Raw genomic sequence first — 57527 nt, forward strand, 5'->3', positions numbered from 1 at the left:
GCCACGTCAGGCGGGCCGGACCGTGGGCGGCCACGGCGTAGATACAGCACAGTTCCGCTGCCCCGGCCAGCGCGAGGGCGCCCAGCCAGCGCGCGTCCAGCAGGCCGACCGCCGACGCCGCCGACCAGGCCAGGGCCACGGCCAGCACGGCGGCGAGGGCGCGTGCGGGAGCGTGCCGCGCCCACAACACCGGAAGGGCGTGGGCGGCCAGCAGCACGGCGGGGCCGGCCGCGGGGTACAACAGGAGCGGCGGCGCCGCGCAGCCCACGACCGCCGTCGCGTCGAGCGCGGTGACGCGGCGGCCCGGTGCGGGGATGGGAAAGGTGGCCCGCACCGACCAGCCGCCGGGTCCGGCGTCAGCGCTCTCCTCGCCCGGTCCCGCGGTCAGGCGTCCGCCGACGCCCGCGGCCCGCGCCCGCATGCCTGCGATGCCCCGGCCCGTGCCGGGCGTGGGCGAACCGCCGGGGCCGGGTGGGCCGTTGACCACGGAAATGGAGAGCTCGGCGGACCCGTAGCCGAGCCGAACGGTCACCGGGGAACCCGCGGCGTGGCGCATCGCGTTGGTGAGCGACTCCTGCACGATCCGGTAGGCGGCCGCGGCCGTGGCGTCCGCCGGCGCGGTGGGGCGGCCCGTCACGACGAGGGTGACCGGAAGGCCCAGACGCGCCAGGCCGTCGCACAGCGCGGCGACCCGCCGGTGCAGCGGTCCTCGCGGGAACGCGTCGCACGCCGCCTCCGACAGCCGCCCCAGCGTGGCCAGCACCTCCCGGCCCGACTCCGCCGCCCCCGCCAGCGCCTCGTCCGCCAGTTCCGGGCGGCTCCCGGCGAGGCGCAGCGCGGCGGCCCCGCACACCGCGACGGCGCTGAGATGGTGGCCGACCGCGTCGTGCAGCTCGTGGGCGAGACGCTCGCGCTCCGCCGCGGCCGCCACACGCCGTTCGCGCTCAACACCGGCCAGCCGGGCGGCGACCCGGGCCCGCCGGGCCGCCCGGTGCCGCTGCAGCTGGCCGCACACCACGATCAGCAGGTGGAACAACGCGCCCGCCAGCAGGTCGTCGAGCAGCGGCCCCACCGAGCCGGCCCGCGCCGCGGTGACCGACAGTCCCGCGGTCGCGAGGGTCGCGCCCAGCAGCGCGGGACGGCCCGCGCGGCGCACGGACAGCGAGTAGAGGCCGAGCCACACGGCGAGGGGCAGCGCGGGCGCCACGGCGGCCTCGGGAAGCAGCGCCCCGGCGCCGGCGCAGAGCAGCAGCACGGCGGCGAACACGGATACCGGCGCGCGCCGCCGCCACACCAGCACGGACGCCGCCGCGGCCAGGATGAGCAGCCCCAGCACAACGTGCCGGCCGGTGGCACGCTCGCCGTCGGGAGTGAGAGGAAGGGCGGCGAGTTGCCCTGCCAACAGCAGGGCTGGCAGGGCCAGATCGGTCACGCCGGGCCGTCCGCGCGCTGCCGAACAGGTCCGTCGCACTCGCCCAGCCTAGGGTTCCCGGCCTGCCCCCGTTGTCCGCCCACGGGTGGAGATCGGCCCCGACCCGGTGGCCGACCCCGGGGCATACCCGCGCACGACGCGCCCGCGCACGTCTCCGGGATGTGCTGGTCGGCATGACGAACGGCGTGCCGGAAGGCAAGAGGAAACGCGGGGGCATCGACCGGCGGACGGCCGTCAAGGGCGGGCTCGCTGCGGGTGTCGTCCTGGCCACCGGGACGGGCCTGGTCCGCGCGGCGGTGCCCGGCTCACGAGGGGAGGAGAACGGCGTGATCACCGTTCGGGGACAGTCGCCGACGCGGGCGAACATCCCGACAGCCGAGGATCCCAGGGCGTCCGGCGGCGCCCTCCTGGCGCTGCGCACCGCCGAGACTCCGCCGGAGAGCGGGTGGTACGCCACGTACACGGTCGACGCCCCGGCCGCCGGGATCTACCGGCTGGCGGCCGTGGCCACGGCCCCGGTGGAACAGCCGCACGTCGAGGACCCCGGCTCGTACATCAGCCTCACGGTCAACGACGGGCCGCGTACGCCGCTGGCCGCCTCGCAACCGCACTGGTACGAGTCGGCGGCGGCCTGGGGCGACCTGTCCGTCCTGGCGATGGGCGACGTCGAACTCCGCGGCGGGCCCAACGCGCTGACCTTCACCGTCGATCGGCCCACGGTCCTGGCGGAGTACACCGGATACCGGTTCCTGCTCGACGAGTTCACCCTGACGCCGGTGGGCCTCGCGCTGCGGGACGTCTCCATCCAGGACCCCGCGGAGAACCTCGGCCACTACCGCGGCGACGAGCCCGCCGCGTTGCACTTCCGGCTCAACGGCCGGCCCGCGCGGGCGGAAACGGTGTCCTACACCGTCCTCGACTACTTCTCCCAGGAGGTCACCACCGGCACCGTGACGGTCCCCGCCGGTGCGACCACCGCGACGATCCCCGTGCCGCCCGGCCTGCCGCCCGGCAACTACCGGGTGCGGGCGGCGCTGGACACGGCGCCCGGCGCGAGTGTCACCGGCTGCTTCGCGCATCTGCCCCAGCGGCGGGCGGCCGAGGGTCCGGCCAACCGCTTCGGGGTCAACATCGCCTCGTTCGCCCTGGTGCCGCCCACCCGGCTGGACGCCCTGGCCGCAGGCCTGAAGGCGATGGGTGCGGGCTGGGTACGCGACGGCAGCGCCTGGCCCGCCGCCCAGCGCGAGCGCGGCGCGCCGTTCGACAGCCGGCTGTACGGACGCGTCATCCGGACCCTGCGCGATCGCGGCCTGGCCGTGCTGGAGGTCATCTCCCCGCCCCCGGACTGGGCGATGACGGAGACGTCCGTGCCGCTCGCGGCGGATCTGCGGGACGCGTACCGTTACGCGGCGCACCTGGCCGGCCGGAACAACGACACGGTGGCCGACGCCCTTCACCTGTCCAACGAGCCCGACGTCGACGCCACTTCGAGCACCGGCGACCAGCACGCCGCCTTCGTCAAGGCGGCGGCGCTGGGCATCACCGACCAGCCGCACGCGCCGTCCGTGGTGCTGCCGGGCATCGCCGTACGCGGCGTCTTCCAGGAGCTGATGCTGTGGAACGGGGTGGTGCGCTACGCCGACGTCTGGAGCTTCCACGGCTACCCGCCGCCGGGCGAGGAGGATCCCGAGTTTCCCTCGGCGGCGGAGGACCAGTGGGAACTGCGGGAGCTGTACGGGGCCGGCAGTCCGCTGTGGATGACCGAGTGCGGGGCGATGCTGCCGGCGGAGCCCGGTCAGGACCTCACCTTCGAACGGCAGGTCACCCAGGCCCGTTATCTCGTGCTGTCCACGGTCGAGAGCCTGGCGCAGGGGACCACCCGCCAGTTCTGGTTCTGTGGGCCACCGTGCACGGACGACGGCGTCTCGTTCGCGATGCTGAGCCGGGACTTCCAGCCCTGGCCGTCGTTCAGCGCTTTCGCCGCGATGGCCTCGCTGCTGAGCGAGGCGGAGTTCGTCACCACGCTGGAGGAACTGCTGCCCGACGCCGCCGGGTTCGTCTTCCGCGACGGGCGGCGGACGGTGACGGTGGTGTACGCGCCGGGGTCGGGGCAGGTGGTGGAAGTGCCGGTGCCGGGCGGCACGGTGGAACTCCACGACATCATGGGCGCGCGCCGCCGGACGCTCACCCCCACCGACCGGGGAACGGTCAGGGTGCCGACGGGCCCGGATCCCTTCTACCTGGTCTCCGACGCGCCGCCGGCCCTGCCCGCGACGCCCCCACCGGGTGACGGCCGCGACCGCTCCGGCCCGCTGTCAGATCCGTTGTCCCGGCCGTTGTCGGCGGCGGAGCACATCGTGCTGAACCAACGGTTCGCCCCGGAGAACGCGGCGCCGAACAAGGAGGACGGCGATGCCGAGCCGCCGCTCGGCTACCGAATCCCCCACACGGCGCGGATGTCGGTCGATGTCTACAACTTCAACGGCACCGCGCGGACGGTCGCTCTCAAAGGGCGTGCCTTCGGCGGCTGGCTGGTGGAGCCGACGGGGCGGCAGGAGGTGACGGTGCCCGCGATGGGCCGCGTCGGGGTGGAGTTCGACGTCACCGCGGGCGAACTGGTCGGGCGCGGCGTGGATTACCCGTTGGTGTTCGAGGGCGTCCTGGGCGCGGAACGGGTCCCGCCGTCCGTCTCCCTGATCCACCGCGCGACGCCGGGAAGGCCCGGCAGGCCGGTGCCGTTGGCGCCCGTGATCGACAAGGTCTCCCCGAGGGACGGCGCGAACGTCACCGGCCCCGAGGTGCTGCTGCGGGCCCGTGTCACCGACGCGCTGGCGGGAGTGGACCCGGCGAGGATCAACGTGGAAATCGACGGCGAGCGGACGAGCCACAGCTTCGCCCCGGACACCGGCCGGCTGACGGCGTCGCTCTCCCTCGCACCGGGCCGGCACACACTCCGGATCCGCGCCTGGAACACCGCCCACGCGTCGGCCCTGGCGACGGCTGTGGTGACGGTGCGCGGGTGATGACCGCGCGGTCCGGGCAGCGCGGGGTTCACCCGCGCACCAGTCGCTGGAGCAGCCCCCAACTGAACTCGGCGACCACGCTTCGGCGTTCGCCCGACGCGGTCGGGGCGGTGAACGCCAGCCGCCAGCGGGTGGGGGCCGAGCCCTCCATCGGCCGGGCGGGGGCGAAGGCGCGTGCCGCCTCCTCCACCGTGCAGGACCAGGGGAGCAGATCCTCCAACGTCCGCAGCGCGGCTCCCGGCGCGCCCGGCGCGCGGACCAGTGTGCCTCGTGCCAGACGTCGCCGCCGGGCGCGGTGAGGACTTCGAAGCGCAGCTCGGGCCAGAGCGGGACCGGCCATCGGTGGGCCTCGCACTGGATGTCGCCGATCCGCCGGAGGGCCGTCGTCTCCGGTGCTCCGAGCACCGAGCGGTACCGCCGTCGGCCGGGGGAACGCGCCATCGCCTGCCAGCGGCGGTTGGCCTCCCGCATCCGGTTGCGCGCCTGGTGCCGCGGTCGCGGTGATCTCAGCGGAAGAGACTCTTTCCTGCCTCTTGTCGTACACATCCGCGGGGGACGCCCCCGCGCGGCGCTCCACGGCCTCCTCCTAAATGGCGCAGGCCGGGTGCTCCAGTCGGGCCTCCGCCGGGGCGGTCGCACGTGCCGTTCTTGAACGAGTCCGTTCCAGGTCAGGCGTCGGGATTGTCTGCTGGTATTACTTCCTTGAACGAGGCGCCCTCAGGCCGCTCCGGCGGGGACCGGGGGTGCCGGGGTGGTGCCGCTGGGCTCGTTCTCCGGGTCCGGGCCGAGCAGGCGGGGTGGCAGCGCCACGAACGCCGACACGCCGTTGCCGCGCGTCAACGGTCCGCTGGTCGTGGGCAGTTGGGTGTGCCGGACCTCGACCTGGGCGCCCAGCCGGGCGGCGAGCCGGCCCACCACGTAGTGCCCCAGGTAGCCGCTGGGCGCGACCAGGAAGCTCTCCCGGCCCGCCAACCGGGCGTTGGCGCGGGACAGTTCGGCGTCGGTCATGCCCCGGCCGCGGTCGACGACGGCCAGGCAGTACTCGTCGCCGTCGCGCCAGCCGGCCACCTCCACCGGCCGGCCGGGCGGCGTGGCGGCCAGCGCGTTCTCGATCAATTCGGCCAGCAGATGGGACAGTTCGGCCACGCACGCGCCCAGCACCCGGCAGGGATCCATGACGGTCAGCGTGACCCGCCGGTAGTCCTCCACCTCGGAGATGGCCGAGCGCACCACCTCGGCGACCGGCACCGTGCCCGGCCACATCCGGGGCGCGGCGGATTGTTCGCCGGTCAGGATCAGCAGCGACTCGGCGTTGCGCTGCATGCGGGTGGCGAGGTGATCGAGCTCGAAGAGGTCGGCCAGCGCCTCGGGGTCGGTCTCCTGGCTCTCCAGCGCGGTGATCAGCCGCAACTGCCGGTCCAGCAGGCGCTGGTTGCGCTGGCCGAGGTTGGCCAGCGACTCGCTGCTGTTGCGGCGCAACGCGGTCTGCTCGGCGGCCAGTTCGACGGCGGCGCGTTCCACGTCGCGCAGCGCGAAGGCGAGGCGGGTGACCTCCTCGGCGCTGTCCGGCGGCTGCGGCGGGACCGCGGGCAGCAGGCGTTCCGCGGTGTCCGGCTCGGCCTCCTGGATGGCGCGCACGGTCTCCGGCAGCCAGCGGTCGGCGACCTCGTTGGCCTCCCGGGCCAGCACGTCGAGCGGGCGGGTGATGGAGCGGGTGGCGAGCCAGCCCAGCGCGAGGGCGACGGCCAGGACGAACGCGCCCAGCCCGGTGAAGCCGGCCAACTGGCGGCCGGCCTGCCCGCTCAGCTCGCCGGCCCGGTCGCGGGCGTCGCCGCCGACGCCCTGCTGAACGGCGTGCAGGTCGTCCACGACGGTGGTGGCGGCGTTCCACCACGCCTCGGGGTCGGCGCCGAGCGCGGAGCCGTCGGCCGCGTTGATCGCCGCGGCCTCGAAGTCGGCGGTGCGCCGGGCGGCGTCGGTGGTGAACGCGGCGTCCAGGGCGGCCTGTTGGTCGGAGGTCGCGAACTGCCGGTAGTCGCCGAGCGTCGCGACGCGCGCGGCGCGGGCCTCGGTGAACTCGGCGTACTCGTCCGGCCCGGCGAAGCGGTCGGCCGCGAACACGCCGTTCATCAGGCCGCGTTCCAGGGCGAGCGACTCGGTGACGTCGGCGAGCGAACGCAACGCGTCGAGGCAGTAGCCGAGTTGCCGGTCGCTGTGGTGGTGGTCCGCAACCAGCAGGTCGTTGAGGGAGGTGATCGCGTCGGTGTAGAAGTCGAGCGCGTCGGCGCGTTCGATGCTCGCGTCGTCCACGGCGCCGCGGACCGTGCCCAGCCGGGCGAGCGTGTCCCGGGCACGGTCCAGGGCGGCCGCCGCGGCGGGCTCGGCCTCGGGCAGCGCGCGGCGGGCGGCGTCGGCGCGGGCACGGGTGGCGGTCAGTTCGGCGCGGTAGTCGGCGGCGCCGCTGAGCAGGCCGTTGGTGAGGCCACGTTCGCGTTGCAGCTCCCGGACGAGCGTCTGCGCGTCGAGCAGCAGGTCCACCCGCTCGGTGGTGTCCCGCGCCTCGAACCAGTCCCCGGCGCGGTCGGCCACGCTGGTTCCGGTGATCACCAGCAGGAGGCAGGTCGGCACGGCGAGGACGACCGTCACCCGGCCCCTGATGGTGCGCCAGACGGGCAACCGCTTCAGGAAGTCCGGGGCGCCCTGGTCTCGCTGACTCATGTTCAGAAGCTAGGGAGGCGGGGGAAGGCGAGTGGTTACCTGGCCGTAAGGGCTGCGTTGCACTCCGCTCAGTCCGCACAGCGCGAGGCCGTGCAAGGTGAGCCACGGCCGCGTAACTCGGGGGAATTCGCGCGGATACATGGCGCGGCGGCCGGGCGTTCCGCCGGAGCGCTCACAGGCTCCACAGTCCCTTGGCCAGCGTCGTGAAGCCACCGGCCAGCGACAGCAGCAGCACGATGGGCCGGGCCCGCTTCTCCGGCACCAGTTCCAGGAGCGCCTTCCCGATCACGGCGCCGGCCCCGATCCCGGCCGCGATCACCAGCCATTCCGGCGTGGTCAGTCGCGGCACGCCGTTGGCCGCGACGGACAGCGCGTTGACGACGACGCCGTAGAACATCGCGTTCGGAACGAACTGCCGTACGGTCCAGCCCGCGTTCACCGCATACAGCGACACCGCCGGACCGCCCACCCCTGCCGAAGAGTTCATGAATCCGCTCGCCGCGCCCGCGGCCAGCGCCCCCCTGGCACCCCGCAGCGCGGGCGCCCGCGTGCCGCGCATCACCAGCAGCACGGCGGCGCTCACCAACAGCCCCATGCCGATGAGGAGTACGGGCTCGGACAGGCGGGCGGCAACCCAGGACCGGGGCCGGCGCCCTCGGACGGGTGCCCGTGCGGGGCGACCGGCGGGCGGCCGGGGGCCGCCGAAGTCCAGGCTGCCGTACCGTTCCCCGCATGGGAAATCGCGAGGATCTCCTGGCCGGAGCCAGGCGCTGTCTGGAGGAGAAGGGCTGGGCTCGCACCACGGTGCGCGACATCTCGGCCGCCTCGGGCGGCGTGAGCATGGCGGCCATCGGCTACCACTTCGGCTCCCGGGAGGCGCTGCTGAACGCCGCGCTCATCGAGGCGATCGACGAGTGGGGAACGCGGCTCGGCCGCACGCTGGCGTCGTTCGGCAAGAGCGGCGGGAGCGATGAGGACAGCGCGGCGGGCGGCGCCGGGAGCACGCCGGCCGAGCGATACGAGGCGATGTGGGCGGCGATCATCGAGTCGTTCTCGACGGACCGCACCCTGTGGCTCGCCACCCTTGAGGCCCTGATCCAGGCCGAGCACTCCGCGGACCTGCGGCGTTACCTGGCGGGCGGACAGGCCCAGGGCCGCCGGGGCCTGGCGGCCATCCTGCGCGGCACGCCCGAGGACGAGGTCGACGACGCGACGGCCCGCACGCTGGGCGCGGCCCATATGGCGCTGTTCACGGGCGTGTTGACCCAGTGGCTCACCGACCCCGACCAGGCCCCCGGCGCGGCGGAGATCGTCAGCGGACTGCGGGAGCTCACGGGAATCGTCAACGACACAGGCGCCGGGGGCAGTTGAGGCAACGGTCGGCAAAGCCCTCGCGCGCGGGCGCCGCTGTCCGGCCGCCGTTCGTCTCGCGGACGGCACACGCCTGCGACGGTACCGTGACGCGGAATTCCCCTTCCGGCGGTGGCCGGAAAGAGTCGGCCGGGACAGAATGTGCGGCACCCGGCGCGGTGTGCGGTCGGGGTCGGCACGGCAGGGGGTTGTGGGCGATGGTGGTCCCGAGGTCGGGCACGTTCAGCGCGGGAGACCGGCGATGAGGCCGCTGGAGCCCGCGGATCCACGGGCGTTGGGGCAGTACCGGCTGCTGGGCCGGCTGGGCGCCGGTGGCATGGGGCAGGTTTTTCTCGGCCGGACGCCGGACGGGCGCACGGTCACGCTGAAGCTGATCCACCAGCACTTCGCGCAGGAGCCCGAGTTCCGGCGCCGTTTCCGGCAGGAGGTGGCCGCCGCGCAGCGCGTCGCCGGGGAGTGGACCGCGCCGGTGCTCGACTCGGACACCGAGGCGGAGACGCCGTGGCTGGCCACCGGCTTCGTTCCCGGTCCGCCGCTCTCCCGCGTGGTGGACGAACTGCACGGCCCGCTCCCCGAGTTCAGCGTGTGGCGGCTGGCCGAGGGACTGGCCAGGGCGCTCACCGCGATCCACGCGGCCGGGGTGACGCACCGGGACCTGAAGCCGTCGAACGTGCTGCTCACGCTGGACGGCCCGCGCGTCATCGACTTCGGCATCGCCCGCGCCGCCGACTCCAGCGTGGCCACCCGGACCGGGGTGACGGTCGGCTCGCCGGGGTACATGGCGCCGGAGCAGGTGCGCGGCGAACGCTCCACCGAGGCCGCCGACGTCTTCGGGCTGGGTGCCGTGCTCGGCTACGCGGCCACCGGCCGGGGGCCGTTCGGGACCGGGGACTCGGCCGCGCACGCGCTGATGTTCCGGGTGGTGACGGAGCCGCCGGAGCTGGGTGACATGACCGGTCCGCTGCGCGCGCTGGCCGAGCGCTGCCTGGCGAAGGAGCCGGGGGAACGCCCCACCCCCGCAGAGATCGTGGCGGAGGCGGCGGGGCACCAGGACCCGGGGGCCGCCGAGGGGGTGTGGCTGCCGCCGGCGCTGACCGCCCGGCTGGGGAAGGAGGCGGCCGAGCTGCTGGACCTGGAGGGTCCGGCGCCGGCACCGGCGGCTGTGGTGAGTGGCCCGGCGCCGCACCACGCGCCGACCATGACCGCCGCGGTGGGCTCCACACCGCCTCCGCCTCCGGCCCACCCGCACCCCACTCATCCGCAGTCCGGGAGCCGGCCGACGTATGTGCCGCCGCCGGTACCGGCCGGAGGGGCCGGGCGGAACCGCGCCGTTGTGGCCGGTGCGGCGCTCGCGGTGGTGGGCGTGGCGGCGCTGGTCTTCGCCCTGGGCAACGGGGGCGGCGAGGGCGGCGACGACACGGAGGCAGGCGGGAACGGCGGCACCGGCCAGCCGGAGGAGCAGCAGTCGCCCTCCACCGCGCCGGACGAACCCGCCGAGTCCGACCAGCCGGAGGACGGCGCGGACGGCGGCACGGAAACGGAGCAACCGGCCGACGACGCAGGCGGGTTCGACTTCTCCGGCACCTGGGCGGGCCGCGTCGACCACAACAACACCACCTTCGAGGCGGTCGTCGACTACACCGGCGGCGACATCGGTGAGCAGGTCGCCGTCGTCGACTACCCGGATCTGGAGTGCGGCGGCCACTGGACCCTGCGCGCCCGGACGGACAACAGCGTCGACGTGATCGAGCACATCACCTATGGGAGCTGCCTGGACCAGGTCCCGGTCACCCTGACCGCCGTGGACCAGGTCACCGTTCAGTACTTCGTCGAGAGCATCGGCTTCTCCACGGACGCCACCGGCGAGTTGTACCGCGACTGAACGGCGGTGGGCACGTCGGGCGTTGGGGCCGCGGTCAGGCGTTGGGGCCGCGGACCGACTGCCAGACGCGTTCGGGCAGCAGCCGGGCGGCCTCGTCGAGGTCGAAGCCGGGCACCCCGGCCAGCCAGCGGCTGACCGCGACGGACACCGGCCCGATCACCAGCATCTCCGTCAGCGCGGGCGGCAGCGACTGGATGCGCCCGGCGGCGACGTGCGGTGCGAACAGCTCCAGCAGCTCCTGGAGTTTGGGTGCCTTGTCCTCGCGCAGCCGATCGGCCTGGGCCCGCAGATATCCGGCGTAGGGCGAGGCATGAATGATCAGCGCCTCGGTGGGGTGCTCGGCGGACCACCGCAGATAGGCGGAGACCATCGCGTACACGCCGGTCCGGGCGGTGCGGGTGGTGCGCACGGCTTGAATGAGGGTGTTCAACAAATCGTCCTTGCAGCGCAGATACAGCGTGGCCGCCAGCCCCTCGAAGCTGCCGAAGTGGTGGTACAGGCTGCCCACGCTCACGCCCGACGCCTCGATCACCGCGGTCATCGTGAATCCCTGGGTTCCTGTGTCGGCGTACACCTCCAGCGCCGACCGCAGCAGCCGTTCGACCGTGTCACGCCCACGCCGCTGCTTCGGCGACACCCCCGGCTGTCCTGGCACCTCGCCCCACCATTTCCCCAACCGACCCCGGAGCAGGGGACATTGACACGTTATAGAGAGTGACTCTAGAAAGAGGTTATCGAAAGTGAGCCACTGGTCCGACGGGGGGCGTCATGCAGGACTTGGGGGCATCGGATCCGCGCACGCTGGGCCGGTACCGGCTGCGCGCGGAGCTGGGCCGGGGCAGCATGGGCCGTGTGCTGCTGGCCACCGGGCCGCACGGTGAACTGGTCGCGGTCAAGCGGGTGCACGACCACCTGGCGAACGACCAGGAGTTCCGGAAACGTTTCCGCCGGGAGGTGAAGGCGTCCCGCAAGGTCGTGAGCCGCCACACCGCGTCCGTGGTCGACGCCGGGCCCGACACGGACGTTCCCTGGCTGGCCTCCGAGTTCGTGTACGGGCCGTCACTGCGCGAGGCGCTCGACACGGTCCACTCGCTGCCGAGGGAGGCGGTGTTGCGTCTGGCGGCCGGGCTCGCCGCGGCATTGCGCGACATCCACGCGGCCGGCCTCGTGCACCGCGACCTCTCGCCGTCCAACGTGCTCCTCGCCGACGACGGCCCCAGGGTCATCGACTTCGGCATCGTCCGGGCCGTCGAGGGCCAGGGCACCACCCGCCGCCGCGGGCGCGGCACCACCACCGATCTGACCCACACGGGCATGGTGCTCGGCGCGCCCGCGTACATGTCGCCCGAACAGGCGGAGGGGCGCCAACTCACCCCGGCGAGCGACGTGTTCTCCCTCGGAACCGTGCTGTTCGTCGCGTCCGCCGGCACCAACCCGTTCGAGGGTCCGGGCATCCCGCAGACCATGTACAACGTGGTGCACACGACGCCCGACTTCCGTGGGCTTCCGGACCCGGTGCGCCGCGTCATCGAGCCGTGCCTGGCCAAGGACCCCGGCCAACGCCCGTCCTCGGCCGACCTGTTGGCCGACATCGGCACCCTGCCCGAGGCCGGGCGGCCCTGGCCCGCCGCCGTGCACCGCCTCACCGAGCGGCAACGCGCCGAGGTCCGCAGGCGCGTTCCCGGGTCGGACGCGACCACCGTCCGCGTCGAGCCGACCCGGACGCGCACTCTCCCCGCCACGGGACCCGGCGTTCCGCCGCCGCGGCCCCAACCGCCCCGCGCGCCGACCCCGTCCTCCCCGGGCCTGAGCAAGGCCGGTCCCCTCATCGGCGTCGCGGTGCTCGCGGCGGCCCTGATCGTGCCGAGGGTGATCGACGAGGCGAACTCCGACGACGGCGTCACCACCGCCCCCACCACATCGTTCGAAACGGACCTGCCGACCGGGCTGGACGACGGCCTGGACGAGGACCTGACGACGCCGACGGACGACGAGTTCACCGAGCCGTTCCCCGAGGACACCTTCGAGGAGGAGCCCGTCGAGGAGGAGCCCGTCGAGGAGGACACCGAACCGCCCTCCCCCACGCCCGACCCCATCCGGGACGCCGTGGAGGGCGACTGTTTCGACAACTACGGGACCATGGACGACCTCGACCTGTCGCCGGCGTCGTGCGGGGGCGGCTCGTTCGAGGCGGTGCGGGTCCTCCACGGCACCACGGACCTGTCCGAGTGCGACGGCGTTCCGGACAGTTCCTGGGCCGTCTCCTACGGGTCGTACGACCTGGTCATGTGCCTGAGTTACCTGCACCCCAACGGCAGCGCCTACCACACGACGCCCGGCGAGTGCGTGTACGGGCCCAGCGACGGCGGCACCGTCTGGGACGAAGTGGACTGCCAGACGGGCAACTTCACGGTGGTCGCGCGCTACCCGGGCGACAGCGACCTGTCCGACTGCGATCCGTCGGAGCGCTGGGATCACAGCCGGCACTACACGGTGGACACCTGGCCCGAGCTGAACGTGCGGCTGTGCCTGTCGATGAACTACCCCGACGACATCGGCCACGCGCCGATCGACACCTGTCTGGCGATGAGCGGATCCGGATCCGACCTCCACTTCACGTACGCCGACTGCTCGGTCGCCGACGTCTATGTGACCGGGCGCACGAGCACCTACTACGACACCGGGTTCTGCGGCAGCGACGGCTGGTCCACCTGGGAGTCGCCCGAGTTCCCGGAGCTGTCGTACACGGCGTGCTTCCGTTCTCTGTGACGGCGGGCCCGCCGTTTCCGCTTGATCTGTCGGGCCGTTTGGGTCCGATGGGCTGAGACCGGGCGTCGGGTGCGAACGGAAAGCGCGTGCATTCCGGCCCGTGGGCGGGTGTACTGCGGGGCATGGTCGAATACCGCCAGCAGCACACCGACGACTGGCTCCAGCACTTCGTCCGCCGTGGGCACCCGGCGCCGCGGGCGATCGGTGCCGGGATGGAGGGGGTCGTCTACCGGCTCGACGAGGGGCTCGTCGCCAAGGTGTGGAGCGGGCGGCCGCCCGCCGATCTCGGGCTCACCCGGCGGGTCTACGCGGACATCGCCCGGCACCCGCTGCCGTTCGCCACGCCGGAGATCCTGGACATCGAGGAGCGGGACGGGGTCCTCGTCACCTATGAGCGGGAGCTGACCGGTTCGCCGCTCCGTGCCGACTCCGGGATCACGCCGCCGGAGCGCGAACTGCCCGCCCGTGAGCCGCGCGCCCTGCTGGCCGTTCTGCGCGCCCTCGCCACCGTGCCGGGGACCGAGGCCATGCGACGCCTGACCGTTCAGGGCGACGACCGGCCGCTCTGGCAGGGCCATACCCGCTTCCCCGAAGCCCTCGCCGCCCTCGTCCGGCGCGCGGCCGGCCGCCACGGTGACCTGCTCGCCGCCCGCGTTCCCGGCTTCGACGCCCTGGTGGAACGGACCGTCGCCGCCCTGAACTCCCTGCCCGACACCCCGGTGACCGTCATCCACGGGGACCTCGTCCCGCCCAACATCCACGCCGACGACACTGGCCGCCCCACCGCCGTTCTCGACTTCGGCTTCTTCACCACGGCCGGCGACCCCGCGTTCGAGGCGGGCATCACGGCCGCGATCTGGGACATGTACGGCCCGCACGCCGAGGAGCACACGGCGGAGCTGACCCGCCTGTTCGCGGCGGAGCTCGGCCACCCCGTCGAGACCCTGGCCCTGTACCAGGCGGCCTACGCGCTCTCGACCTATGACCTGTTCTCGACGGACGGCAGCGACGGCCACTTCCAGTGGTGCGCCGCGCTGCTCGGCCGGAGAGCGGCGTAGTAAGCCCTTGCTGGTGGGGGTCAACCCCCCTTCACTGAGGGGAGTTGACCCCAGGCAGGGAGAGGTGTCCCCATGGGAACTCGCATGCGCGCCCTGGTAGTCGGAACGGTCGCGGTGGCCGGCCTCGCGCTCGGTGGTGGGGTGGCGGCCGCCGCGCCGGGTGGGGAGGGTGGCGGCTTCCGGGCGATGGACTACTGGTATCTCCACAGCCACTACGCCACCCAGGACGAGTGCGTGGCCGTGGGTGAGCACTACACGTCGCCCACCGGTGGGGCGGACGGCTACGAGTGCTGGGCCGCCGACAACGGTGGCTGGGACCTGTGGCTGATCTTCGCGACCTGAGCGCGGGCGGGCGGCCGGGCCGGGCCGCGCGCTTCAGACCGTGCCGAGGTCCGAGCTCAGCCAGTGTTCCGGGCGCAGGTGGAAGATGACCTGGTCACCGTGATCCTCCCAGGCGAAGTCGACGTAACCGTCGACCTTTTCGGGCGGGAGGTAGCGGGCCGCCACCGTGTGGAGGTCGTCGCGGGTGGCCGGGGTGACGTCGGTGACCGGGCCCTCGACCGTGACGTAGCGGACCGTCGGCTCCAGCCGGTCCACCATGATGGTGAAGCGGCCCGCGGCCTCGATCAGCCGGGCCTTGCGGGAGTGCGCGCCGGTCAGCACCCGGACGTCGGAGCCGGGGGTGTACCGGTACCAGACCGGCACGGTCAGCGGGGCGCGGTCCCCGCCCGCCGCCACGGAGAGGGCCGCGATGTGCGGCTCGGCCAGGAATTGTTCGCGCTCGTCTCGGGTGAGAACCATCGGGTACCTCCCTGGGTCGGTCCGGTGACGACCGTAACAGTGGCCGGGGCGCCGCCCGCCGACGACGAGCCGGGCATGGGCCGCTCACCGGGTACTCAGAGGGTGAGTGAGTAAACCGGCGGATGCCGGGGCGGGGCGCGAGGGCGCACGCTGCGGCGTATGGACCAGAGCACACCGTTCATCCGGTGCATCGAATGCGGCCGACCGCCGGCCGTCGGGGGGCCGGCGCCCGCGCTGTGCCCGTACTGTGCGCTGCCGCTGACGGGGCCGGTGCCCGGCCGGGTGCGGGCCATCGACGCCGAGGTGTCGTGGCTGGAGCGGCGGGTCACCGCGCTGTTGAGCCAACGGGCCGCGCTGATCGCGGGGTTGCGCGCCACTACGCAGGCGCCGGTGTACGCGCCGGGGCCGGTGTACGCGCCCCCGCCCGTCGCCGAGGCGTCCGCGCCCGCCGCCCGCAACGTGCTGCTCGTGCTCGGCGGCGTGCTGCTGACCGTCGCCGCGCTCGCGTTCGCGCTGCTGAGCTGGGGTCACCTGGGGATCGGCGGGCGGGCCGGTGTGATCGGCGCGCTCACGCTCACCGCGCTGGCGCTTCCGGTGCCGCTGCTGCGCCGTTCGCTCAACGCCACCGGCGAGGCCGTCGCGGGCATCGGGCTGGTGCTGCTGCTGCTCGACGCGTATCTGCTGCACCGGGTGGCCCTGCCGGACGCCGATCCCGTGGGCTACACGGCGGTGAGCGCCGCCGTGGTCGCGGGGCTGTGGGCCGGTTACGGGTGGCGGCTGCCGGGCCTCCGCGCGCCGCTGCCCACCGCGCTGGGGATCGCCCAACTCGCGCCGGTACTTTGCGCGTTGGCGATGGACGTAGGGGAGTACGGACTCGCCTGGGTGCTGCTGGGCACGGCGACGGCGGACGTGGCGACGGCGGTGGCGCGGCGGGGCGCGCGCCCGGTGCGGAGGGTGGCGGCCGTTTCCGCGGTGCTGACCGGCGGGCCCGCGCTGCTGCTGGCCCTGTGGCAGTTGGACGCCGCGGACGGGGGCGGCGCGGCGGTGCGCGCGAGCGCGTTGCTGGCTGCGGGGGGCGTGGTGCTGCTGGCCGCCGGGCGGCGTCGGCCGGCGCTGACGGAGCGGCTCGACGTCGTGGCGGGGCTGCTGCTGATCGCGGCGGCCGGGGGCGCGGTCCGCCCGGCGATGCCCGGGACCGGGTGGGAGGTGCTGGGCGTGTTGCTGGCCGCGGTCGCCCTGTTGGCGGGCGCGCTGGCGGCGCGTGCGCGGGGGCTGGCGACGGCGGCCGGGGTGGTGCACGCTGGCGCGCTGCTCTGGGCGTTGCCCGCCGTGCGGGAGGCGGTGCTGGAGCCGCTGGGCTGGGCGGCGCGAGTGGGGGAGGGCGCGCCGGGCGGTGCCGCGCGGGAGGCGGTCGGCCCGGGGGTGGCCTGGTCGGGCGACGGCTCGACGCCGGTGGTCCTGGGGGTGGTGGCGGCCGTGCTCGCGGCGGTGGGCCGGCTGCCCGCGCCGGAGGTGGTTCCGGCCGAGCGCCGGAGCGAACTGGCGGGTGGCGCGGTGGTGTTGGGGGCCATGGCGGCGCTCGCCGGGGTGCTCGCGCTGGGGCTGCCGTACGCGGCGACGCTGGCGCTGCTCGTCGCGCTGGTCCTGGCCCTGCTCGCCCGCGCGGCGCTGGCGGGTGACGCCCCGGCCGGGGCCGCCGCGCTGGCGCTGGCCGGGACGTCGGTCGGCTGGGCGCTGGCCGAGCGCGAGGCGACGCAGGTGGTGCTGGCGGTGCTGGGCGCCGCGTTCGCCGGGGCGGCGTGGCGCGCGGCCCCGGCGGCGCACCGGGCGGTGTCCGCCGCGGCGGCGCTGGGATGCGCGGCGGGGCTGGCGCGCGCGGTGCCCGCGGCGTGGGGGTGGCCGGCCGAGGGGGCGGCGTTCGTGCTGCTCGCGGTGGCGCTGGCCGGGGCGGCGCTGGCGGCCCGGCTGCGGGCGCGGCCGCTGGTGTCGCGGGCCCTGGAGGGCACCGGGTACGCCGTCGCGCTGGCGGCCTTGGTGTGCGCCGGGGGGAGCCCCGCCGCGCTGGCGCTCGCGCTGACCGTGTGCGCCATCGGCGCGGGCGGTGTCGCGCTGCGCGACGACCGGCGGGCCGCCGCGTACGCGGTGCCCGTGCTGCTGGTGGCGGCCCTGTGGGTGCGGCTGTCCGCCTGGCAGGTGACCGTGCCGGAGGCGTACACCGCGCCGGTGGCGGTGGCCGCGCTGGTCATCGGCGCGCTGCGCCGGCGCGCGGCCGCCGGGGTGCCGTCGTGGCAGGCGTACGGGCCGGGGCTGGCCGTCTCGTTCGGGCCCAGCCTGTTGGCGCTCTGGGGCGATCCGCACTGGGTGCGCCCGTTGCTGCTGGGCACCTGGGCGCTGGCCGTGACGCTGGTGGGCGCGCGGTTGCGGCTGCGCGCCCCTCTCCTGTGGGGCGGCGGCGCGCTGGCGCTGGTGGCGGCGAACGAACTCGCCCCCTACGTCGTCCAGGTGGCCGGGCTGGCGCCGCGCTGGCTGCCGCCCGCGCTCGCCGGGCTGCTGCTGCTCGTCGTGGGCGCGACCTATGAACGGCGGCTGGCCGAGGCACGGCGGGTGCGGGCGGCCTGGCGGCGCCTCGCGTGAGGGACCGCGTGTTCACGCGGCCAGGTCCAGGGACAGAGTGGCCACGGCCAGCGCCAGGAACGCGACCGCCAGCCCGAACTGCGGGGAGAAGTCGCTCGCCCGCACATGGGTGTACAGGGCGCAGACGAAGAACAGGACGAGGCCGATCGCCGCGGCCGTGTCCACGAGGGGAACGCCGAGCAGGCCGGCGAGCAGCCCGGCGGCGCCGGCCGTCTTGAGCGTGCCGATGGGGAAGGGGAGCCAGGCCTCGGGCACGTCGGCGCGGGCCATGGCGGGGAGGATCGGCGGGAAGCGGAGCAGGGCGGCGATGCCGGAGAAGGCGTTGGCGGCGATGGTCAGCAGGGTGACGACGACGAAGGCGGTGGACACGGTGCTCCCGGTGGGTGTGGCGGAGAGCCGGGGAAGACCGGCTCGGTCAGCCACGAGAGGGCACCGGGCGCGCCGAGTGTGACACCCGGGGCGGCGCTCCTTGACCTTGTCGCGACGGCAACGTTTCTACTGGCCCCATGCGCATCGGAGAACTGGCCGCCCTGGCCGGGGTCACCACCCGGACCGTTCGGCACTACCACCACATCGGGCTGCTGCCCGAGACGGCGCGGCAGGCCAACGGTTACCGGGAGTACGGGCTGCGGGACGCGGTCCGGCTCAGCCGCATCCGGCGGCTGACGGAGCTCGGGCTGAGCCTGGACGAGGTGGGCGACATCCTCGCCGACGAGGGCGGCGCCGAGCTGCACGAGGTCCTCACCGAGCTGGACGCGGATCTGGCCCGGCAGGAGGAGGCGATCCGGCGGCGCCGGGCGCGGCTCGCCGAGCTGCTGAAGCAGGCCGAGGAGCACGGCGGGCTGCCCGCCGAGGGGCCGGTCTCCCCCGAACTGGCCGATCTCTTCGACGAGATGGCGCGGGAGTCGGCGCTGCGGCCCGGGCCCGAGCCGTCGATGGCGGCGAAGGAACGGGAGCTGCTGGCGCTGCTTGAGGGCACGTCCTCGCCCGCGACGCGCGCCTGGCTGACGGGGCTCGCCAGGTCGATCGCGTCGGGCCCGGCGGCGATGCGGCGCGCGTACGAGGTCTATGAGCGGATGGACGAGCTGGCCGGCGCCGCGGTGGACGATCCCCGGGTCGGCGAGACGGCCCGGGCCATCGTCGAGGCCCTGCCGATCGAGGTGGTGCGGGAGCTCGCCGGGGGCGCGCGTACGGCGCTGACCTCCGGTGAAGAGGAGGGCGCCTTCGCGGAGGCGTACTTCGCCGACCTCGCGCCCGCCCAGGCGGCGGCCGTGCGGGCGGCCATGGAACTGCTGGCGGAGGAGGCCGAGTGAACGGCGGTGGAGTGGTGAACGCGGTGCTGAACGTCGTTCCGGTGTGGCTGCGGCGGCTGACCCGCCATGAGTTCCTGCTGATGCTGAGCGTGCTGCGCTGGATCGCCCGCCGCCCGCCGCACGGCGTGGGGCCGGGCGACACGGCGGTGCCGTACGCGGCGGCGCAGACCGCGATCATGCTGATCATGACCTTCGTCTCGGTCCTGGAGACGGTGGTGCTGGCGATCCTCATCCCCTGGCCGCTGGTGCACGCCATCCTGCTGGGCGTCGGCATCTGGGGCATCTTCTTCGGGGTGGCCCTGCACTGCTCCTGCGTGGTCCGGCCGCATGTCGTCGGCGCGGACGGCTCGTTGCGGCTGCGCTACGGCGCGCTCATCGACATACGCGTGCCGGCCGAGCGCGTCGCCGCCGTCCGCCTGGACCGCCGCTACCCCGGCATGGGGAAGCTGGTGACCAGCGAGAACGGCACGGTGGACCTGCTCATCGCCGGCGAGACGAACCTGACGGCCGAACTCACCGAGCCCGTCATGTTCATCCGCCCGCTGGGCAAGCGGGCCTCGGCCAGCGCGCTGCGCTTCCGCGCCGACGACCCGGACGCGGTGCTGGCGGCGCTGGCGGACCGGCCCGGGCTTGGGGGCACCTCCCTTGGGGGTACCTCCCAGCGTTAGCTGGGGGAGTCAGCTGAGGGAGGGGGAACGGTGAGGCGGGCGGCGCCGCTGCGCCTGGGGTGACGGCCGGGGGGCGGCGTTGTCAGTGGGGGGTGCCATCATCGGGAGCGGTGGCCGGGCGGGCCACGTTCTCGAATCCCAGGGGGAAGCAGCATGGGCTCCGATGCCGTGTCCGAGGCGTTCGCCGCGGCGGACAGTCATGACGTGATCCAGGTCCGCGGGGCCCGGGAGAACAATCTGCGCGATGTCTCCCTGGACATACCCAAGCGCCGGCTCACCGTCTTCACCGGCGTCTCGGGGTCGGGGAAGTCCTCGCTGGTCTTCGGCACGATCGCGGCCGAGTCGCAGCGGCTGATCAACGAGACCTACACGGCGTTCATCCAGTCGTTCATGCCGAGCCTGGGGCGGCCGGACGTGGACGGGCTGCACAACCTCAGCGCGGCCATCGTCGTGGACCAGGAGCGAATGGGGGCCAACTCCCGTTCCACCGTGGGCACCGTGACCGACGCCTACACCATGCTGCGGATCATCTTCAGCAGGCTGGGCACCCCGCACATCGGGACCTCGACCGCGTTCAGCTTCAACAGCGCCGAGGGCGCCTGTCCCGACTGCGAGGGGCTGGGGCAGGCGTCGACCATCGACCTGGACGAGGTGGTGGACCGGGAGCTGTCGCTCAACGAGGGCGCCATCACCGTGCCCGGGTACGCCGTCGGGACGTGGTACTGGGAGGTCATGGCGCAGTCCGGGCTCTACGACCCGGACACCAGGCTGAAGGACTTCACGCCCCAGCAGTGGGAGGACTTCCTGCACAAGCCGGCCACCAAGATCAAGGTCGGCAATCACAACATCACCTACGAGGGGCTGATCCCCAAGATCCAGCGGACCTATCTGTCCAAGGACCGCGACGCGATGCAGGCGCACATCCGGGCGTTCGTCGACCGGGCCGTCGTCTTCGCCGCGTGTCCGGGCTGCGAGGGCACCCGGCTGACGGCCGCCGCGCGGTCCTCCCTGATCAACGGGGTGAACATCGCGCGGTGTTCGGCGATGCAGATCAGCGACCTGGCCGAGTTCGTGCGGAAGCTGGACGCGCCGTCCGTGGCGCCGATGCTGACGAGCCTGCGCGAGTTGCTGGACTCCATGACCGAGATCGGGCTGGGCTATCTCAGCCTGGACCGCGCCTCGTCCACGCTGTCCGGGGGCGAGTCGCAGCGCGTGAGGATGGTCCGGCACCTGGGATCGAGCCTCACCGACGTCACCTATGTCTTCGACGAGCCGACCACCGGGCTGCACCCCCACGACATCCAGCGCATGAACGGGCTGCTGCGGCAGCTTCGCGACAAGGGCAACACCGTGCTGGTCGTCGAGCACAAGCCCGAGGTGATAGCGATAGCGGACCACGTGGTCGACCTGGGCCCGGGCGCGGGCACGGCCGGCGGGCAGATCTGCTACACCGGCGACGTGGCCGGGCTGCGCGCCTCCGGCACGCTGACCGGCCGCCACCTCGAACACCGCGTCCGGCTGCGGGAGTCGCCGCGCCGGCCGGCCGGGTGGCTGTCCATCACCGGCGCCAGCACGCACAACCTGCGGAGCGTCGACGTGGACATCCCCCTGGGCGTGCTGACGGCGGTCACCGGGGTGGCGGGGTCCGGCAAGAGCTCGCTGATCCATGGCTCGCTGCCCGGCCGGGAGGGCGTCGTCGTCGCCGACCAGTCCCCCATCCGCGGCTCCCGCCGGTCCAACCCGGCCACCTACACCGGCCTGCTGGGCCCGATCCGGACGGCCTTCGCCAAGGCCAACGGGGTCAAGGCCGCGCTGTTCAGCGCCAATTCGGAGGGCGCCTGCTCCAACTGCAACGGGATCGGGCTCGTCTACACCGATCTCGCCATGATGGCCGGGGTGGCGTCCGTCTGCGAGCAGTGCGCCGGCAAGCGGTTCACGCCGGAGGTGCTGACGTACAAGCTGCGCGGCAAGGACATCAGCGAGGTGCTGGCGATGTCCGTGGCCGAGGCGCATGAGTTCTTTCCCACCGGGCAGGCGCACTCCGTGCTGGGGCGGCTGATGGACGTGGGACTGAGCTACCTGCGGCTCGGCCAGCCGCTGACCACCCTGTCCGGCGGCGAGCGGCAGCGGCTCAAGCTCGCCATCCACATGGCCGAGAAGGCCGCGACCTATGTGCTGGACGAGCCGACCACCGGGCTGCACCTCGCCGATGTAGACCAGTTGCTGGCGCTGCTGGACCGGCTGGTCGACTCGGGGAACACGGTCATCGTCATCGAGCACCACCAGGCCGTGATGGCGCACGCCGACTGGCTGATCGACCTCGGGCCGGGCGCTGGCCACGACGGCGGCCAGGTCGTCTTCACCGGCACCCCGGCCGAGTTGGTGGAGCGCGGCGACACCCTCACCGCGCGGCATCTGCGGGACTACGTCTCCGAGGGAGCGGGCCGGTGACCGCCGGTGGCGGCGAGGGGCCCCGGCTGCCCCCGGCCCTGCTGACGGCGCTGGCCGGCACCGCCGGCGCCGGATCGGCCGCGGCGCGGCTGGCGGTGGAGGAGGCGCGACGGATGCCGCCGGGCCCGGACCGCGAGCCGCTGATACGCGCGCTGCTCGCCGGCGCCTGCCGGGCGTCCGCGCCGGAGTGGCTGCTGGTGACCGCCGCCGGGGGCGCCCCGGAGACGGCCGCGGCCGCTCTGGCCCACCCGGACTGCCCGGCGGGCCTGCGCGACCGGGCGCTGCGGGACGCGCCCGACGAGCGGCTGGCCGCCCTCGCCGGGTGGCCCGGCGCGGACGTCGTCGGCGAGTTGCGCCGCCGCATGCCGGAACGGCCCACCATGACACCGGAGTTGGTGAAGGCCCCGACGCCCGCGCAGACGGTGCTGCGCTCGCCCGGGCTGCCGGACGACGTCTTCGACGCGGCCGTCGGCCTGCTGCCCGGTCCGCCGGCGGAGCCGCGGCAGGGCCAGCCGATGGAGGACTGGGTGCGCGGCCACCGGGCCGCGCTGCACGCCTGGAAGTCGATGTGGCTGCGGGTGCTCGTCGACCACCCGGACCGCCACGGGCGGCTGCTGTCGCTGCTCGGGGAGGCGCCGGCCGGCGCGGTGGTCCGCGACCTTCTGCTGGGCACGCTGCCCTGGGCCGTGGAGCCGGCGCTGCTGGAGGAGGTCGCGCTCGCGGACCTCGACCGCTTCGCGGGGGCCGTGCTGGCGACCCGGATATGCCGGGCGCTGCTGGCGGGGGCGTCCCGGGACGAGGCCGGTGAGCGGTTCGCCCAGGAGCTGAAGTCCCTGTCGCCGCAGGGGCGTTACCTCCCGGAGGCGCACCTCGGCGAGCTGGGCCTGGACGCCGCGCGGGGCGCGCGGGCCGCCGTCGAGTGGGTCGCCCGGGCGGCGGAGGAGCGCTGGCGGCTCCTGCTGCAGCCGCCGGAGGACCGGCCCTGGCGGATGCCGGAGCGGGACCGCGCGGCCCTGGGCCGCCGGTTCGCCGAGACGGCGCGGGCGGCACTCGCGCTGTGGGAGCCGGACCCGGACCGGCCCGTCCGCCGCGCCCGCCAGGTGCGGTGGGTGCGCGACATGCTGCTGCACCTGCCAAAGGTTTCGCCCGAAGTGCGGGACGGCGCCCGGCTGTTGCTGGCGGACGCGGCCCGGGGCCGGGGTCCCCGGGACGAGGAGACGGTCCAGTTGCTGGCCGCGATCGAGCACCACAGCGCGGCCGGGGTGGGCGACCCGGCCGAGGTGACGGTGGCCGAGTTGGCGGCGCTGCCCGCAGAGACGCTGACCGCGTATCTCGACGCGGTCGGCGGGGACGCGGCGGTGGAGAAGGCGCTGCTGGCCGCGGTGGTGCGGGACGACGGCGACGGGCCGCCGTTCGCCGAGGTGCTGGCGCGGCACTCGGCGCCCTCGGCTGCCCTGGCGCGGCTCGGCGGCGAGGTGCGGCGGCTGCTGGACGAGGAGCCGGCCGCGGTGGCGGCCTGGACGCGCGAGGTGCTGGCCGCGCCGGCCACCACGGCGGAGGCCGTGCGGGCGCTGCCCGCCCGCGCCGCCCTGGCGCACGGCGGCCCGGTGGTGGCCGCCGCCGTGACGGAGGCGCTGGGGGAGGACGCGGCGGCCTGGGAGCGTTTCGCGGCGGGTCCGGCGGCCCGTTCCCGGTCCGGGCTGGGCAAGGTGCTGGACGCGGCACGCGAGGAGGCGGAAGCGAACGAGGCTTGAACGAGAGGGACTTGACCGGACTGGTCGGGTCGTGCGGCTCAGGCCGGCGGGCGGACGGCGATCGCGCTCAGGTGCAGCCCCGCCAGCCGCCACTGGCCGTCGGCCGCCGTGAGGAACTGGCTGATGCGGAAGTGCCCGTCCACGTCCCGGCCCTCGTAGATGCTCTGCTGGCTCTGCACCCCCAGCGCGACGGCCGCGTCGCCGTAGCGGCGGATCTCGACGTTCTCCCAGTCGAACGAGTCGTGCACGAGGGCACCCGACGTATAACGCTCCAGCCACTTCTCCTTGTCGAGGACGAAGCCGCGCGGCCCGACCGCCGAGAAGTCGCTGGTCAGCAGCGCGGCCAGCGCCTCGGTGTCGCCCTTCAGCTCCGCCCGGGCCCACCGCCGGCCGAAGTCCGCGAGCTCCTGGTCATCGCCCATGCCCTGGCTCTCCTTACGGAATCGGGGAGTTCCACCGCCCCTAGGCTCGCGGTCACCGGCCGTCCGCGCATCGGCCGGGAGGAGGTCACCGCGTTACTCCCCGAGTCCCCCTCCCCGGACGCACCGTACGCCGCCGGGAGTACGGGCGCGCCAGCCCTCCGCCGCAGCGGCCGGCGCAGCCACAGCCGCCCGGGCAGCCCGCCCCGTCGGCCGGGTCCGCCCGGTAGGGCTCCAGCGCGGCGGCGGCCCGTTCGTGGTACGGGATCCGGGAGAACTTGGTGACCAGCGCCCACATCGTGCGCTCACCCGCCAGGTCCTTGGGCAGCAGCAGCCCGAGCGACGCGGCGAGCGGCTGCCGCCCGGGGTTGCCGAATCGCGAACAGGAAGTGCGGGGCGTGGCAGGATAGTTACACACAGGAGGGGGCTGACACTGTGGACTGCGAGCTGGCTCTGCGCGGTGAGGTACCGCCGGGCGCACTGGAGGAGCTGAGCCGGGAGCTGTACGACGCCGGGGCCGCGACCCGGGTGGCCCCGCAGTGGGTCGGGCCGCCGCCGCCCGGGCGGCGGGCGGGCGACTTCGTCGAGCAGGCGACCCTCGCGATGAGCACCGCCGGCTCGCTCGTCGCCATCGTGGACGTGGTGCGCCGGTGGCTGATCGAGGGGCGTGCGCGGCGCGCGGCGCAGCACCCCGCGCCGTCCTCGGTGGAGATCCGGATCGGGGACTCCGTCCTGGTCATCACCGAACCGTCGACCGACGCCGAGCTGCGCGCTCTCGATGAGTTCCTCCGGCGGCACGACGGACGGGAGCCGGACGCATGACGACCATCGCGAGACTGCTGGACGTGCGGGGGAATCAGCAGGGCCCGTACACCGACCTCACCTACGAGCTGCGGTCGGGCAGCGGCGCGCTGGAGACCGAGGACAACTCGCGTGTCACGCCGACGCTGATCCACGACTGGTGCGCCTCGATCGACAAGCTGCTGAACCAGGCGGCGGACGACGGCGGCCATCCGGAGCACGAGCTGGCCGATCGCGGGGCGATCGTCTACGAGCACCTCTTCCCGTTCTCCGGCGGGCAGCGCCCCAGCCTGGTGGGGCGGCTGCGGGAGATCACCGGGCCGCTGCTGGTCCGGGAGAACAAGGCCGCCGAAAGCATCCCCTGGGAGCTGCTCCACGACGGCCGGGACTTCCTCGGGCTGACGCACGAGCTCGGGCGGCGCCCGGCCATCCCCGACAAACAGGTCACCGGCCGCGCGGCCGGCACGCCGCGCCGCGCCCTGCTCGTCGGCGACACGCTCGGCGATCTGCCCGCCGCCCGCGACGAGCTGGAGCGCCTCGCGGCCTGGCTGGACGAGCGGGACATCAAGGCCAAGGTGCTGACCGGCGCCGACGCCGGCGCCGCCGACGTCATCAGGGAGCTGGCCGCCGTCCGGGAGCCGTACGACCTCTTCCACTTCTGCGGCCACGCGGCGACCGGCGCCGGCACGGCCGGACTGGTGATGTACCAGCGGGATCTGCTCGACCTCAACGGCCTGCGGACCCTGTCGGCGCGCGGCACGCCCCCCGTGGTGTTCATCAACGGCTGCGCCTCGGCCGGCCGGGCCACCGGGCTGGCGCAGGCGTTCATGGCGATGGGTTCCCAACTGGTCGTCGGCACCCGGGCCGAGGTGGCGGACGGCGGCGCGTGGCGGTTCGCCGAGGAGTTCTACGGGCGGCTGCTGCGCGGGGTGTGCGCGGGCGCGGCCGTACGGGGCGCGCGCGCCCGGCTGCGGGAGGAGTCCATCGCCGCGTGGGCGGCGTTCCTCCTCTACGGCGACCCCGCCACGCGCCTCACCGGGGAGGCGCCGGACCCGACGCTCGACATGACGCCCCGCAGCGGCCCGGGGGAGAACCTGACGCCGGACGCCGCCGCGCTGATGGCCCTGGTGCGGAAGGACGCCGCGCCACGCGGCATCGTCACCTCCATCGATCTGCTGCTCGGCCTGCTCGGCGAGAAGGAGCGCCGCCAGCGCGTCGAGAAGGACATCGGAACGGCCCAACTGGCCACCATCACCGAGGTGTTGCGGATGGTGGTGGAGGTGGGCCTGGGCGGCTCGCCCGACGGCGAGGTCGAGCTGTCCGGCACGGTCACCCGGGTGCTCGTCGAGGCGGAGGGGCGCGCCCTGGGGGACGGACGCCTGGCGGTCACGACGAACGACATCGCCGAGGCGTTCGTCGAGCTGGGCGGCGGGATCTCGGCCCAGTTGCTGGAGATCTACCGCATACCGCTGGAGCGGCTGCTGCTCCCCCGCGACGCGGGGAACGACGCGCCGAACGACCCGGTGCACGACGCGGTCAACGGCCCGGTGAACGGCGCGGTGAACGGCGAGCCCCGGCGGCCCCCGGCCAACGTGGACAACGGCAACGGGAAGCTGCGCGTGGACACCTTCAGCCGGGACGCGGCCAACGCCCTGCGCCTGGCCCGGCTGATCGCCAAGGGCAACGGCGAGATCATCGGCTCGCACACGCTGCTGCTCGCGTTCGGCGCCCTGGACAGCGAGACGCTGCGCCGCGGCCTGGCCGATCAGGGCGCGGCCGGGGAGCGCGCGCTCCAGCAGCTCACGAACATGCTGGTGCCGCGCCCCCGCGAGCTGTCCCCGCGCGTCCGCAAGGCGCTGGAGACCCTGCGGCACGAAGCCACGGCGGACGAGGCGGGCGGCGTCGTGAGCGAGACCGCCCTGCTCGCCGCGCTGCTGGCCGACGAGAAGTCGGGGGCCCACGCCATGCTGCGCAAGCTCGGCGTGGACCCCGCGCGCCTCAGCCAGTTCCTGGATCAGGAAGGCGGTCGGGAGGGCCGGCCCCCAGAAGACTGAGGCCCCGGCGCGCCTTGTCGTCGTCGGGCCGGCGGTCCAGCACCTCCGCCCACTGCCGGCGCGCCTCCTCCGGGTCGCCCAGCCGCAGGCAGGCCAGCGCCAGCGCGTTGCGGGCCTCGGTGTCGCCGGGGCACCAGTGGACCACGGCGGCGAAGCAGTCCCGCGCGGCCGGCAGCCGGTCCTCCCGCGCCGCCGCCAGCCCCTGGTTGAACAGGAACGCCGGGTAGGCGTGCAGCCGGGCGTAGCCGAACAGGGGCGTGCCGCAGCCGCCGCAGTCGGTCGCCTCGTACGCGTTGTCCGTGCGGCACAGCGGCACCGGGCAGGGCACGGTGAACTCCCGTGGCGCTACGCGCCCTTCTTGGGTCGAACGCGCGCCGGTCATACGCGGTCCACCGGCAGCGCGGCGCCCTCGGCGCCCCGGCCGCGGCCCTTGAGCAGCGTCTCGAGCTGTTCCAGGCGGCGCAGTTCATGCGCGGCCTCCTGCTGGACGCGCTGCGGGTCGCGGCTGATCAGCGGCTCCAGGTCGGCCGTGCGGCGGCGGATGTCCTCGACGGTGGCGCGCTGTTCGGCGGTGCCGACGGCGGCGGCGAGCGCCCGCAGCTCCTCGATCCGCTCCAGCACGAGGGACAGCAGTCCGACGGCCCGCTCCAGGTCGCTGACCGGCGCGTCCTTGTAGAGGGCCTTGGAGGCCAGGTTCCGCAGGTGCTCCAGATAGCCGTGCAACGCGCCCACGGCCTCGCCGTAGCTGCGCTGGTCGCCGGCGGCGAAGGCCCGTTCGCCCTGCTCGCGCTGGGTCTCGATGGCGCGGCCCATCTCGTTCGCGTCGTGCGGCACGTCCAACTCCCCGGCGCGGCCGCCGAGATAGCGGTTCGCCTCGTCGCACTGGGCGACGAGCTTGTCGAAGTCCCGCTTGGGCGGCTCCAGTTCGGCGGCGGGCTGGCCCAGGCCGGTGACGATCTCCTCCATCTGGCCGAACTCGTGGACGGCGCGCGCGGTGTCGCCCTCGGCGACCGCGCTCTCGTAACTCTCGCGCGCCTTGGCCATCTTGGCGTGCGAGACGTTGCGTTCGCCGGCTGGCAGATAGGCGAGGGCGTCCCGGAAGCCGCGGTCCAGCTCCTCGACCTGTTCCTGCCCGGGCAGTTCGCGCTCCGGCGGCAGCTCGACCACGCCCTCGAACGGGTGCTCGCCGATGGTGCCGCGCACGGTGATCAGCAGGTTGGCGTCCATCTCCAGGTCGACGTGGATGTCGGTGCCGGCCGGGGTGGAGGAGGGCACGTTCGCGGTGATCACCTTGATCTGCCTGCTCTGCTGATAGAGCCGGAACTCCACGGTGTCGGTGTCGCCCGGGTGGCTGAACGTGAAGTGCGCCTTCAGCGGCAGCGGGCGCATCGCCGGGATCAGCTCCCGGCGGTGGCGCCGCCCGGCCCGGCTGACCTCCAGCAGGATCGGCTTGGCGCAGATCGCGGTGGTGACGGGCGAGCCCAGCGGGCCCGCCGCGCGGTCGTGGGTGAGCGCGCGGCCGACGCTGGCCCGCAGCCCGCCGTTCGCGTCGAACACGTCGAAGCTGAGCAGGCTCTGCGCGCCGGGCGTGACGGGGACGCGGCGGAACGAGAACCCGCCGCCGGGCGTCAGGTCCGCGGTGTCCTCGTAGTCGTCGGCGGTCAACTGCACGTAGCCGCCGGCCAGATCGACGCCGGGGTCCAGTGCCTCCACGGTGCCGCCGACCATGGCCCGGTCCGAGGTGGTGACGGCGGTGCCGCGCAGCGCGACCCGCACGGTTCGCGCCTCGTCGTGCAGCTCCAGGCCGCCCACGGCGGCGGCCCGCACGGCGGCGCCGAGCGCGACCACGGTGTCCACCTTCTCGTAGACGGGCTCGCTGTCGCGGGTGGCCGCGCACAGCCGGGCGGCCACCAGCTCGCGGACCAGCGGCAGATGGGTGGACCCGCCGGCCAGGATGACCTTGTCCACGTCGGCCAGCCGGACGCCGGCCTCCTGCTGGGCCCGCTCCAGCGCCTCCTCGCAGTACTGGAAGGTGCGTTCGACGATGGGCCGGGCGACCTCCTCCAGCTCGCCGCGCTCGATCAGCGTGTCGATGACGACGGGGTCGCCCGCCTGGTCGGTGACCGTGCCGGAGTCCCGCAGCATGTACTCGGTGCGGTCGGTGAGCGCCTTCTTCGCTGCCTCGGCCAGGGACTTCAGCCGCCGGAACCGCAGCCCGTCCTCCGGGTCGCCCGTGACGTCGAGGTCGAGCCGCCAGCCGTCCTCCTTGAGCAGGCCGAGCAGATGGCGGGCGAGCGCGCCGTCGATGTCGTCGCCGCCGAGCATGGTGTTGCCGCTGATGCCCAGCACCCGGAAGTCGCCGGCGGTGCAGCGCACCACGCTGACGTCGAACGTGCCGCCGCCCAGGTCGTAGACGAGGAACGTGCCGTCGCGCACGCCGGATCGCCAGCAGTGGTAGCTGGCGGCGGCGGTCGGCTCGTGCAGCAGGTCGACCACGCGCAGCCCGGCGAGTTCGGCGGCCTCGCGGGTGGCCTCGATCTGCGGCTGGTCGAAGTAGGCGGGCACGGTGACGACGGCCCGGTCGACCACCCAGCGGGCGGCGGCGCTGTCGAATCCGGTGACGTCGCCCTCGATCTGGCGCTTCATCTCGCGCAGGATCTCCGCCGAGACCTGCGCCGGGGTCAGCTCCTGGCCCGCCAGCGACACGGTCCGCCGGGTGCCCATCAGGCGTTTGACGGAGGTGATGGGCTCCGGCTCGCTGCCCACGCGGGCGTACGCCTTGCGGCCGACGACGAGGTCACCGGAGCGCGGGTTGCGCCAGACGGCGCTGGGGGTGGTCTGCGCCTTGGTCGGGTCCTGGTGGATCACGGTGTCGGTGTCGGAGGGGTTCATCACGGCGACCGCGCTGTTGGTCGTTCCCAGGTCGATCCCGACCGCCTTGCTCACCCACTGGGTCATGCCTCAAGCTCCCTGGTCTCTCGCGTCTCTTCCGCCACCGGCTGCTCCGGCTCGGCCGGCTGCTCCGACTGCCCTTGTTCCGCGGCCTGTTCGGGCGCCAGCGGCTCATCGCGGGGGGCGCCCACGACCACCTGGCCGAACCGCACGACCACCCCGCGGTCGCGCACCACCGGGTCCACCGTCTCGATCACGAACTCGGCCGTGTACTCGTCGCTGTGCCGCCAGCGCAGCACGTCCACCTCGTCGGCGACCTCCTCGAACGGCCGGCCCGTGGGGATGCTGGCGACGACCTCGATCTCCGCCAGCTCATCGGCCATCTGCTTGCGGACCACGTCCAGCCGGCGGCGCAGGTTCCGTTTGCCGGCCGCCTCCAGGGGCCCGGCCGCCTCGGCGAGCAGGTACTCCAGCCGCGCCACGTGCACGGCCAGGTCGGCGGCGGCCTTCCGGGTCCGGGCGGTCTCGGCGTCGGCCTCGTTGCGCCGTTCGCTCCGGTCGGACCAGATCCGCTGGAGCACGGCGGCCAGTTCGCGGTCGGGCGGCACCCCCGGCAGCTCGTCGGGCGCCGGGAGCGGGGCGAAGTCGGCCCAGTCCAGCGGCGGTTCGACCGCCGAGGACTCCGTCGGCGGTGCCCCGTCCGGGGTGGTCTCAGCCGAAGAGGACATCGCGCACCTCCAGGGGCGGGCGTTCGGGCAGGCGGAACGGCACGGGCGCCGCCTGAAGCGCCGGGCGCACATCGACGTCGGGCGGGGTGAGCAGCCCCTCCACCAGCAGCCGAACCACCGCCGCCAGGTCGAAGTCGCCGGCCGTGGGCGGCGCGGCGTTCCCGGTCAGCGAGCCGGGGGTGACCGGCGGGCGCCGGTGGCGCCGGGCGAAGTCGTCCCAGCGCTCGGCGCGGTAGTCGGTGTCGGGCGCCTCCAGGAACGCGTGCAGCCGCCGGGTCTCGGGGCGGCCGGTCAGCTCGTCCTTGGCCCACTCGGCGAGCGCGCGTTCCTCGCGCGCCTCGGCGACCAGCGCGAGATCGCGCGCGTGCTCCACCACGGTCTCGTCGTCCGCGGTGACGGGCAGGCCCAGCACATGGAACGGGTTCGGTTTCATTTCCTACAGGTCCCCTAGCGGTAGCGGAGGTGGGGGGCGAGCTGGTGGATCTGCCGGACCAGGTGGTCCGGCGGGTTGAGCTGGAGGGCCTTCCGCAGCAGGCCGAGCGCCGTCACCTGGCGCTGGGCGGCCAGCCGCGGCGGCCCGGTGGCGGCCTGCCGCAGCACGCCGAGGGCGCGGTAGACGAGGATCGACGCCTCCTCCTCGGCGGAGGCCGCGTACGTCGTGGCCCGGTTCAGCTCGCGCTCGACGCCGGCGAAGTCGTCGTCGTCCAGCGCGTCCAGCGCGAGCCGGACATGAATCGCGCACGTCAGCGACCGCACGTCCTCCCGGGCCTCCGGCAGGTGCGCGATCCGCTGCACGGCGACCATCGCCAGGCGCGCCCGGCCCGCCTCCAGTTGGCGCACGGCCTCGTCGACGGCCGCGCCGATGGCCTCGTGGGAGCGCTGATCCTCCAGCAGCTTCTCGGCGTTGGCGTTGTGCGGGTTCCATTCGAGGGCCTTCTCGTACTCCCTGATCGCCGACTCGGCGGTGTCCGCGACGAAGCCGCGGAACATGAAGTGCCGGGAGAGGGCCTGGTTCTCGCGCAGATGGGACTGGCCGGGCCGGGTGGACTCGGCCAGGTCCTCGGCGAACGGGCGGGCGCCGTCCAGGATGGAGCGGATCTGCCGACGGCGGGAATCCTGACCGGACTTGAGGCCGTAGACGCACATCTGCCACTCGTTGCACCATTCGAGCGCGGTCGTCAGCAGCCGGGGCAGCGGCACGCTCAGCTCGGTGAGGGGCCGCACCCGGTCCAGGCCGGTCGCGAAGTCCTTGGTGATCCCGGCGGGCAGCCGCGCCACCGCGTCGGCGTCCTCCAGGGCCTCGGCGCCGTGCTCGATCGTCTCGTGGCACCAGTCGTCGATGGCCCGTTCGGCGAGCGCGGCCATCGCCGCCCAGCGGCTCTTGTCGTCGCCCGCCGACCAGCCGATGCGGGTGCCCTCCAGCGTCTCGCGAACGGCGGCGGCGCCCGCGCGGCAGGCGTCCAGCGCCCCCAGGTGGGTGTCGGCGATGTCGCTCTCGCCCTGCCGCAGCGCCACCGAGCCGTGCTTGCGGTGCAGGCCGAACAGCTCCCGGCACACGGCGTCGCGCAACTCGTCCTCGGCGCCCGGCGCGCCGCCCGTGGCCGCCTGCCCGTCCCAGAACGCGCGGGAGCCGAGCAGCAGCGTCCACAGCGCGGTCGTGGTGGCCAGCAGGTCGGCGGCCCGTTCGGTGTCGGGCGGCAGGGCGAGGGCCTTCTCGCGGTAGACGACGGCCAGTGTGTGGTGCAGGGCCAGGTCGAGCCCGCGGAACTTCAGCCGGTTGGCCCAGGCCGTCGCGACGCTGTCCTCGTCGTCGTCGAGCAGCGCGCCGCGCAGCGCGGGGTCGGCGATGACGGCGCGCTCCAGCGCGGGGTAGCGGCCGGGCCGCTCCCAGGGCACGGGTTCGTCGGGCACGTCGGGGAAGAGCGCGGTCAGCAGGCGGCCGACGCACACCTCCAACTCCAGGGCCTGGGCGGCGTCCTTGGCGTCGCCCGGCCTGACCGTGGGCCTCACCGCAGGTCTCCCTCCTCGCCGGGCGCCGCCTCGGCGGGGCCGCCGGAACCGACGCGGGCCGCGTGCCGCAGCAGGCGCGCCGCCCGCAGCGGGTCGCCGTCGGCCCGCGCGGCGACGGCCCGGTGGCCCAGCAGCCGGATGAACTCGGTGCGGGCCGCGCTGAGTTCGCCGCCGCCCAAGGCGCGGTCCTCCTCGGCCACGGCGCGTGGCCACAGCCTGCCGGCGAGCGCGTACTCGCCGACGACGGCGGCGCAGCGGGCGTGCACGGCGGCGGGCAGGGCGGGCGTGTCCCGTTCCCCGAGCCGGCGCACGGGGGCCGCGAGCGGGTGCGCGCGGCCCGGCCGGCGCGGCCCGCCGGTGGCGAGCCGCGCGCACAGCGCGGGCAGCAGCCGGGAGAGGTCCACCACGGCGGCGAGATCGCACTCGGCGACGGTGGTGGCGAGCGCGTCCAGCGCGGCCTCGGGGTCGTCGTCGGCGCGCCCCGCCGCCCAGGCGACGCGCAGCAGGGCGGCCGTCTCGCCGCCGCCCTCCGGCGCGGTCGCCGGCGCTCGGCCCTGGAGGACATCGGCGAGCAGGGCGCACGCGCGGCCCTCGGGGGTGTCACCGACCGGAACGCGCAACCGCTCGACGGCGGCGGCGCGTTGACCGGTGGCGAGCGCGCGCCCGGCGGTGGCCAACGCCAGCAGCGGGCGGTCGACGAGAGTGGTGAGGGGAACGCCGGGCGCGGCGTCTCCGCCGTCGGCGGCGGGCAGCGCGAGGGCGGCCACGGCGGCGAGGTCGGCCAGCCGCCGCACCTCGGCGTGCGGGTGACGCCGCGCGAGCCGGCCGGTCATGGCGGTGAACGCGTGCCGCCGGGGTGCGTCGGTGCTGAGCAGCGCGGCGCGGGTGAGCGCGGCGGCCAGGCCGGTGACGGCGGCCTCGGGCGGCCGTTCGCCCTGTTCGGCCAGCTCGCGCAGGCGCTCGGCCAGGCCGAGCCAGGTGCCGTCGGGGTCGCCGGCCAGCGCGGTGAGCCCGAGGACCCACTCCGCCCAGGGGTGGCGGGCCACGGCGGGCCACAGCTCGGCGGGCAGCGGGTCGGCGGCGCCGTCGGCGGCGACCGCCGCGGTGGCCAGGGACAGCACGAGGGCGTCCCGGGGCACGCTGCTGCCCGAGCCGACGGCGAGGGCGGCGTCGAAGTCCTTGGCGGCGCGCGCCACGGCGGCGCGCGCGCCGGGCGTGCCGAGCGACCGGCGCAGCCGGAGCACGCCCAGCGCGTAGTGGACCTGCGGCGGCACGCCGGGGCCGAGCGCTTCGAGCCGGGCGACGGCGGCGTCGGTGGCGTCGGTGACGCTCTCCTCGGGCGACGCGGCGACCTCCGCCCAGGCCGCCAGCAGTCGCGCCTTGGCGTCGGTGTGCGGCTCCAGCAGCGCGCGGGCGGGGCGGGGGCGGCCGGTGCCGAGGTGGTGGGCGGCGAGGACCAGCGCGGCGCGGCGGGTGTGGCCCAGCCGCCGGGCCTCGTCCAGCAGCCGTATCCCCTCCTCGGGCTCGGCGGTCAGGGCGCGCACCCCGGACCACAACAGCCGTTCGGCGCGCGGCAGTCGGCGGTACAGCGCGTGCCGCAGCAGCGGCGCCATGCCGGTGGCGCCGGAGCGGCCGAAGGCGTCGCCCAGCGCGGTCCGCAGCGCCTCCAGCCGATCGGGGACGCCGCCGCCGGGCGGCAGCGCGCCGGGGTCGACGGCGGACCGGGTACCGGCGGCCAGTTCGCGGCGGACGGCGGCGAGCCGTTCATAGCCGGCCGGGGGCGTGTCCGGGGGCGCGGTGGCCGCGTGCCGCGGGTCGGCGTCCTGAAGCAGGCAGCGCAGCGCCCAGCCGGCCGCGCCGGGGGGCGCCTCGGCCGCGCGGCGCCGCAGGCCGTCGTGGTGGCCGGTCAGCAGCTCGGCCCAGGCGGCGTGGTACGCCCAGACGCCGCGCTCGGGGTGGTGGTGGGCGGCGGGCACGAGGGTGGCGCGGGCCGCGTCGGCGTCGCCCTCGATCAGGTGCAGCCGGCCCCGGGCGTAGTCGAGCCAGTCGCCGGCCTGGGGCCGGACGGCCAGGGCGGCGAGGGCGGTGGCGGTGAGCGGCGGGCCGCTGTCGGTGTCGGCGTCGAACCAGATGAGGGTGTCGGCCAGTTGGGCGAGCTGGGCGAGTGGGCCGGCGGCCGGGGCCACCCGGCCCCGCGCCAGCGCCCAGCCGGGCGTGCCGGCCGCGTCCCCGGCCTGGACGTGGGCGGCGAGCAGGCCCTGAAGCGCGGTGTCGTCCTGGAGGTCGGCGGCGCAGGCGGCGGTGAAGTGCTCCCGGGCCCGGACCGGGTCCCGCAGGACGAGCAGGTGGTGCAGGCCCCGGGTGCGGTCGCCGCCGGGTAACCGCAGCGCCTCGGCGGCCTCGGCCAGCGCGGCGGCGAGCCGGAGCTGTTCGGGCTCGGTGGCGAACCCGGTGGCCAGCGCCCCGGTGGCCAGCGCGACAACCGAGGGCGGGTGCGGGCCGGGCCGCCGCAGCAGGTCGCCGTAGACGCGCAGCCGCTCCTCGTCGCGGCGACCGGTGCGGGCCAGCTCGTCGGCGAACACGGCGCGGGTCCGTTCGTCCGCGGCCTGCGGCGCCCAGTACAGCGCGGTCAGCAGCTCGGCGGCGGCCAGGTCCTCGCCGCGGGCCTCGCGCGCCCGGATCAGCGGGCGCCACGCCTCCTCAAGGGTGAAGCCCCCGCCGCCGGCCAGCTCCCGGCCGGCCTCGGCCAGCGCCGTGAAGTCGCCCTCCGCCAGCAGGGGCCGGAACGGCGGGCCGGTCATGGACGCGATGAACGGGACCCACAGCGGCGCCGCGAGCCCCGGCCGACCGGCCAGCCGGTCCCGGATCTCGCGCAGCGCGGCCAGGCCCTCCCGGGGGTCGGGCCGGGCCAGGGCGTCGGCCCAGCGGTTGCGCATCCGGCCGGTGGCCGTGAAGCGGTTGCGGAACGTGCGTGCGACCGGCGGCGGCAGCGGTGGTGGCTGAGCCGGCGGCTGTAGCGGTGGCGGCATGGTCATGGCACGGTCACCCCCTGCCCTGCTCACGGCGGCGCAGCCACGCGAACTGGTCCGCCTGGAAGGTGTTCCCGGCCCGCCGGTAGCGGGCCTCGGTCCGGGCGAGCAGCGCCGCGCGCTCCTCGCGGGTGCGCAGCAGCGCGCTGTCCTTGACGAGCAGCCAGGCGGCGGCGAGCCGGTCCGCAGAACGCGCCGGGTCGTCCAGCGCGTCGAGCACGTCGGCGAGCTGGTCCAGCACGGCGAACCGGGCGTCGGGCGCCAGGTCCGGATGGGCGTCCAGGCAGCGTTCCAGAACGCGGCGGGCGCCCCGTCGATCGCCCTCGGCCAGCAGCGCGGCGGCCTCCTCGCGGGCGCGCTCGGCGGGCGGGCGCGGGCGGCCGGACCGGGCGCCGGCCAGCGCGTCGAGCACCTCCCCGGCGTTCCGGAACCGCCGTTCGGGGTCGAACCGCAGCAGGCGCAGCACCAGGTCGTCGACGGCCCGGGACACGGTGTTGTTCAGCTCGGACGGCGGCGCGGGGGTGACCAGTTGCTTCTGCCGGTGGAGCCAGTCGCCGTGCAGGGAGTCGGGCAGCCCGGGCGGCGGCACGAGGTGGCCGAAGGGGTGGCGGCCGGTCAGCCCCTCGTAGATCAGCAGGCCCAGCGAGTACAGGTCGGAGGCGGGCAGGCTCTGGCCCCGGGAGGTCTCCGGCGCCATGTAGTGCAGGGTGCCCGCGACGCCCGCCGCGTACCCGGCCGCCACCATCCGCCCCGCCAAGCCGAAGTCGATGAGCCGCACGGTCAGATCGGTGCCGAGCAGCACGTTGTCCGGCTTGAGGTCGCGGTGCACCAGCGGCGTCGGCAGGGTGTGCAGCCCGCGCAGCGCCACGCAGATCTGCCGCGCCCAGGTGACCATCTGGCCCACGGGCACCCGGGGCAGGGAGCGGAACTGGGCGGCGAGCGTGGTGCCCGGCACATACTCCATGACGAGATACGCGCGCCGGCCGGCGTCCACCGCCAGCCCGCCGTCGTAGACGTGCACGAGGTGCCGGCGGGCCTCGGCGTCGGTGAGGCCGTCCATGGTCCCGGCCAGCAGCAGCACATCGGTGAACAGCTCGCGCGCGGCGGCCTCAGTCATGCCCCCGCGGCGCGAGAGCTTGCAGGCGACGCGGCGCACCGGCCGGCCGAGGATGCGCTGCTCGCTGCGGAAGACGCCGCCGAAGACGCCGCCGCCGATCCACTCGGTCAGCTCGTAACGGCCGTCGATCGTCCGCCCGGTGAACGAGCGCAGGTCGGCGCCGTCGGGGTCGGGGACCGGGGCGCTCACGCCGGCTTCCCCAGGGCGACGGGCGGCAGCTCCGCGCCGTCCGCCGCGGTGAACCGGACGGTGACGTCCGGGGAGTCGTCGCCGAACCCGAGCTCGATGCGGGCGCAGCGCTCGTAGTCGGCGCGCCGGTGGGCCTGGGCGTCCAGGATGGGGGTGTCGATCAGCCGGGTCAGCAGCGTGCGCAGGATGCGGGCGCCCTCCTTGCCCTTGGCGCGGGTGTTGGCGAGGTGGGCCTGCCCGGCGGCGTGGGCGATGAGCGCCTCCGGCACGACCAGCTCCTTGCGGCGCCGGACCCGCCAGAACTCCCTTCGGGATTCGACGAGTTTGCGGCAGATGCCGAGCATGGCCTCCTGGTCCAGCGGGCGGAAGACGACGATCTGCCGGACGCGGGCAAGGAACTCGGGCGTGAACACCGGCTCGTCGTGCGGTTTGCTGCGGACCTTGAGCAGCTCCTCCTTGACGCGGGCGGCCAGCTCCTCGGGGCCGGCGCCGCGCCGGGTCAGCTCGGCGATGGCCTGGTTCCCGGCGTTGGTGGTGAGGATGAAGATGGCCCGGTCGCCGCGCGCCCGCACCCCGCGCCGGTCCTCCACCCAGCCCTCGTCGAAGAGGTTGAGGAACGGCCGCCACACCTCGCCGTGCGCCTTCTCCGCCTCGTCGAGGAGGAAGACGCAATAGGGGTCGGCGTTCAGGTCGTTGATCAGCCGGCCGCCGCTCTCGTAGCCGACGTAGCCCTGCGGGGAGCCGACGATGCCGGAGACGCTGTGCCGCTCGGTGTAGCCGCCCATGGGGTAGGTCTGGAGGCGCTTGGACGTCGAGTAGAACGCGGCGACCGTCTTGGCCAGCTCGGTCTTGCCGACGCCGGTCAGGCCGGCGAAGAGCAGCACCGACGCGGGCCCGCCCTCCACCCCGGCGAGGCCGGCCTTGATGCGGCGCAGCTCGCCGGCGACCGTCTCGACGGCCTCGCGCTGGCCCAGCACCGAGGCGCCCAGGGCTTGTTCGTAGTCGATGTGCTCGCCGCCGGTGCCCGCGATCTGCTCGGCCGGCACGCCGGAGATCTCCGCGACGACGGCCACCACGTCGTCCTCGGCCACGGCCGACCGGTCCTCGCCCGCCTGGGTGCGGCGGTAGTGCAGGTCCTCGGCGGCCCGGCGCAGCACCTTGACGGCGGACAGCGGCAGCCGCTGGCTGAGCACGAAGTCGCCGGCCATCACGACGGCCCGCTCCACGACGCGGTCGTCGACGCCGATGCCGAACTCGGCGGCGATGGCGTCGGCGGCGTCGCGCACCATGTCCCGCGCGACGGTGCCGTCGGGCTCGGTCAGCTCGATGCGGGTGGTCAGCTCGCGCAGCGCGTTGTCGCCGGCGAGCAGGTCCTCGTAGTCCTGCGGCGTCAGCGCGCCCACGAGGTGGACGCGGCGCTCCTTCAACGCGCTGCGCAGCGTGGGCAGATGACTGGTGCCGTTGGGCCCGCGCAGGATGGCGCCGAGCCCGTCCAGGCAGACGACGAGGTCGGTGCGCCCGCCGACGTCGCGGATGATGCCGGTCAGCCGCTCCAGGCTCTCGGTGGGCGGCACGTCCCGGCAGTCCACGCGCAGGAACCGCTTGCGCGCCAGGAACGGGATGTCCCCGGCCGCCGCCCGGCGGGCCAGCTCGCGCAGCAGCGTGGTGGCGCCGACGCCGGGCTCGCCGGTGAGCAGCACGTGGTTGTCCGTGGTGCGGTGCAGGGCGCGGCTGAGCGCGTCGAAGTAGTGGTCCACGTGCCGGGCGGGCGCGATGCCCCGGGTGCGGGCGAGCCAGGTCAGGTCCTCGGCGGGCGGCGCGCCCGGCCCGAGCCGGAACGCGACCTCGCGCGGGGCGGCCGAACGCGCCGCCCGCAGCGCCTGGTCCAGGTGCTCGCGCATGCGGCGCACGTCCAGCCGCAGCGGCTCGCCCTCCAGCACGGACGCCAGCCGCGCGGGCGGGTCGGCCAGCAGCGCCTCCAGCAGATGCGGGGTGTCCACGCGCTCCTGGCCACGGGCGCCGGCGGACCGCTGCGCGCCGCGCAGCAGCGGCAGCAGCGCCTCGCCGAGCCCGTCGCGGTGCAGCGGCGGCGCGGACCGGCCGGAGTCGGACAGCCGGAACGCGGCGGCGAGCAGCTCGGCGGCCTTCGGCAGGCCGAGGTGCGGCGGCATCTGGAGCCGCACCAGGCGCTCGGCCAGGCCCTCGGGCTCGCCGAGCAGGGCGAGGAAGCAGTGCGGGGGCCGCAGCCGGTCGTAGCCGAGGTCGCCCGCGCGGCGCGCCGCCTGCTCCAGCACGGCCCAGGCGTCGGCGGTGAACTCCTCGGACCGCAGCCGCCCGGTCGCCTCGTCCAGCAGGGCACGCGGCGGCTCGCCGGCGGTCCGCACCCGGTCGCGCAGCGCGGAGATCGCGGCCTCGAAGTCGAGGATCCCGAGGAACTGCCGGTCGCCGGGGTCGGGATGGGCGAGCACGGCGGCGACGAGCAGTTCCAGGCTGACGGGCCGGAGCCGTTCGGGACCGGCGGCCAGCTCCTCGGCCAGGGCGTCGAGGGCGGCCAGCGTGGGCGCGGCGAAGCCGGACCGGGCCCCGGTGAAGGCGAACGCCTGCCCCTCCCGGCCGCCCGGGTTGTACACGTCGATGGTCTCCAGCAGATGCCGGGGCAGCGCGCCGTCCTCCAGGGCGAGCGCGAGGGCCGACAGGACACCCCGGTCGCCGGAGTCGACGGCGGCGTACAGGATGTCACCGGGCCGCAGCACACCGGCACACCGCCGGGTGGCGGCCAGCAGGACGTTCACCGTGCGCTCGTCCCCCAGGCGCTGAGGCGTGAAGATCCCGTCGACGAAGAGCAATGACACGTATCCCCCTGGCTCCACTGCGGGCTGGGCAGGACAACTCCTTGTTTGGGGACACAGTTTGGCACCCACGCGGTTGCACCAGGGGCGGAACGGACGCGATAGGGTGGTCGGTTTTGCGTCGGCGCGGACGAACGGCGCCACTGCCGGCCGCGCCGGGCCACGACCGGTGCGACCAGCAGGCCGGAGGCGAACCAGTTCCGGCAGAAGGTCTTGAACCTCCGGGCCGAGAGCGCGAGTTCGATTCTCGTCGCCCGCTCCGTGAAGCGGCCCGGCGCCTATCGATCGGCTGTTCCGGGATGGACCACCCAGCGCATCGTTTGCCCGGTGATCTCCTCGATCATGTCGAAGTCGCCGTCGTAGTGGAGGATCGTGAGCCCGTGCCGTTGCGCGACGGCGGCGATCAGCAGATCAGAGAGTGAGAGAGCCCGATGAAAGCCCCGGCGCAGCGCCTCGCGCTGGAGCCATAGAACCCGTTCGTGCTCCTCATCGTTGCAGGGCGCGTAGTCGAAACCACGGAGGCTGGTACGGATGCGCGAGGCATCCAGTTTGGTGCGAGCACTGAAGATCATCTCGTACTCGACGACCGCACACGTGCTCAGAAGACCGCGATCGTTCAGATCGTCCAGCACGGCCCCCACGGCGGGCTGCCCCCACCGAGCAAGGGCCGACTTGTCCACCAGGAAGACGCTCACGCCGCGTCGCTCTCACCGTCCCGAGGGCGGGTCCCAACAGGACCCGTGCTCTCCACGATCTCAGTGAAATCGAATTCGCCAGACTTCACGGCGTCCGCGAACTCCTGGCGCAAGCGACGTTTCACCGCGTCCTCCATGGCCGCACGAACGGCCGCCGCTTTGGTCTTGGCGCCGTACAGCCGCATGGCTTCCTCAACGATCTCGTCGTCGAGATCAATGACGGTGCGAGACATGGGCACTCCCTTCGACGGCACAACCAAATGATATCGCCATGTGCAGTCTAGGCGATATCTCCAGCGGCACACAGCCTGCCGCTCGGTGGCCGGCTGGGCGTCTGGCGAGAACGGCGGCTTCGCGGAGTGGCCCCAGGGCGCGACCAGAGCATTGCGGTCCCGACGTACGACGACTGCCCTGGCGCGCAGCCTCGCGGGGCCAGTCCCTCCAGACCTACCTCCTTGCCCTCGTCACCCGGGAAGCCACCCAGCCCACGCACGCTTGCCGGGATCGCGCGGCGCGCCGAGCAGTACGCGACCAGTGAGGTCGACAACGATGATGTGCTCGCGCTCGTCGACGAAGGACGAGCCGCACGTTGATCGTCGTTGACTCCTCAGCCGTCACTCATGTTCCTGACCGACAGCGGGGCCATCGGCCGGCAGATCCGCGCCCGCGTCGCCCAGGAAGACACCCTGCACGCTCCCCACCTCCTGGACACCGACGTCGCATCCGCGCTCCTCGGCATGGCGCGTGGCGCGAAGAACGGCATCCCCAAGCTCAACAAGGCCGTGCCGGACGAGCACTTCAAGACGTACAGCGCCCCGCGCGTCGACCGTCATGAGGCAATGCCCCTGGTCTCCATGGAAGTCGACGCCCGGCCGCAAACGCCTCGCATTCGCCACCGGCGAGATCTTCACCATGACCGAGCGCACCGTGCTGTGGACCGCCCGCCACATCGACCCACGCCTGCGCAGGTGGACACCACACTGACCTCCGTCGCGCGGGCCCGGTGCGCGGCCGCCGCTCGGCGGTGAGCTCGCCGTTTGGCTGCCGGAGCTCACCGACCGAAGGCGGTACGGTCCGGACTACGACGTGGCGGGCAGCGCGAGCCGGGCCGCGGATGTGCCAAGGCCCCGGGGGCCGCCCAGCGGCCAGGGCCAGCCGGCGTGCCGCCGCAGGTCCTCCTCGCGGTAACGCCGCACGTTCCGGTGCCAGTTGAGGATTCCGGCCATCCAGTTCTCCAGGTCCCGGACATAGCCGTCCAGCGCCCGGCGTGCCTCCTCGGACAGCTCGAAGTCCTCGTACAGCACCGGGAATTCATGCCGGGCAACGTGACGGAACTGGTTCATGCGCGAATTGATCAGATCCGCCACGATCGACAGCCCGGTCCGGTAGCCGCAGTCGAAGAAGTCCTGGACGACCAGCACCCCGTTGTGGATCTCGCCGTCGAACTCGATCTCCTTCTGGTACGAGAAGACGTCGTTGACCAGACAGGCCCAGTCCGAGGCGGCGCTCTCCAGGGAGCACACCGGCCCGGTGCGGTAGATCTCCGGCGGCACGGCCGGGCCGTGGCCTGCCCGGCACAGGCTCATCGTCAGGTCCGAGCCGAACGTCCGGCGCCGCATCTCCAAATAGTCCACCGGCTCGGGGATGCGGTTCTGCGCCTCGTTGGCCAGCTCCCACAGCCAGCCCTCCATCATGTCCACCAGCGCCCGGCGCAGGAACGCACGGCTTTCCGGTGGCATCGGCCCGGCGGTCCGCGGCCACAGGTCGGCCAGGCCGCGCTCCAGCGGGGTGACCGGGGCGGGCACCGCCCGAGGGTCCTCGACCGGCAGGAACTCCACGAGCCGTTCCGTGCAGGCCTTGGCGCCCAGCAGGTCCCGGGTGCGGCCGAAGGCGAACGGGTAGAAGTCGTCGCCGTAGGTGCCCCAGGCCAGCCAGGCCGCGGACAGGTCCAGCTCGTCGGCCGTGGCGTCCGGGTCGAGGCCCGCCGAGCACAGCGCCAGGTCGTAGTCGTCCACCTTCTCCGGGGTCCAGGGCGGCCCCTCGGCGATGCCGACGCGGTGCGTCCACGCGACCAGCCGCCGCCGCGCGCCGTCCAGATGGGGGCTGAGCCGGAGCGTGAACGGCATGTCGATGTCGGGGATCACCGCCGGACCCACCCGCTGGTGCGGGACATGGGTGAAGCGCCGCACCCGGGCGGCCTCGGCCCGACGGGTGGTGGTGACCGGCGCCAGGGCGGTGGCGGAGGTGCCGAGCCCGGTGGGCAGCAGGGGTGAACGGCCTTGTGCCGCGCCCTCGTTCATATAGCGGCTGGAGCGCATGTGCCACTCGTGGCCGCCGGACTGCCAGTCCTGGAGCCCCTTCACATAGGTGAGCACCGCCGCGCAGGACTCCGGGTCCAGCCCGTATTCGGCGAACAGCGGGCCCAGTTCGGTGAGGGCCGTGTGCTCGAACTGCTGGAGCCGCGCGGTGAGCAGGTCGTTGACGGCCTCGGCGGCCTCCTGAGTGGTGCAGTCGAGGAAGGTCTCCAGTACCAGCACACCATTGCTCAGCTCGCCCTCGTCGCCGATCTCGCGCTCATAGGAGAACAGGTCGTTCCGCAGGTGAACGGCGTCGGCGAACGTGTCGCGCAGCACGCGCAGCGGCCGGCTGTCCGCCACGGCCGCCGGCACCTCGGCCCGGCCGGCGAACTCCACGAGGCCGGCCGACCAGGGCGCGCCGCCCACCTTGCGCCGCATCTCGATGTACTCGACGGGGTTGGCCACCCGGCCGATGTTGATGTTGGACAGCTCCCAGAGCGACTCGTTGAGCAGGTTCTCGGTGCTCTCGGCGAACCGCCGCCGCCAGTCCGCCGACATCGCGGGCACGGTCCGCGCCCACAGGTCGGCCAGCCCCGCCTCGACCGGATTGGCCGGCTCGGGGACGGGGGCGGCCGGGTCCAGCGGCATGAACGCGGGCAGCCGGTCCAGATACGCCTTGCCGCCCACGCGGTCCTGGGTGCGCTTGAACGTCTCCAGGAAGTGGTCGTCGAAGAAGAAGACCCAGACGTACCAGTCGGTGACCAGGCACAGGTCGTCGGCCGACGCGTCGGGGTGGGTGTAGGCACAGAGCAACGGGTAATCGTGCGCGTCCAGATCCTCCCGGGTCCAGATGCCGGACCCCTCCAGCATCCCCATCTCCCGGGCCCACCGCGGGGAATGCTCCCGGGCCTGCTCCAGGTGGGGGTTCAGCCGCGCGGGGTACGGCATGTAGAACGCGGGCAGTTGAAACGGCTGAGTCATGGATACGTCTCCCGGCGTCTCGCGAGGCAGGCCCAAGCCCTACCCCAGCGTGATGGGAGACAGCGCGACGAGGGGGGAACGGCCGTTCAAACCGCCGGTTCGAGGGAATTTTCGTACGTGCGACCGGGGCCGACCGCCGGGTCCTGCCCGGCCCTCGCGCCGGACAGGACTCCGTCAGTCCCTACCTCTCACACGAGACCCGGGAGTTCGTGGGGTAGAACAGGCCGTCCGGGTTCCACTTCCACAGCCACACATGGAGGGTGTAGTACGGCACGTTCTCGTTGGGTGGGTCGAATTCCCGGCCGAAAAGGGTGGCGGGCGTCTCGGACGCGTACTCCACCGCCACCAGTTGGCGGAAGCCGCCGGGGAGCGGGGCGTAGACCAGGAGGTTGGGCTCGGCCACCGCCAAGTCCTCCTGTCCGGCGGCCACTTCGTGCAGATAGTGGTAGCCCGTCCCGGGCACGCACTCGGTGGCCAGCGCGTAGCCGTCCGCCTCGGCCCGTTCCAGGTCGTGGTAGTTCGCCGTCGCGGCCTTCACTGTGATCAGCTCCCGCTTGAGCGCCTTCCGCTCCTCCCAGCCATCGTCGGCCAGGGCCCCGGCCGGGGTCAGGGCGAGGACGACCGCGGCGGCGGCGGTGATGCTGGTGCGAACGCTTATGCGCATGACGGCTCCGTATCTTCGCGTGCGGAAGGTGGGGTTACGCCTTGATCGTTCTCCGGGGTCCGGGGCGCGGCCATCCGGCAGCGGCCAAGCGGGGGAGCAGTGGGTGACGGCGCGAACTCTTGACGGGTGCCGTGCGCGCTCGTACTGTCGCGGCCGACTGATTGAAACGAATCATTGAAACGAATCAATAGCGAGCGAACCGAAGGGCGTCGATGATGACACCTCACAGACAACGGACCCGGCACCGGAGGTGGCTTGGAGCGCCGGTCGCCGGGCTGCTGACGGCCGGGCTGCTGGTCACCGCCGGCGGCGGCAGCGCCCAGGCCGGCGAGGCGTCCGAGCGGGGCGGGGGCAACGCCGGCGGCGGCGTCCAGCTCGAACAGCTCGACCGCGGCCTGGTGGCCGTCGCCACCGACGAGGGGACCTTCCTGAGCTGGCGGCTCCTGGGCTCGGAGGTCACCGGCGCCACCGAAACGGGCGTCGCCGGGGCCGACTTCCACGTCTACCGGGACGGCGAGCGTCTGGCCACCGTCACCGACTCCACCAACTACCTGGACGCCGACGCCGGTCCGGACGCCGAGTACCGCGTCGCGGCCGTCGTGGACGGCGTGGAGGTGGACCTCTCCGACCCGGTCTCCGCCTGGACCGAGGGCTACTACGAGCTGCCGCTGAACAAGCCCGCGGACGGCGTCACCCCGGCCGGCGAGACCTACACGTACTCCGCCAACGACGTGAGCGTCGGCGACATGGACGGCGACGGCCAGTACGAGTACGTCGTCAAGTGGTACCCGTCCAACGCCAAGGATGTCTCCCAGGTCGGCTACACCGGCAACGTCTACCTCGACACGTACGAGCTCGACGGCACCCTGCTGCACCGCGTCGACCTCGGCCCCAACATCCGCGCGGGCGCGCACTACACGCAGTTCCTCGTCTACGACTTCGACGGCGACGGCCGCTCGGAGATGATGTTCAAGACGGCGCCCGGCACCAGGATCACCCGCTACGCGGCGGACGGCGGCGTCGTGTCCGAGGAGTACGTCACGATGCCGCGCGCGGACGTCCGCGCCGGGTACTCCCACCAGGACGACTACCGGCTGAGCGCCGAGGGCTACTACGAGCACGTCGTGGACATGTTCCTCGGCTGGCACGAGCACCCCGAGGTCGTCGCCGGGAACTGGCCGGCCACGCTGGAGGAGGCGTTCGGCATCGAGCCGGCCTACGACTACCCGCTCTCCCGGGCGCACGCCGAGGCGCTGACCGACTACTTCATGGATGTCTACGCGCCCAGCCGCAGCACCCGCAACAACCTGCGCGCGTTCGAGGGCTTCATCCTGGACGGCCCCGAGTACCTGACCGTCCTGGACGGCGGGTCCGGCGAGGAGCTGGAGACCATCCGGTACAAGCCGGGGGCGCACGACGACGGGCTGATGTGGGGCGACTACGCGATGGCCCGCATCGAGCCGGGCAACCGGGTGGACCGTTTCCTCTCCGGCGTCGCCTACCTCGACGGCACGCACCCGTCGGCCGTGTTCGCGCGCGGCTACTACACCCGTTCCACGCTGGTGGCCTACCGCTGGGACGGCGAGCGGCTGCGCGAGGACTGGTACGTGGACAGCGGCTGGGCGCCGATGTCCAACCCGTTCAACGACTCCCCGCACGGCGTGGACGGCACCGACCCGGAGTTCGGCACGCTCACCACGCAGGGCTTCCACTCGCTCAGCGCGGCGGATGTGGACGGCGACGGGCGGCAGGAGATCGTCTACGGCTCGGCGACGATCGACGACGACGGCAGCCTGCTGTACAGCTCGTTCGCCGAGATGCCGGAGGGCAGCGCCACGCCGGGCGTGGACGCGCGGCTCGGGCACGGCGACGCGATGCATGTGACGGACATCGACCCGGCGCGGCCGGGCCTGGAGATCTACACCGTGCACGAGGGCGGCCGTTACGCCCCGCTGGGCTACGCGCTGCGCGACGCGGCGACCGGCGAGGTGCTGTACGGCGGTTACACCGGTGTGGACACCGGGCGCGGCATGATCGGCGACGTGGTGCCGGGCGAGCCGGGCATCGAGACCTGGGCCAACCACCCGGAGGGCGGCACCAACCCGCTGGGCATCGGGCTGTGGACGGCGGACGGGCGGCGGATCGCGGAGACCACGCCGGGCACCAACCAGAGCATCCGGTGGGCCGGCGACATGACGACCCAGATCATCGGCGGCGCAGGCCACTTGGAGCAGGACACCGTCATCCAGGACTGGGAGCGCGGCACGCTGCTGACCGCCGAGGGCACCCGGACCAACAACCACTCCAAGGGCAACCCGTCGCTGGTCGCCGACGTCCTGGGCGACTGGCGCGAGGAACTGGTCGTGCCGACGGACGCGGGGACCGGGCTGCGGGTGTACGTCAGCACCGAGCTGACGGAGCACAAGCTGTACACGCTGATGCACGACCCGCAGTACCGGGCCGAGGTGGCGCGGCAGCAGACCACGTACAACCAGCCGTCGTACACCGGCTTCTACCTCGCCTCGGACATGGACTTCGCCGAGGTGCCGGTGCCGGACTACTGGGCGCCGGGGGCCGTGGACGCGCTGCGCGATCGGGTGGCCGAGCACGTGGACGGCTCGGCGGCCCGGCGGCTGACGGCGGCGCTGGACGAGGCCGAACGCGAACTGGCGCGCGGCGATGTGCGGGACGCCCGGCGCGCGGTGGAGCGGTTCCTGGACGGGCTCGACGCGCGCGGCGTCTCGGACGAGGCGCGCGCGGTGCTCACGTACCACGGTGAGTCGCTGCTGGCGATGCTGCGGTAGCGCTCGCGGGCGTGCGGTGGCGGCCCGTCGTTCCTTCCCGGCCGGGAAGGGGCGGCGGGCCGTTCGCTGTCGCGAAGGCGAACCCGGATGATCTCACCGGGGCCGGGGGCCGGGGCCGCGGCCGAGGAGTTCGGCCAGGCCGCGCCGGGTGGCGGCGATCACCACGCGGTCGGAGGGCTTGAGCACATAGCCGGGGTGCAGGTCCCACAGCAGGCCGGTGGGTGCCGGGCCGTCGTCCTCCCGGCCGGCCGCCATGGCCAGATCGGGGCGGCGGTCGCCCGGCGCGGCCAGGTCAAGGGCGAGCAGGCGCCAGGCGCCGGGCCGGTTGACCTCGGCGACGGTCCGGCCCGCGAACCGCGGGTAGTTGGCCATCTCCAGCGCGGCGAACAGCAGCACCTTGCGTTCCACGGGGATCGCGCCGAGGATCTGCCGTCCCATCATGGCCACGGCGAAGGCGGGCGCGGCGAGCGAGGAAACGCTGCGGCTGCGGGTGAGGGCGCCGGGGTGGGCGGTGCGCAGGGTGCGGTAGACGGCGGTGGCGAAGTCGTCGTCGTACAGCCGCAGCGCGACGCGCAGGTCGCGCTTGACGGTGCGGGCGTAGAGCGTCGCCTCCAGGTTGGTGGTGTCGGAGCTGGTGAGGGCGAGGAGGGCCTGCGCGCGGTCGATCTTGGCGGCCTCCAGCACGCCTTCCTGGGTGACGTCGCCGATGACGACCGGAACGCGCAGCCGCCGCGCGAGCGGGATGCCGCGGGCCTCGGGGTCCTCCTCCACGCACACCACGGGGATGCCCAGCTCCCGCAGGCGGGTCAGCACCCGGCTGCCGATCTTGCCCAGGCCCAGCAGGACGACGTGTCCGGCCAGTCCGCGCGGCGGGCGGTGCGGCGCCGAGCCGCCGCGGAACGCGCCCAGCGCCTCCAGCGCGCCGGCCACCAGGATGGGCAGCAGGGCCAGTCCGACGAGCCCGGTGAGGAGTTGCAGGGCCTGGCGGGAGGTGGGCTCGCCGACGGCCGGGTCGTTGATGGCGAACAGGTCCAGCAGCGTGAGATGGATGGCGCGCGGCGCGGGGTCGCCGGTGATCAGCGAGGCGGTGGCGGCCAGCGCGCAGACGGCGACGGTGAAGCCGGCGAGGGCCCAGCGCAGGCGGCGCGAGAAGATTTCGCCGAGCAGCGTGCCGCGGCCCCGCATGCGGCGCGGGGAGACCGGAGGGCTGGTGTGGGTGACGGTCTGGAGCACCATGGCGCCGCGGCCGGTGGCGGCCCGGACGGTGTCGTCGTCGGGCAGGAGCAACGGGCCGCCGGGGCCGCTGGCGTCCGAACCGTCGTCGGCGCCCGGGTCGTTGCTGGTCGCGGACAGCAGCGCGAGGGTGCACAGGCCGGGGTCGGCGAGCTCGCCGCTGCCGGACGGGGTGCGTTCGACGGCGCGCAGCAGCAGGCCGTCGGCCTGCACGACCTTGCTGGTGCCGGCGATGGCGCTGGCGGCCAGCGCGGGTGCCGCGGTGTCGGCGTCGGACAGCACGGTGGTGGCGGCGTCGACGGCCGCCAGGTCGAGGCCGGGGCGGGCCAGGGCGGCGGCCTGGTCGAGGAGTTGGGCCAGGTGCTGGCCGAGCTTGCGGTTGTAGAGGCGGATGACCAGCCGGACCCCGGGGTTGACGCGGCGGGCGGCGAGCGCGCCCCGGATGTTGGCCTCGTCGTCCTCGTGGACGAGGGCGACCGCGGTGGCGGTGCCGGCGCCGGCCCGGCGCAGCACCTCCTCGGTGGCCTCGGGGGCGGTCAGCTCCCGGATGGGGATGGGGAGTTCGCCGGATTCGCCGGCGTTCGTGGGCGCGCCGGGGCGGGTCATCACGGCGGTGATCCGGCTCAGGAGCGCGGCGGCGCGTGCCCGGCCGGGGGCGCCGGAGCTGACGTCGTCGGTGGGCGTGGGCGGGACGACGAGCGTGACGCGTTCCCGGTAGACGTCGTGGAGCTCGGCGGCGAGCCGGGCGGCCAGGGCGTCGTCTCCGCAGACGATCATGTGTGCAGCCACAGGGTCTTAGACTGCGCGACCCCCGCCGGGGGTTGCACTGAAACGCGCGGCGCGGTGCAGGAGGTGGAGGAGGTCGCGCACGCCCCCGGGCAGCCCAGGCAGTCTGCTTCCGCGCCGGATTGTGGTGGTGAGCAGTCGGCGGGTGCGGGTCGAGGCGATGTCCGGCACGGCCGGGAGCAGCGCCGTCGCCACGTCCTCGGCCTCACTCCAGGCGCGCAGTTCCAGCAGGCAGGCCAGCAGCCGCACGGCGAACAGCCCCCGGTAGCCGGTGTTGCCACCTCCGGCGGCGCGGCGCAGCAGCGGGACGGCCTGCCGCAACTCGCCCCGGGCGTGGTGGAGTCCGCCCTGCTGGCCGTCGATCTCCTGACCGGTGAGCCACCACGACCATGGGGGGGTCGGGGCGCCGACCACCGCCCCAGGCGAGGAGCGCCCGGGCGTCTGAGAACGCGGCGGCCGTCTCGGCGTCGCTCCCGGCCGCGGCGGCGCGCAGCCGGAAGACGGCCTCGGCGCGGGGTGGCAGGGGGCGCGCGTCCAGCACGGCGCGGGCGAGGGAGAGCGCGTGCCGGGGGCGGCCCAGCCATTCGTCCTGGAGGGCGGTGTTCTGGAGGGTGAGCAGTTGGATGGGCCGGTCCCCGGCGCGGTCGGCGAGGTCGAGCGCCAGCCGGGCGGCCCGGCGCGCGGCGGGGTGCCGTTCGGCGTCGAAGAGCAGCCAGCCGGTGATCTCCGCCAACTCGCCGGTGGCGGCGAGGACCTCGCGATCTTCCGTCGGGTGGGCGCGCAGCCCGGCGAGGACGCCGGCGAGCGCGCCGGCGGCCAGGTCGGCGACGGGCGCCGGCCCGGGTCCGTTGTCGAGCAGGACGAGCCGTCGCGAGAGCGCGCGGATGTCCCCGGTCGGCGCCTCGTTCTGTCGCACCGTCCTATTGTGTGGGCCCCGGCCGCCGCGCGGAACGGCGCCGGAGTCGGCGGCGTCTTCCCGGTCGTGAACCGACGCCGACCGGTTGCGACGGCAAAGGGGGAGCCATGCCGCGCACGCTCTACGAGGAGACGTCGCGGAATCCGTTCGCGAGCCGGATACGGCTCGGCGAGCATGATCTGGTGGTCGGCGGGCGGCGCACGCCGCTGGCCGAGCTCAACCTGACGGCCATGGCCGACGCGTATCTGCGCGGGCAGTGGCTGGGCGGCGGCGGGACGGAACGGCCGCTGGCGTGGCTGCGCCAGGAGCGCGGCGTGGTGCCGGTCATCCGTGTCACGGGGGCGGCGCAGCCGCTCCGGCCGCGCAACGCGGCCGAGTTCGCCCGCGCTGGGCGAGTTGGCGGTGCGGCACAGCGGCGGTCCGGCGGCCGTGTACGCGGCCGCGGCGCGCGCGGCGCACGAGGACGTGCCGCTGTGGATCGCGCGCCGCACGGCGCCCGGCCCGCTCGGCGCGGTGGTGGTCACGGTGGACCGGCGGCTGGTGCGGGCGGACGTGTGGGGGACGGGCTGCCCGCCGTGCGGCTGCGCGGGTCGCACTCGCTGACGGTGGCGGCGCTGCGGGTGCCCGTTCCCCCGCTGGCGGTGACGGTCGGCGGCGAGCCGGCGACGCTGTCGGTCGTCCGCAGCGCGCTCAAGTCGCGGCGCGCCGTGAAGCTGCGGACGCGGTGGGGCGACTGGGAGCTGCGGCGGCAGGACTACCGCCGTTCGGTGCTGCTGTGCGACGGGCGGCGAGTGGCGCTGCTCGGGCGGCCCGACCGGTCGGAGCTGCGGGGGCGGGTGGTACTGCCGCTGGCACGGGTGGAGTTGGCGAGCGCGGACCCGCTCGATGTGGTGCTGGCGCACTTCTTCGCCGTCGTCTGCGGACTGGGCGACGGCTGGGGCGGCGGAGGCGACGGCGGCGGCGGGGACGGCGGTGGCGGGGACGGCGGCGGTGGTGGCGGTGGAGGAGGCGGGGAATAGGGGGTCCGCGCAGGAGATGCAATTAACATTGCATCGACCATTGCCCATGCAGTAGAACTTGCCGCATGGTAAGACACTCGGCCACCCTGGCCATCGACGAGACCCTGCGCGCCCGGCGCGCCGCCGGGCAGCCGCTGCTGCATCTGGCGTTCGGCGAGGCCGGCCTCCCCGTGCCCGACTCGGTCGCGGCCGTCCTCGCCGCGGCGGCCGGGCGCAACGGCTACGGCCCGGTGGCCGGCTCCCCGCAGGCGCGTCAGGCCGCCGCCGGCTGGTTCACCCGTCGGGGGCTGGCGACCGAACCCGAACGAGTGGTGTTCGCGCCCGGCAGCAAGGCACTGTTGTTCGCGCTCCTCGCCGCGCTGCCCGGCGACGTGGTGCTTCCCCGCCCGGCCTGGGTCAGCTACGCCGCCCAGAGCGCGCTGGCCGGCAAGCGCGTGATCGGCGTGCCCGTGCCGCCCGAGGCGGGCGGCGTGCCCGACCCCGAGCGACTGGCCCGGGTGTTCGCCGAGACCCGGCCCGGCGTGCTGATCCTCACCGTCCCCGACAACCCCACCGGCACCGTCGCCCGCCCCGACCACCTGCGCGCCGTCTGCGACCTCGCGGAACGCCACGGGCTGGCCGTCATCGCCGACGAGATCTACGGCGAGCTGATCCACGGCGGCGGACCCGCCCCCGAGAGCCCGGCCGCGCTGCTGCCCGAACGCACCGTGGTGACCACCGGGCTGAGCAAGTCCCTGGCCCTGGGCGGCTGGCGCATCGGCTTCGCCCGGCTGCCCGCCGGCCCCTGGGGCGGCCGGCTACTGGCCGAACTCACCGGCGTGGCGAGCGAGGTGTGGTCCAGCCTCGCCGCGCCCATGCAGGCGGTGGCCACCCATGTGCTGGCCGACCCGCCCGAGGTCACCGCCCACATCGCCGCCGCCGCGCGCCTGCACGCCACCGTCGCCCGGGCCGTGCACGCCGAGTTCACCGCGGCCGGCGCGCTCGCCCGCCGCCCCGAGGCGGGCTTCTACCTCTACCCCGACTTCGAGCCGCTGCGCCCCGCCCTCGCCGCCACCGGCATCGACGGCGCCGCCACGCTCGCCGACGCGCTGCTGGAGCGGCACGGCGTCGGCGTGCTGCCGGGCGACGCGTTCGGCGACGACCCCCGGGCCCTGCGTTTCCGGGTCGCCACCAGCCTGCTCTACGGCGACACCGAAGCCGAACGGTGGGCCGCGCTGCGCGCCGCCGACCCGCTCGCCCTGCCCTGGCTGGCCGGCTCCCTGACCCGGCTGCGCGCCGCCCTCATCGCCCTGAAGAGTGCTCCGGGTGGTACACGCTGAACCGTTCCAGCAGCTCCTCCTCGCGCAGCAGCGCCGAGCGCACGTCCTGCCCGCGCACCCGCGCCACGTCCGCCGCCAGCACCTGCACCAGCGAGGTGAACGCGGTCAGCGACCGCAGCACCGAGGGCCCCGACGCCTCCACGTAGAAGACGTGCTCGGCCGAGGCCGCCAGCGGGGAGGCCGGGTTGTCGGTCAGCGCCACGCACCGCGCGCCCCGCTCGCGCGCCCAGGCCGCCGCCCGCACCGTGTCGGCGGCGTAGCGGTGGATGGACAGCGCCACGAAGCAGTCGCCCTCCCGCACCCGCCGCAGCTCGTCGGTGAGCCCGCCCGCCGCGGCGGCCAGCGTGGCGACCTCCTCACGCACCATCCCCAGCAGATAGCCCAGCAACTGGGCCGGGGCATGGCACTTGCGCAGCCCCAGCACATGCACCCGCGGCGCCTCGGCCAGCGACCGCACCGCCGCCTGGAACGTGTCCGGGTCGATGCGGGCGAAGGTGCGCGTGATGTTGGCCCGGTCCAGCGCGACCGCCCGGTCCATCAGATCGCCGCCGCCCTCCCCGCCCAACTGCTCCAGCGTGCTGTACCGGCGCAGCAACTGGGCCTGCTCGCGCAGCCGCTCCCGGCACAGCCGGGTCAGGCCCGGATAGCCCTCCAGCCCCAGGCTGGTGGCGAACCGCACCACGGTGGCCTCGTTCACCCCGACGGCCGAGGCCAGCTCGGAAACGGTCATGAACGCCACACCCTCCGGATCGGCCATCACCCGCTCCGCCAGCAGCCGTTGGGAACGGGTCAGCGCGTCCCGGCGCTCCTGGAGCAGGGCCAGGAGCGCGTCGAAGGTGGACGGCGGCGGGGACTGCGGTGCGGAGGCCATGAGGTGGATTCTGCCCGCCCGGCGCGGGACCGCCGGGGGGCGGGCCGTGACCTGAGGGGGCCGAGGCGCGTTGGCACTCAAGGATGCCCGCCGGTGAGGAGTGATCAGATGTCGATTCCGACGCCGTGTGGCGTCCTGCCCCTCGCGTTCCCCCTCGACGTTCCGCTCGATGTCCCCCTCGACGCGATCTTCGGCGCCGCGCTGAACGGCGCGGCCGATCCCCGCACTCGCATCCGGGGCTTCGCCTCGCCCCTGACGCGGATGCTCCTGAGCAGCGACGGCCTGACGACGACGCTCCTGGAGTCGCTGGCAGGCGAATCGTTGCATCTGCACTGTCTCGCGCAGTTACGAGCCCCCGCCCATGAGACCGGGGACGGCGTGCCCGCGCTGCTCCGGATCGACAGGGGCGGGGAGGTCCTGGTGCGGTATTCCGCCACCACCCGGCACGACGGGCAGGCGCTCTCGGTGAACCACGTCGTCGCCCGGGTCGGGCTCTCCCCAGCCCTGGAGCCCTGCCTCACCAGCACGTCGATCCCCCTTGGCCCGGCGCTGCACGCGGCCGGTACCGGACACCGCCGCACCCTGCTGGACGCGGGCCGCCGCCACTGGCACGGCGAGGGCGGCCTGAGCCGGCCGGCCTGCTACAAGACCTATCTGCTCTGGCACGGCGACGACCCGCTGGCACTGATCAACGAACTGTTCAATCCCGGCGCCGTGCCGGCCCTGTGAGGTGGCACATCCATGCGGCGGCTGCGTACCCAGGTGGCGATCATCGGCGCCGGACCGGCCGGTCTCGTCCTGGCCGACCTGCTGCACCGCGCCGGCGTCGACTTCCTTGTCGTGGAACGGCGTTCGCGCGAGCACGTGGAGACCCGGCCGCGCGCCGGGCTGCTGGAACACCGCGTCGTCGAGACGCTGCGCCGCCACGGGCTGGCCGGCCGACTGCTGGCCGAGGGCGTCCGGCACGGCTGGTGCGACTTCCGCTGCCTGGGACGTTCGGTCCGGGTGGACTACGGCGCGCTCTCCGGCGGCCTGCGGCACTGGGTCTACCCCCAGCAGCTCCTGGTCCGCGACCTGATCGCCCAGCTCGAACGGGCCGGCCGCGCGCCCCTGTTCGGCACGGCCGTGCGCGCCCTGTCCGAGGTCACCGGCCCCCGGCCGCGCGTGCTGTGCGACGGGCTGGAGATCGCGTGCGACCACGTGATCGGCGCCGACGGCTTCCGGGGCGTCTCGCGCGCCGCGCTGCCCCCCGGCCACCGCGTGCTGCACCGGCGCTACCCCTACGACTGGCTGACCGTGCAGGCCGAGGTGGACCGGCCCGTGGCGGGCGTGGTCTACGCGGTGTCACCGGACGGCTTCGCGGGGATGATGCCGCGCACCTCCCGGCTCGCCCGGTTCTATCTCCAGTGCGCGCCCGGCGACACGCCCGAGCGCTGGCCCGCCGGGCGCGTTCGCGAGCAGTTGGCCGCCCGCCTCGGCGAGGAGCTGCCGCGCATCGGCGACCTCCTGGAGGTGCGGGTGCTGCGGATGCGCGGCAGCGTGACGGAGCCGCCCCGGCACGGGCGGCTGCTGCTCGCCGGGGACGCGGCGCACCTGCTCACGCCGTCGGGCGCCAAGGGGATGAACCTGGCCATCGCCGACGCCGTGGACCTCGCCGACGCCCTCGTCCGCCACCACCGCGACGGCGACGACGCCGCCCTCGACGGCTACGCGCGGCGGCGACTGGCGGAGGTGTGGCGCGTACAGGAGTTCTCCGACCGGCTGCTGCGGCTGCTGCACCTGCCCGCCGACGCGGGCGACGACCCGCGTTTCGCCCTCCGGCTGCGGCTGGCCGCGTTTCAGCGCCTCGCCGAGCCGGGGCCGCACGCCACCGCGTTCGCGCACGCGTACGTCGGGTCCGGCGCGGAAGGCACGGAAGGGGGTGCGGCATGGCGGTGCTGACGGAGCTGGGCGGCCAGGTCCGCGCGCTCTACGGCTTCTCGCGCGGCACCCAGGCGACGCTCAGCGTGGCGCAGCCGCTGCTGGGCGCGCTGCTGGCGGACAGCACCCCGCCCGCGGGCAAGCTGGCGCTGTGCCTGCTGGTCTGCCTCGCCGGGTACTTCGCGGTCTTCGCCGCGAACGACCTCATCGACGCGCGCCTGGACCGGGAGCGGTTCGCCTATCTGCGCGCGTACCAGGGCTTCGACATCGACTGCGCGGGGGGGCGGCACCCGCTGGCCCAGGGCCAGCTGAGCCCGGTGACGGGCGCGGCCTGGGTAGCCGTGCTGGGCACGGCCGCGCTGGTCCTGGGCGCGCTGCTGAGCTGGGTGTGCGCGGTGCTGCTGGCCGTCGCCGCGCTGCTGGAGGGCGCGTACTGCGCGCTGGCGCGCGTGACGCCGTTCAAGTTCCTGCTGACCGGGGTGGTGGTGGCGCTCGGCGGCTGTCTCGGCTGGTTCGCGATGACGGCCGAGGCGGACCGGCCAGTGCTGTGGCTGTTCTGCCTGTGGCTGGCGACCTGGGAGATCGGCGGACGGAACATCGTGAACGACTGGGCCGACGTGGAGGAGGACGTTCACCTGGGGGTGCGCACGGTGCCCGTCGTCTGGGGCCACCGGGTCAGCGGCGCGCTGACGTTCGGCTCGCTGCTGGTGGCGACGGTGGCGGGGGCCGGGCTGATGGCGATCGCCTGGCCCTCCCTGTGCTGGCCGGGCATGGCCGCGATGCTGCTGATCGGCTGCTCGGCGCTGCTGGTCCCGGGCGTGCGCCTGCTGCGCGACCCGGCCCCGGGCAACGCGATGGCCCTGTTCAACCGGGCCAGCCTCTACCCCGCGGCCGCGCTCTGCGTCATGGCGTCGTGCGTGTTCACGCGGTGGATGCTGGAGGTCTAGGGCCTGTATCGAGTTCCCGGTCGGATCAGCCCGCGGCGTCAGACGCGGTGCCCCCCCCCAGGCCCTTGGGGGCCTGGGAGGTACCCCCAGCAAGGCACCGGATCGCAGCTCATACCCGGCCGTATTCGCGCGATTCGGCTGGGGGCACCTCCCAGACGGAGTCTGGGGGAGCGGCGAGGTGCCGTGACTGGCGGCGCGGGCCCGGGCGGGAACTCGATACAGGCCCTAGGACCGCCGCTAGCCGAGAAGCGCGGCCACCACGGTGAGCACCGGGACGGACAGCAGCGTGGAGAGCAGGATCGACTCGCGGGCGAGCCGGGCGCCGATGTCGTAGCGGGCGGCGTAGTTGAAGAGGTTCTGCGCGGCGGGCAGGGCGGCGATCACCACGACGTTGAGCTGGTCGGTGGCGTCCAGCCGGAAGAGCCCGGCCGCGACCAGCCAGGCGATCGCCGGCTGGGCGAGGGACTTCAGGCCCGCCGACAGCAGCACCGGGCCGCGTTCGGCGCCGCGGCCGGGGAAGCTGCTGCCGCGCAGCGAGATGCCGAACGCCAGCAGCACGGCGGGCACCGCCATGTTGCCGATGAGGATGGCCGGTTCGAGGAGGGCGCCGGGCGGGGACCAGCCGGAGGCGGAGACCGCGACGCCGCCGAGCGAGCCGAAGACCACCGGGTTGCGGAAGGGGGTCGTGAGGCGCTGCCGGAGCGTGCGCCGGGCGGCGTCCGCGCCGGCCTGGTCGAGGATGGTCAACGCGACGGGCGTCAGGACCAGTTGCTGGAAGAGCAGCACGGGCGCGACGAGCGAGGCGTCACCGAGTACATAGACGGCGATCGGGATGCCGAGGTTGCCCGCGTTGACATAGGCGGAGCACAGCGCGCCGATCGTGGTCCGGCCCACGCCCCACCGGCGGACCGCGCCGACCGCGATGAACACCGCGGCGGACAGGAACGTGGCCAGCGCGGTGGCCAGCAGCGACGGCGAGAAGATCACCGTCAGATCGGCCCGGGCGAGGGTCACGAACAGCAGCGCGGGGGTGGCCACGTGGAAGGCGAGGCGGGTCAGCACCTCCCGTCCGTTCTCGCCGAGGGAGCCGCGCCGGCCGAGGAGGTAGCCGGT

Annotated in this window: 44 protein-coding genes and 3 pseudogenes (2 of these 47 only partly in view); 22 read left to right on the plus strand and 25 right to left on the minus strand. The window is 74.5% G+C overall.

The window, feature by feature from the left end:
* Positions 1-1432, minus strand: the 5' portion of a protein-coding gene (locus RM590_RS04820; protein ID WP_311703094.1) for a sensor histidine kinase. Its footprint begins 449 nt before the window's first position; 1432 of the gene's 1881 nt are visible here — the first part of the coding sequence; it begins with the start codon at positions 1430-1432; the stop codon falls past the left edge of the window.
* Positions 1433-1605: 173 nt separating this feature from the next.
* On the opposite strand from RM590_RS04820, the gene RM590_RS04825 reads away from it, so the two are divergent.
* On the plus strand, positions 1606-4455 hold the full coding sequence (locus RM590_RS04825) for a glycoside hydrolase family 5 protein (RefSeq protein WP_311703095.1): 2850 nt from the start codon (positions 1606-1608) through the stop codon (positions 4453-4455).
* 28 nt (positions 4456-4483) lie between these two features.
* On the opposite strand, the pseudogene RM590_RS04830 reads toward RM590_RS04825, so the two are convergent.
* The 3 genes and pseudogenes from RM590_RS04830 to RM590_RS04840 form a co-directional block, all read right to left on the minus strand.
* Positions 4484-5001 (minus strand): annotated as a pseudogene (locus tag RM590_RS04830) (hypothetical protein).
* Between the two features lie 171 nt (positions 5002-5172).
* A complete protein-coding gene (locus tag RM590_RS04835) occupies positions 5173-7173 on the minus strand; it encodes a sensor histidine kinase (protein WP_311703096.1) in 2001 nt (666 codons plus the stop codon).
* A gap of 172 nt (positions 7174-7345) precedes the next feature.
* Positions 7346-7885, minus strand: coding sequence for a TSUP family transporter (locus RM590_RS04840; RefSeq protein WP_311703409.1), 540 nt, complete (start codon positions 7883-7885; stop codon positions 7346-7348).
* Positions 7886-7905: 20 nt separating this feature from the next.
* On the opposite strand from RM590_RS04840, the gene RM590_RS04845 reads away from it, so the two are divergent.
* Both RM590_RS04845 and RM590_RS04850 read left to right on the plus strand, forming a co-directional pair.
* Complete coding sequence (locus tag RM590_RS04845) at positions 7906-8544, plus strand: TetR/AcrR family transcriptional regulator (RefSeq protein WP_311703097.1); 639 nt, start codon at positions 7906-7908, stop codon at positions 8542-8544.
* A 241-nt stretch (positions 8545-8785) separates the two neighbouring features.
* Complete coding sequence (locus RM590_RS04850) at positions 8786-10426, plus strand: serine/threonine-protein kinase (protein ID WP_311703098.1); 1641 nt, start codon at positions 8786-8788, stop codon at positions 10424-10426.
* Between the two features lie 34 nt (positions 10427-10460).
* Here RM590_RS04850 and RM590_RS04855 read toward each other — a convergent pair whose 3' ends face one another.
* The gene (locus RM590_RS04855; protein ID WP_311703099.1) at positions 10461-11081 is read right to left on the minus strand and encodes a TetR/AcrR family transcriptional regulator; all 621 of its coding nucleotides are present in this window, start codon (positions 11079-11081) and stop codon (positions 10461-10463) included.
* A 113-nt stretch (positions 11082-11194) separates the two neighbouring features.
* Here RM590_RS04855 and RM590_RS04860 point away from each other — a divergent pair, with 113 nt between their 5' ends.
* The 3 genes from RM590_RS04860 (at position 11195) to RM590_RS04870 (ending at position 14595) form a co-directional block, all read left to right on the plus strand.
* On the plus strand, positions 11195-13195 hold the full coding sequence (locus RM590_RS04860) for a serine/threonine protein kinase (protein ID WP_311703100.1): 2001 nt from the start codon (positions 11195-11197) through the stop codon (positions 13193-13195).
* 122 nt (positions 13196-13317) lie between these two features.
* Entirely contained in the window at positions 13318-14253 is a 936-nt protein-coding gene (locus tag RM590_RS04865) for a phosphotransferase family protein (protein WP_311703101.1), read from the plus strand.
* A 72-nt stretch (positions 14254-14325) separates the two neighbouring features.
* Positions 14326-14595 (plus strand): hypothetical protein, encoded by a 270-nt coding sequence (locus RM590_RS04870; protein WP_311703102.1) that lies wholly within the window; start codon positions 14326-14328, stop codon positions 14593-14595.
* Between the two features lie 33 nt (positions 14596-14628).
* Here the strand turns inward: RM590_RS04870 and RM590_RS04875 are convergent, their stop codons facing one another.
* The gene (locus tag RM590_RS04875) at positions 14629-15054 is read right to left on the minus strand and encodes a pyridoxamine 5'-phosphate oxidase family protein (RefSeq protein ID WP_311703103.1); all 426 of its coding nucleotides are present in this window, start codon (positions 15052-15054) and stop codon (positions 14629-14631) included.
* Positions 15055-15213: 159 nt separating this feature from the next.
* Between RM590_RS04875 and RM590_RS04880 the strand changes: the two genes are divergently transcribed.
* The gene (locus tag RM590_RS04880) at positions 15214-17688 is read left to right on the plus strand and encodes an SCO7613 C-terminal domain-containing membrane protein (RefSeq protein WP_311703104.1); all 2475 of its coding nucleotides are present in this window, start codon (positions 15214-15216) and stop codon (positions 17686-17688) included.
* Between the two features lie 12 nt (positions 17689-17700).
* Here the strand turns inward: RM590_RS04880 and RM590_RS04885 are convergent, their stop codons facing one another.
* Positions 17701-18057: a DoxX family protein gene (locus RM590_RS04885; protein ID WP_311703105.1), complete on the minus strand. Its 357-nt coding sequence runs from the start codon at positions 18055-18057 to the stop codon at positions 17701-17703.
* A 137-nt stretch (positions 18058-18194) separates the two neighbouring features.
* Here RM590_RS04885 and RM590_RS04890 point away from each other — a divergent pair, with 137 nt between their 5' ends.
* The 4 genes from RM590_RS04890 to RM590_RS04905 all read left to right on the plus strand — a co-directional run bounded on the left by RM590_RS04890 (position 18195) and on the right by RM590_RS04905 (position 23874).
* On the plus strand, positions 18195-19001 hold the full coding sequence (locus RM590_RS04890; RefSeq protein ID WP_311703106.1) for a MerR family transcriptional regulator: 807 nt from the start codon (positions 18195-18197) through the stop codon (positions 18999-19001).
* On the plus strand, positions 18998-19669 hold the full coding sequence (locus RM590_RS04895; RefSeq protein ID WP_311703107.1) for a hypothetical protein: 672 nt from the start codon (positions 18998-19000) through the stop codon (positions 19667-19669). The genes RM590_RS04890 and RM590_RS04895 overlap by 4 nt, the downstream gene beginning before the upstream one ends.
* A 153-nt stretch (positions 19670-19822) precedes the next feature.
* Positions 19823-22120 carry an excinuclease ABC subunit UvrA gene (locus RM590_RS04900; protein WP_311703108.1) on the plus strand — a complete coding sequence of 766 codons (2298 nt, stop codon included), beginning with the start codon at positions 19823-19825 and terminating at the stop codon, positions 22118-22120.
* On the plus strand, positions 22117-23874 hold the full coding sequence (locus tag RM590_RS04905; RefSeq protein ID WP_311703109.1) for a hypothetical protein: 1758 nt from the start codon (positions 22117-22119) through the stop codon (positions 23872-23874). Before RM590_RS04900 ends, RM590_RS04905 begins: the two co-directional genes overlap by 4 nt.
* A 38-nt stretch (positions 23875-23912) precedes the next feature.
* On the opposite strand, the gene RM590_RS04910 is transcribed toward RM590_RS04905, so the two are convergent.
* Together RM590_RS04910 and RM590_RS04915 are read right to left on the minus strand one after the other, a co-directional pair.
* Positions 23913-24296: a nuclear transport factor 2 family protein gene (locus RM590_RS04910; protein WP_311703110.1), complete on the minus strand. Its 384-nt coding sequence runs from the start codon at positions 24294-24296 to the stop codon at positions 23913-23915.
* 85 nt (positions 24297-24381) lie between these two features.
* Positions 24382-24711: a hypothetical protein gene (locus tag RM590_RS04915; protein WP_311703111.1), complete on the minus strand. Its 330-nt coding sequence runs from the start codon at positions 24709-24711 to the stop codon at positions 24382-24384.
* 17 nt (positions 24712-24728) lie between these two features.
* Between RM590_RS04915 and RM590_RS04920 the strand changes: the two genes are divergently transcribed.
* Both RM590_RS04920 and RM590_RS04925 read left to right on the plus strand, forming a co-directional pair.
* Entirely contained in the window at positions 24729-25115 is a 387-nt protein-coding gene (locus RM590_RS04920) for a hypothetical protein (RefSeq protein ID WP_311703112.1), read from the plus strand.
* On the plus strand, positions 25112-27148 hold the full coding sequence (locus tag RM590_RS04925) for a CHAT domain-containing protein (protein ID WP_311703113.1): 2037 nt from the start codon (positions 25112-25114) through the stop codon (positions 27146-27148). Before RM590_RS04920 ends, RM590_RS04925 begins: the two co-directional genes overlap by 4 nt.
* Here RM590_RS04925 and RM590_RS04930 read toward each other — a convergent pair.
* From RM590_RS04930 to RM590_RS04975, 10 genes are all read right to left on the minus strand, one after another.
* Complete coding sequence (locus RM590_RS04930; RefSeq protein WP_311703114.1) at positions 27093-27476, minus strand: tetratricopeptide repeat protein; 384 nt, start codon at positions 27474-27476, stop codon at positions 27093-27095. The genes RM590_RS04925 and RM590_RS04930 overlap by 56 nt on opposite strands.
* Positions 27477-27526: 50 nt before the next feature.
* Positions 27527-30106 (minus strand): Hsp70 family protein, encoded by a 2580-nt coding sequence (locus RM590_RS04935; protein WP_311703115.1) that lies wholly within the window; start codon positions 30104-30106, stop codon positions 27527-27529.
* A complete protein-coding gene (locus RM590_RS04940) occupies positions 30103-30768 on the minus strand; it encodes a hypothetical protein (protein WP_311703116.1) in 666 nt (221 codons plus the stop codon). The genes RM590_RS04935 and RM590_RS04940 overlap by 4 nt, the downstream gene beginning before the upstream one ends.
* Positions 30752-31201: a hypothetical protein gene (locus RM590_RS04945; RefSeq protein WP_311703117.1), complete on the minus strand. Its 450-nt coding sequence runs from the start codon at positions 31199-31201 to the stop codon at positions 30752-30754. The genes RM590_RS04940 and RM590_RS04945 overlap by 17 nt, the downstream gene beginning before the upstream one ends.
* 14 nt (positions 31202-31215) lie before the next feature.
* Positions 31216-32778 carry a hypothetical protein gene (locus RM590_RS04950; protein ID WP_311703118.1) on the minus strand — a complete coding sequence of 521 codons (1563 nt, stop codon included), beginning with the start codon at positions 32776-32778 and terminating at the stop codon, positions 31216-31218.
* Complete coding sequence (locus tag RM590_RS04955; protein ID WP_311703119.1) at positions 32775-35813, minus strand: hypothetical protein; 3039 nt, start codon at positions 35811-35813, stop codon at positions 32775-32777. The genes RM590_RS04950 and RM590_RS04955 overlap by 4 nt, the downstream gene beginning before the upstream one ends.
* A gap of 7 nt (positions 35814-35820) precedes the next feature.
* Complete coding sequence (locus RM590_RS04960) at positions 35821-37113, minus strand: serine/threonine-protein kinase (protein WP_311703120.1); 1293 nt, start codon at positions 37111-37113, stop codon at positions 35821-35823.
* Entirely contained in the window at positions 37110-39965 is a 2856-nt protein-coding gene (locus RM590_RS04965) for an AAA family ATPase (RefSeq protein ID WP_311703121.1), read from the minus strand. Before RM590_RS04965 ends, RM590_RS04960 begins: the two co-directional genes overlap by 4 nt.
* A 275-nt stretch (positions 39966-40240) precedes the next feature.
* Entirely contained in the window at positions 40241-40657 is a 417-nt protein-coding gene (locus RM590_RS04970; protein ID WP_311703122.1) for a PIN domain nuclease, read from the minus strand.
* Positions 40654-40890, minus strand: coding sequence for a type II toxin-antitoxin system VapB family antitoxin (locus tag RM590_RS04975; protein ID WP_311703123.1), 237 nt, complete (start codon positions 40888-40890; stop codon positions 40654-40656). The genes RM590_RS04970 and RM590_RS04975 overlap by 4 nt, the downstream gene beginning before the upstream one ends.
* A 387-nt stretch (positions 40891-41277) precedes the next feature.
* Between RM590_RS04975 and RM590_RS04980 the strand changes: the two genes are divergently transcribed.
* On the plus strand, positions 41278-41685 hold the full coding sequence (locus RM590_RS04980) for a hypothetical protein (RefSeq protein WP_311703124.1): 408 nt from the start codon (positions 41278-41280) through the stop codon (positions 41683-41685).
* Between the two features lie 51 nt (positions 41686-41736).
* Here RM590_RS04980 and RM590_RS04985 read toward each other — a convergent pair whose 3' ends face one another.
* Entirely contained in the window at positions 41737-43935 is a 2199-nt protein-coding gene (locus tag RM590_RS04985; RefSeq protein ID WP_311703125.1) for a terpene synthase family protein, read from the minus strand.
* Between the two features lie 181 nt (positions 43936-44116).
* A complete protein-coding gene (locus RM590_RS04990) occupies positions 44117-44599 on the minus strand; it encodes a hypothetical protein (protein WP_311703126.1) in 483 nt (160 codons plus the stop codon).
* A 215-nt stretch (positions 44600-44814) separates the two neighbouring features.
* Between RM590_RS04990 and RM590_RS36205 the strand changes: the two are divergent.
* The 3 genes and pseudogenes from RM590_RS36205 to RM590_RS04995 form a co-directional block, all read left to right on the plus strand.
* A pseudogene (locus RM590_RS36205) lies at positions 44815-45231 on the plus strand (rhamnogalacturonan endolyase family protein); the annotation flags it as partial.
* Positions 45214-45588: pseudogene (locus RM590_RS36210) on the plus strand (rhamnogalacturonan lyase family protein); the annotation flags it as partial. The pseudogenes RM590_RS36205 and RM590_RS36210, both read left to right, overlap by 18 nt.
* A 54-nt stretch (positions 45589-45642) precedes the next feature.
* The gene (locus tag RM590_RS04995; protein ID WP_449657241.1) at positions 45643-47403 is read left to right on the plus strand and encodes a rhamnogalacturonan lyase family protein; all 1761 of its coding nucleotides are present in this window, start codon (positions 45643-45645) and stop codon (positions 47401-47403) included.
* 93 nt (positions 47404-47496) lie between these two features.
* Here RM590_RS04995 and RM590_RS05000 read toward each other — a convergent pair whose 3' ends face one another.
* Together RM590_RS05000 and RM590_RS05005 are read right to left on the minus strand one after the other, a co-directional pair.
* A complete protein-coding gene (locus tag RM590_RS05000) occupies positions 47497-49413 on the minus strand; it encodes a potassium channel family protein (RefSeq protein ID WP_311703410.1) in 1917 nt (638 codons plus the stop codon).
* Between the two features lie 214 nt (positions 49414-49627).
* Positions 49628-50338 (minus strand): hypothetical protein, encoded by a 711-nt coding sequence (locus RM590_RS05005; protein WP_311703128.1) that lies wholly within the window; start codon positions 50336-50338, stop codon positions 49628-49630.
* A gap of 107 nt (positions 50339-50445) precedes the next feature.
* Between RM590_RS05005 and RM590_RS05010 the strand changes: the two genes are divergently transcribed.
* Together RM590_RS05010 and RM590_RS05015 are read left to right on the plus strand one after the other, a co-directional pair.
* The gene (locus RM590_RS05010) at positions 50446-51357 is read left to right on the plus strand and encodes a hypothetical protein (protein WP_311703129.1); all 912 of its coding nucleotides are present in this window, start codon (positions 50446-50448) and stop codon (positions 51355-51357) included.
* Between the two features lie 65 nt (positions 51358-51422).
* Complete coding sequence (locus RM590_RS05015; RefSeq protein ID WP_311703130.1) at positions 51423-52676, plus strand: pyridoxal phosphate-dependent aminotransferase; 1254 nt, start codon at positions 51423-51425, stop codon at positions 52674-52676.
* Here RM590_RS05015 and RM590_RS05020 read toward each other — a convergent pair.
* Positions 52639-53547, minus strand: a complete 909-nt coding sequence (locus RM590_RS05020) for a MurR/RpiR family transcriptional regulator (RefSeq protein ID WP_311703131.1) — start codon at positions 53545-53547, stop codon at positions 52639-52641. The genes RM590_RS05015 and RM590_RS05020 overlap by 38 nt on opposite strands.
* Before the next feature lie 108 nt (positions 53548-53655).
* Here RM590_RS05020 and RM590_RS05025 point away from each other — a divergent pair, with 108 nt between their 5' ends.
* From RM590_RS05025 to RM590_RS05035, 3 genes are read left to right on the plus strand one after another with little or no spacing between them, the layout of a single operon-like run.
* Positions 53656-54276 (plus strand): hypothetical protein, encoded by a 621-nt coding sequence (locus RM590_RS05025; protein WP_311703132.1) that lies wholly within the window; start codon positions 53656-53658, stop codon positions 54274-54276.
* A 12-nt stretch (positions 54277-54288) separates the two neighbouring features.
* Complete coding sequence (locus tag RM590_RS05030) at positions 54289-55488, plus strand: 4-hydroxybenzoate 3-monooxygenase (RefSeq protein WP_311703133.1); 1200 nt, start codon at positions 54289-54291, stop codon at positions 55486-55488.
* Positions 55476-56414: a UbiA family prenyltransferase gene (locus RM590_RS05035; protein ID WP_311703134.1), complete on the plus strand. Its 939-nt coding sequence runs from the start codon at positions 55476-55478 to the stop codon at positions 56412-56414. The genes RM590_RS05030 and RM590_RS05035 overlap by 13 nt, the downstream gene beginning before the upstream one ends.
* A 237-nt stretch (positions 56415-56651) precedes the next feature.
* On the opposite strand, the gene RM590_RS05040 is transcribed toward RM590_RS05035, so the two are convergent.
* Positions 56652-57527: the 3' portion of an AEC family transporter gene (locus RM590_RS05040; protein WP_311703135.1), read on the minus strand. The gene runs 48 nt beyond the window's last position; only the last 876 of its 924 coding nucleotides appear in the window; the start codon falls outside the window, past its right edge — the gene reads right to left on this strand; its stop codon occupies positions 56652-56654.

Source organism: Streptomyces litchfieldiae, assembly GCF_031845365.1.
GTDB lineage: Bacteria > Actinomycetota > Actinomycetes > Streptomycetales > Streptomycetaceae > Streptomyces > Streptomyces litchfieldiae.

Excerpts from the sequence above, each read along its gene's own strand:
- RM590_RS04890 (WP_311703106.1), top strand. The coding sequence starts at position 18,195 with ATGCGCATCGGAGAACTGGCCGCCCTGGCCGGGGTCACCACCCGGACC.
- RM590_RS04985 (WP_311703125.1), bottom strand. The coding sequence starts at position 43,935 with ATGACTCAGCCGTTTCAACTGCCCGCGTTCTACATGCCGTACCCCGCG.
- RM590_RS04980 (WP_311703124.1), top strand. The coding sequence starts at position 41,278 with ATGTTCCTGACCGACAGCGGGGCCATCGGCCGGCAGATCCGCGCCCGC.
- RM590_RS05025 (WP_311703132.1), top strand. The coding sequence starts at position 53,656 with ATGTCGATTCCGACGCCGTGTGGCGTCCTGCCCCTCGCGTTCCCCCTC.
- RM590_RS04880 (WP_311703104.1), top strand. The coding sequence starts at position 15,214 with ATGGACCAGAGCACACCGTTCATCCGGTGCATCGAATGCGGCCGACCG.
- RM590_RS04990 (WP_311703126.1), bottom strand. The coding sequence starts at position 44,599 with ATGCGCATAAGCGTTCGCACCAGCATCACCGCCGCCGCCGCGGTCGTC.
- RM590_RS04875 (WP_311703103.1), bottom strand. The coding sequence starts at position 15,054 with ATGGTTCTCACCCGAGACGAGCGCGAACAATTCCTGGCCGAGCCGCAC.
- RM590_RS04825 (WP_311703095.1), top strand. The coding sequence starts at position 1,606 with ATGACGAACGGCGTGCCGGAAGGCAAGAGGAAACGCGGGGGCATCGAC.
- RM590_RS05015 (WP_311703130.1), top strand. The coding sequence starts at position 51,423 with ATGGTAAGACACTCGGCCACCCTGGCCATCGACGAGACCCTGCGCGCC.
- RM590_RS05010 (WP_311703129.1), top strand. The coding sequence starts at position 50,446 with ATGCCGCGCACGCTCTACGAGGAGACGTCGCGGAATCCGTTCGCGAGC.
- RM590_RS05000 (WP_311703410.1), bottom strand. The coding sequence starts at position 49,413 with ATGATCGTCTGCGGAGACGACGCCCTGGCCGCCCGGCTCGCCGCCGAG.
- RM590_RS04910 (WP_311703110.1), bottom strand. The coding sequence starts at position 24,296 with ATGGGCGATGACCAGGAGCTCGCGGACTTCGGCCGGCGGTGGGCCCGG.
- RM590_RS04975 (WP_311703123.1), bottom strand. The coding sequence starts at position 40,890 with ATGTCTCGCACCGTCATTGATCTCGACGACGAGATCGTTGAGGAAGCC.
- RM590_RS04850 (WP_311703098.1), top strand. The coding sequence starts at position 8,786 with ATGAGGCCGCTGGAGCCCGCGGATCCACGGGCGTTGGGGCAGTACCGG.
- RM590_RS05035 (WP_311703134.1), top strand. The coding sequence starts at position 55,476 with ATGGCGGTGCTGACGGAGCTGGGCGGCCAGGTCCGCGCGCTCTACGGC.
- RM590_RS05020 (WP_311703131.1), bottom strand. The coding sequence starts at position 53,547 with ATGGCCTCCGCACCGCAGTCCCCGCCGCCGTCCACCTTCGACGCGCTC.
- RM590_RS04945 (WP_311703117.1), bottom strand. The coding sequence starts at position 31,201 with ATGAAACCGAACCCGTTCCATGTGCTGGGCCTGCCCGTCACCGCGGAC.
- RM590_RS04870 (WP_311703102.1), top strand. The coding sequence starts at position 14,326 with ATGGGAACTCGCATGCGCGCCCTGGTAGTCGGAACGGTCGCGGTGGCC.
- RM590_RS04900 (WP_311703108.1), top strand. The coding sequence starts at position 19,823 with ATGGGCTCCGATGCCGTGTCCGAGGCGTTCGCCGCGGCGGACAGTCAT.
- RM590_RS04955 (WP_311703119.1), bottom strand. The coding sequence starts at position 35,813 with ATGACCATGCCGCCACCGCTACAGCCGCCGGCTCAGCCACCACCGCTG.
- RM590_RS04835 (WP_311703096.1), bottom strand. The coding sequence starts at position 7,173 with ATGAGTCAGCGAGACCAGGGCGCCCCGGACTTCCTGAAGCGGTTGCCC.
- RM590_RS04935 (WP_311703115.1), bottom strand. The coding sequence starts at position 30,106 with ATGACCCAGTGGGTGAGCAAGGCGGTCGGGATCGACCTGGGAACGACC.
- RM590_RS04865 (WP_311703101.1), top strand. The coding sequence starts at position 13,318 with ATGGTCGAATACCGCCAGCAGCACACCGACGACTGGCTCCAGCACTTC.
- RM590_RS04845 (WP_311703097.1), top strand. The coding sequence starts at position 7,906 with ATGGGAAATCGCGAGGATCTCCTGGCCGGAGCCAGGCGCTGTCTGGAG.
- RM590_RS04995 (WP_449657241.1), top strand. The coding sequence starts at position 45,643 with ATGCCGCGCGCGGACGTCCGCGCCGGGTACTCCCACCAGGACGACTAC.
- RM590_RS04925 (WP_311703113.1), top strand. The coding sequence starts at position 25,112 with ATGACGACCATCGCGAGACTGCTGGACGTGCGGGGGAATCAGCAGGGC.
- RM590_RS05030 (WP_311703133.1), top strand. The coding sequence starts at position 54,289 with ATGCGGCGGCTGCGTACCCAGGTGGCGATCATCGGCGCCGGACCGGCC.
- RM590_RS04860 (WP_311703100.1), top strand. The coding sequence starts at position 11,195 with ATGCAGGACTTGGGGGCATCGGATCCGCGCACGCTGGGCCGGTACCGG.
- RM590_RS04940 (WP_311703116.1), bottom strand. The coding sequence starts at position 30,768 with ATGTCCTCTTCGGCTGAGACCACCCCGGACGGGGCACCGCCGACGGAG.